The organism is Ensifer sp. 22521 (assembly GCF_052044795.1).
Classification (GTDB): Bacteria; Pseudomonadota; Alphaproteobacteria; order Rhizobiales; family Rhizobiaceae; genus Ensifer.
Window position 1 is genome coordinate 56,193 of record NZ_JBQENM010000018.1, and the last position, 56,143, is coordinate 112,335.

The window sequence follows — 56,143 nt, forward strand, 5'->3', positions numbered from 1 at the left end:
CTTCTCTGCCGGCACCGCCCTTGACGTGTGAAGCTGCCTATTTCGCGAACTTCTTGGCGCCGGCGACGCAGAGCACGATGGCGCCGGTTGCTGCCAGCATGCTCCAGCTTACGGGCTCTCCGAGGAGCGTCGCGGCAAGTGCCAGGCCGAAGAAGGGCTGGAGCAATTGCAATTGTCCGACGCCGGCGACGCCGCCGAGCGCGAGGCCGCGGTACCAGAAGACGAAGCCGACGAGCATGCTGAAGACCGAGACGTAGGCGAGGCCCGTCCAGGCGCCATGCGTGACCATCGAGAAGGAGGAAGGCAGCGTGAAGAGCGTGAGCGCGAGCATGATCGGCAGCGACAGGACCAGCGCCCAGCAGATGACCTGCCAGCCGCCAAGCTTGCGCGAGAGGCTGGCGCCTTCGGCATAGCCAAGGCCGCAGACGATGATGGCGCCAAGCATCAGGAGGTCGCCGATGGGCGACGCGGCGAAGCCCTGTACCAGCGCGAAGCCCACCACTGCGGCGCTGCCGAGGGAGGAGAAGAGCCAGAAGGCCGGGCGTGGCCGCTCGCCGGCGCGCAACACGCCGAAGATGGCCGTTGCCAGCGGCAGCAGGCCGACGAAGACGATCAGATGCGCCGAGGTAACGTGCTGTAGGGCGAGGGCGGTCAAAAGCGGGAAACCGAGTACGACGCCGAAGGCGACAATCGCCAGCGAAACGAGATCGGCCCGCGCCGGGCGCGGTTGACGGAAGATCAGAAGCAGCGCGAGCGCGAGCAGGCCGGCGATCGCCGCACGCGCCACCGTCAGAAACACCGGATCGAAATCCATGACTGCGACGCGTGTCGCAGGTAATGATCCGCTGAAGATCAGCACCCCGATAAAACCGCTCATCCAACCGTCTGCCGTCTTGTCCATCGCATTCTCCTTTTTCGTCTGTATCGGCCGCAGAGGGTGGTCTTGCCAGAGACAATGCGGTACAGTTTCGCCAAACTGTAATGGATGTTTGGGCAGTACGGATGACGATGCAGGAGCTTAGGATTGGCAGCGAAACGCTGCTTGAAGGCGTTATGGCGACGATCCGGCAGCGGATCACGGGGCGCGTTCTCACACCCGGCGCGAAGCTTCCGTCCATCCGCGCCTTCGCCAAGACCATGCGCGTTTCCAAATCGACCGTCGTCGAGGCCTATGAGCGGCTGGTGGCGGAAGGCGTTATTCGCTCGAAACCGGGCGCGGGTTTCTTTGTCTCGGCGCCGCTGGCGCCCTTTTCGCTGGCCGAGATTGGGCCGCGGCTCGACCGGGCCGTCGATCCGCTCTGGGTGTCGCGCCAGGCGCTGGAAACGGGCGACAACGTGCTGAAACCGGGCTGTGGCTGGTTGCCGCCGACCTGGATGCCGGAGACGGCAATTCGCCGCGCACTCAAGTCCGCAGCCAGGCTGGAGGCGAGCGGGCTGACGGACTACGGAACGCCGCTTGGCCATCGGCCGCTGCGCCAGCTTCTTGCGCGACGTCTCGGCGAACATGGGGTCGAGGCGTCACCCGATCAGATCATCTTGACGGAATCGGGAACGCAGGCGATCGACCTTCTCTGTCGCTTCCTGCTCGAACCCGGCGATACGGTCGTGGTCGACGATCCCTGCTATTTCAATTTCCATGCCTTGCTGCGCGCCCACCGGGCTGAGGTGGTGAGCGTGCCCTATACGCCCTCGGGGCCTGATCTCGAAAAATTCGCTGAGGTGCTGGCGGCGCATCGGCCGCGGCTCTACATCACCAATTCCGCTCTCCACAACCCGACAAGCGCCACACTCTCTCCTGTTGTCGCCCATCGGCTGCTCAAGCTTGCCGAGCAGGCGGGGCTGACGATCATCGAGGATGATATCTTCGCGGATTTCGAGCATACGCCGGCGCCACGGCTCGCCGCCTTTGACGGGCTCGATCGTGTCGTGCAGATTGGCAGCTTTTCCAAGACCCTCTCCGCCTCGATGCGCTGCGGCTTCATCGCCGCGCCGCGCGCCTGGATCGAAGGGCTCATCGACCTGAAGATCGCCACCACCTTCGGCGGGCCGAGCCTTGCGGCGGAGCTGGTATTTTCGCTGCTCAAGGATGGCAGCTATCGCAAGCACATGGAGGCGCTGCGCCAGCGTCTGGCCCGCGTCATGAGCGAGACAGCGGCGCGGCTCGGTGTCATCGGCATCAAACCATGGATCGAGCCGCAGGCCGGGATGTTCCTCTGGTGCTGCTTGCCCGATGGTGTCGATGCGGCCGACGTGGCACAGAAGGCGCTGCAGCAGGAGATCGTGCTGGCCCCCGGCAACGTCTTTTCCCATGCCGGCACGGCCAACGGCTTCATGCGCTTCAACGTCTCCCAATGCGAGGATGAGCGGCTTTTCAAAATTCTGCCCCTGATCATGCGCTAACGCGGTGTCGAGCGCGCAGGCTGAGCAGACCGGCGTGCTGAAAGCGATTGCTCGTTTTAGAGGCAATCGCCGGCGAATGCTGGGGAAGTGCCGTCGATCTCAGCCTTTCACGTTGCTTTGCCACGGAGTTGGGCAGGGTTTGCCTATTTTTTGCGCAATGCGCTTGTTCCTTGCGCTGTAGCGTCTGCTCGCCGGGGCTCCTGCCTGCCGCCAAACGCAAATTTCTCTGGATTCTCGGCGCTGAAATCGAGTTGGCACGATTAATGCTTCTTAACGGGCATCGGTCGTCGGGCAGCCGATCTGGATTGCCCAGCCGCTTCGGAACCCAGCCATTCCTGGCGTCATGTGAGAGAACGAAATGACAAAGTTTAAGCTCGAATACATCTGGCTCGACGGTTACAAGCCCACCCCGAACCTGCGCGGCAAGACCTTGATCAAGGAATTCGATGCTTTTCCGACGCTTGAGCAGCTGCCCTTCTGGGGCTTCGACGGTTCCTCGACGATGCAGGCCGAAGGCAGCAGCTCCGACTGCGTTCTGAAGCCGGTTGCCGTTTATCCGGATCCGGAGCGCAAGAACGGCGTTCTGGTTCTCTGCGAAGTCATGATGCCCGATGGCACGACGCCGCATCCGTCCAACACCCGCGCCCCGATCCTCGATGACGAAGGCGCCTGGTTCGGCTTCGAGCAGGAGTATTTCTTCTATCAGAACGGACGCCCGCTCGGCTTCCCGGAAGCCGGTTTCCCCGCGCCGCAAGGCCCCTATTACTGCGGCGTCGGTTTCAGCAATGTCGGCGATGTTGCTCGCAAGGTGGTCGAAGAGCACCTCGACATTTGCCTGGCTGCCGGCATCAACCATGAAGGCATCAACGCCGAAGTTGCCAAGGGCCAGTGGGAATTCCAGGTGTTCGGCAAGGGCTCGCGCAAGGCCGCCGACGAAATCTGGCTCGCCCGCTACCTGCTGCAGCGCCTGACCGAAAAATACGGCATCGACGTCGAATACCACTGCAAGCCGCTCGGCGACACCGACTGGAACGGCTCGGGCATGCACGCCAACTTCTCGACCGAATACATGCGCACAGTCGGCGGCAAGGACTATTTCGAAAACCTGATGGCCGCCTTTGCCGAAGCCCGCGCCGACCACATTGCCGTCTACGGCCCGGACAACCACATGCGCCTGACCGGCAAGCACGAAACCGCTTCGATCCACCAGTTCAGCTACGGCGTTGCTGACCGGGGTGCCTCGATCCGCGTTCCGCACAGCTTCGTCAACAACGGCTACCGCGGTTACCTCGAAGATCGCCGCCCGAACTCCAAGGGCGACCCCTACCAGATCGCTTCGCAGATCCTGAAGACGATCTCGACGGTGCCGACCGACGTCGCAAAGCGCGAAGCCGCCTGATTTTCCCTTGCCCGGCGCATACGAGGGCGCCGGGCAAACTCGACTATGTCGTGTCTGTCGCGACGAAAGACAAAAACGCCCTGCGGATTGCGGGGCGTTTTTGTTTTGGAGTGATACGTGTGTGGCTCTGAGCTTTAGGCCGCGCGCACGAAATGGTCGGGCTCCACCTCGCGGATCGTCTCCTGCCTCGCCGCCGATCTGCGGCGTGTTTCGTCGGCCTCGGAGGCGTTGACCTGCGCGTTCGGATCGTCGAAGCGGATGTCGGGGTCGGGAACGGCCGAGAGCAACAGCTTGGTATAGGGATGGGCCGGATTGTCGATGACCTTGCCGGTATTTCCCCATTCGACGATCTGGCCGGCATACATCACCGCGATATCCTCGGCGACGTAGCGGGCGGTCGCGATGTCGTGGGTGATGTAGAGCAGGCCGAGGTTCATCTCGCGCTTCATTTCGCTGAGCAGATTGAGCACGCCGAGGCGCACGGAAACGTCGAGCATCGAGGTCGGCTCGTCGGCGACGATGACCTCGGGCTTTGCCGCGAGTGCGCGGGCGATGTTGACGCGCTGGCGCTGGCCGCCCGAGAGCTCGTGCGGGTACTTCGGCGCGACGATATCGGGATCGAGCTTCACTTGCCGCAGGAGCGCCTTGATCTCCTCCGCGATTGCGGCGCCCTTGATGTCGGGGCGATGCAGCATCAGCGGCCGCTTCAGATGATAGGCGATCGTGTGGGCCGGGTTGAGCGAGGCGAACGGATCCTGGAAGATCATCTGCACCGATCGGCGATAGTCGGCGATCTCCTTGCTTCCCGCTGAAACGATGGGCTTGCCCTTGAAGAGCAGCCGCCCTTCGCTCGGTTCGTATTCGCGCATGGCGATGCGGGCACAGGTAGTCTTGCCGCTGCCGGATTCGCCGACGACCGCAAGCGCCCGTCCGGCATGGAGCGAGAAGGATATCGACCGTGCGGCGCGCACGGCCCCCGGTCCATTGCCGAAGGTCTTGCTGACCTTGTCCAAGGTCAGGATGGAGTCGAGCGCCAGAATGGGTGCGGATGTGCCGGTCATCTGAGAACGCCTCCGTGCAGCGAGGGGAAGGAGGCCCAGAGCTTCTTCGTGTAGTCGTGTTCGGGCGTCCGGTAGATGGTGTCGGCCGTGCCCTGCTCGACCAGCTTGCCGGCAAGCATGATGCCGATGCGGTCGCAGAACTGCACCATCAGCCCGAGGTCGTGGGTGATGAAGAGCACGGCGAAGCCGAGCTTGCGCCGGAGCTCGTTGATGCGCTGCAGGATTTCGCGCTGAACGACGACGTCAAGCGCCGTCGTCGGTTCGTCCATGACGATGAGGCGCGGATCGAGCGCCAGGCAGATGGCAATCACGATGCGCTGGCGCATGCCGCCGGAAAACTGGTGCGGATAGTCGCGCATCCGGTCTTGCGAAATATCGACGAGCCGCAGCATTTCAGCAGTGCGGTCACGCGCAGCGGCCCGGCTTATGCCCTTATGCGTCTTCAAGACGTCGTAGAACTGCTGCTCGATGCGCAACACCGGGTTCAAGGAATTCATCGCGCTCTGGAAGACCATCGCCACTTCGCGCCAGCGGAAGTCGGCAAGACCCTTCTGGTCGAGATCGAGCACGTTGCGACCATCGAGCAGGATGGCGCTTTGCTTGCGGATCAACGCTGGCGGCTTGTGCAGCCGGCTGATGGCGAAGGCGATGGTGCTCTTGCCACAGCCGGATTCGCCCGCAAGTCCGAAGACTTCGCCAGGGGCAACATCGAAGCTGACATCGTCGACGGCGCGGAAGTCGTCGGTTTCGCCGATATAGTCGATGGTGAGGTTCTTGACGGAAAGCAGAGGCGTGGCCACAGGCGGCCCTCCCCAGAGCGGATAAGGGCCTGCCAGCGGCCGAGCCGGTTGCCGGTTCGAAGCCGCGGATTGGCGATCTCGTCAACGGCGAAGTTGAGGAGCGACAGGCCGATGCCGAGAAAGGCGAGCGCGAAGCAGGGCGTCAGGATGTCCCACCAGGCGCCGACCGAAAGGGCAGAGGCCTTCTGCGCGGCATAGAGCATGGTGCCCCAGGAGACGACCTTGGGGTCGCCGAGACCGAGGAACTCGAGCGTTGCCTGGGTGATGATCGCGAAGATCACGCTGCCGATAAAGTTGATGCCGACGATCGAGATGAGGTTGGGGAAGATCTCGAAGGTCATGATCCGCCAGCGCGGCTCGCCCATCATCTCGGCGGATTTCACATAGTCCTTCTGCTTGACCGAGAGCGTTTCGGCGCGGGTGACGCGTGCGCCCCAGGCCCAGGAGGTGCCGCCGAGGATGAGGGCGATGACCCAGGGGCTCGCCTGGCCGATGAAGGCGGCGAGCACGAGCAGCAGCGGCAGGTTCGGGACGACGAGCACCATATTGGTCAAGAAGCTGATGACTTCGTCGACCTTGCCGCCGCGGTAGCCGGCGATGATGCCAAGCGCGGTGCCGACGGCGGTGATCAGGAGGCCGGCGCCGAAGCCGACGGCAAGCGAGGTGCGGGCGCCATAGATCAGGCGGGCAAAGACGTCCTGGCCGATGCGGGTGGTGCCGAGCCAATGTTCCAGCGACGGCGCCTGGTGCGGCCGGCCGACGCGGGCGCTCGGATCGTAGGAGGTCAGCAGCGGGGCGGCGATCGCCACGAGCAGAATGAAGGCGACGATCAGCGCGCCGACCATGGCCTTGCGGTTGCGGATGAGCGGGAAGGAGGAGGTCTTCATATCACGCCCTCTTCAGTCGTGGGTCGAGCAGCACGTAGCTGACATCGACGACAAAGTTGGCGACGAGCATCGTGGCGGTCATGATTAGAAGCTGTCCCTGGATGACGGGGTAATCGCGGGCGAGGATCGCCTGGTAAAGGATGTTGCCGAGACCCGGATAGTTGAACACCACCTCAGTCACCAGCGAACCGCCGAGCACCGTGCCGATGGCGATCGCAAGGCTCGAGACGGTCGGCAGCAGCGCGTTGCGGGCGGCGTACCAGAGCATCACTCGGGTGTCGGAAAGGCCCTTGGCGCGGGCCATGACGATGTAATCTTCACCGAGCAGGTTGATCATGTTGTTGCGCATGGTCACGGCAAAGCCGCCGGTCAGAACCGCACAGAGTGTCAGCATCGGCAGGATGCCGTGGTAGAGAACGCTGCCAAAATATTCGAGCGTGAAGGCCGGATCGAGCGCCGGGTCGGCGGCATAACCGGTCGGGAACCAACCGAGCGTGAAGCCGAAGGTGAAGACGACGATCAGCGAGGTGACGACGGCCGGCACCGAGGTCGCAAAGATTGCGCCGACGGAAACGATGACGTCGAACAGGCTGCCGCGGCGCCAGGCCGCAAGAACGCCGAGGAAGGTGCCGAGCGCGAAGCTTACGAGTGTCGCCGTGCCCATCAGCCCCACGGTCCAGACGAGCGCATTGCCGAGAACCGTCGTCACCGGCAGCGGGAAATACTTGATCGAGCGACCGAGATCGCCGCTGAAGATGCTGCCGATATAGGTGAGGTACTGCTGCCAGAGCGGGCCGTCGACGAAGCCGAAGGTCAGTTTCAGGGCCTGCAGGCTCTCGGGCGGCAACTCGGCGCCGGCGCTCGAAAACATGATCTGCACCGGATCGCCGGGCATCAGCCGCGGCAGAAAGAAGTTGATCGTCGCCGCCGCGACGAAGGCCGCCAGGTAGAAACAGAGGCGGCGAAGCAGAAAGGCCATCGGGAACTCCATCGACTGCGACCGCCGCGTGTTGGCGTCAGGCGGCAGGGCTGTCTTCTTGTCGGACCGTCCGTCTGGGCAACAGCCAGGACGATCGCGTGGCGGACGAAGACCGCCCGCCACTGTTGCCGGATCAAGACAAGGCGCCCTCCCGGAGCATCGTCTGTGAGACCGCCGCGTCTGTGATCGGGTTACTTCACCGGTTCAAGCGCCAGCAGGTGCAGCAAGCGTGCCGGGTTGGTGCGGCTGATCGACGGGTTGACGAAGGGGTTTTCCGCGTTCGCCCAGCCTTTGAAGCGCTTGGTGTTGTACTGGTACCAGTTCGGGTTGTTGAACACCGGCATGACAGGCAGGTTCTCGGCGACGATGCGCTGCGCCTTGTTCATCGCGTCCTTCTGCTTGGCGGGGTCAGCCGTGTGGGTGAACTCGGTCAGGAGCGCCTCGACGTCCGAATTGAACCAGCGCTGCGCGGTGAAGCGGGTTTTGCCCTTGTCCGAAGCGCTGAAGGCGCGCTTGTAAGGGTAGTAGGGCGAGGCGGACGCCGGCAGGCTGTTGATCGCTGCGTCGAAAGTGCCGTTGATGAGGTTGCCGGTCCAGACGGCTTCCTCCGGCGTTTCGATCTTGGCGTCGAGGCCGACGGCCTGCAGGCCTTCGACGGCGATCGTCACCGTGTCGATCCAGTCGGTCCACGAACTCGGGACGATGATCGAAAAGGCGATCTTGCTGCCGTCCGGATTGTCACGGAAGCCGTCGCCGTCCTTGTCGGCATAGCCGGCTTCGTCGAGCAGCGCCTTGGCGGCATCGGCATCGTACTTGCCGTACTTGCCGAAGTCGGCGGCAACAGACGGATCGGCCCAGCTCTTGTAGAGCTCGCCCATGCCGGCCGGGTCTTCGTTGAGCGTCGGGTAGCCGTAGCCTGCGACATCGACCATGGTGCCGCGGTCGAGCGCCATCGAGGCGGCGCGACGGAACTTCACGTCGTTGAAGGCCTTGCGGTTGTTCTCGTTCGCCGTCTCCTGGTTGAACAGGAAGGCGACCATGCTGCTTGGCGAGTACCAGAAGTGATAGTGCTCCGGATCCTTGGCGACATAGACGTTCTCGATATCCGGGATGAAGGAAACGCCCCAGTCGAGCGTGCCGGAGGCCGTCGCCGTCAGGATCTGGTTGTTGTCGGCGAGCTGCGGGAAGCGTACGCAGTCGATCTTCAGCGTAGCGGCATCCCAATAATGCGGGTTGCGGCACTGGTCGTAGGTCTGGCCGGTAAAGCGCGGGATCTCGGTCAGCGGGCCGCTGCCGACGGGTGTCTCGTTGGCGAAGGTCACCGGCTCGGCGATGTCCTTCCAGACGTGCTCCGGAACGATCGGCAGCTGCGCCAGCTGCTCGGCGGCAAGCGAGCTCGGATTGGCGAGCGTGAAGCGCACGGTCTCAGCATCCACGGCCTCGACGCCGGCGATGAAGGTCCAGATGCTGACGAAATCGAGCGCCGGGAACTTCTTCAAATAGTCATAGGTGAACTTGACGTCGGTCGCCGTCAGCGGCTTGCCGTCGGACCATTTCAGGTTCGGCCGGAGCTTGAACTCGATCGACTTCAGGTCATCGGCAAGCTTGAAGCTTTCTGCGAGCCGGAAGATCGGCTTGTTGCCGTCGAAGCGGTTGAAGACGACCAGCGGCTCGTAGATGAAGTCGAGGGTGCTCTGGCGCGCCGAGGTCTGGTTGAACGGGTTGAAGTTGCGTACCCAGGTGGTCGCCGGTTCGATGTTGGCGGTGAGCACGGTCTGTGCCGCGGCCGGGCCGGCGATGAGGGCAAGCGCGGTGGCCGCGCCGAGAAGCGATTTTTTCACGGTAGTTCCCCTTTTGATTTTCGGATTGGTCAGGCGACGAGGGCGCTGTTGAACATGTCCTCGACTTCCGCATGGGCCGCGCGCACGTCGACCTTCAGCGTGCCGAGACGGGCCTTGCCGGCGTCAATGCGCTTCTGGGCGGCGGCGGTCAGCGGACTTGCCGCCTTGGCTGCCGCTTCGCTCTCGGCGAGCGTGCCGTGGCTGTGAAGTGCGATGTCGAAACCGGCGTCGAGCACCTGGCGGACGCGCTCGGGCAAGGTGCCGCGGAGCGATTCCATGAAGATGCAGTCGGAAACGAGTACGCCGTCGTAGCCCATGTTGTTGCGGATGACGTCGTGCATGACTGGCGAAATGGATGCCGGCAGTTCCTTGTCGAAGGCGGAGTAAACGACGTGGGCGACCATGGCCCAGGGCGTGTCGCGGAGCGCTACGAAGGGCTTGAAGTCGGTGGCGGTCAGCGTTTCGCGCGAAGCGTCGACGATGGGCCGCTCCTTGTGCGAATCGAGCGTCGCCCGGCCGTGGCCCGGGATGTGCTTCATGACCGGCATGTTGCCGGTCTCAAGCAGGCCATCGACTACCTCACGGCCAAGGGCTGCAATGAAGTCCGGATCGGCGCCGAACGAACGGGCGCCGATGACCGAGCTCGTTGTTGCAAAGACGAGGTCGAGCACCGGCGAGCAGCCGCTCGTGAGACCAAGTTCACTCATCATCGTGCCCATGGCCTGGCTCGAAAGGCGAAGGGCCTTCTTGCCGAGGGCGAAATCGTGGCGCGCGAGCTCGGCGAATTCGCCGAACGAGCGGAAGAGCGGCCAGGGGCCGGCGTCGAGATGCTGGACGCGGCCGCCTTCCTGGTCGGTAAAGACGGGGGCATCTTCGCGGCCGACGGCTTCGCGAAAGCGTTCGATCAGCGCCTTTGTCTGCGCGGGTTCGCGCTGGTTGCGGCGGCCGACGAAAAGGCCGAGCGGATTGGTTTCGCGGAACAGGGCAAACTCGTCATCCGACAGCGTGGGATTGGGTATGCCAACAAAGAGGGCAAGCGGTGTCGAGGACATGGGGAGGCTCCGATATTTGAAATTACTTGGAAGGGCGGCGCAGCATGCCCTGGTAGATCCCTTTGTCGGGGGCGGGGATCGGCACGGCGCCGACAGTCTTTGCGTAGAAATCGACGGGTCCCGCGTCGCCGATGAAGGCATAGGCGTGGCCAAGGGTCTTCATGGTGTCGAGGCAACTGGAGAGCAGGGCGACGCCGATGCCCTTGCCGCGGCTTGCGCCGTGGACGCCCGTCGGGCCGAAAAAGCCCGGCGCCGTCGTGTCATAGCAGGCAAAGCCGACCAGATTGCCGTCGTCGACGGCAATGAGACACGCCACGGGGCGGCGCGTGAAGGCGACATCCACCTCGCTTGCCCAGTTCTCGCTGAAATTCTCTCGCACCCAATCGATGACCAGGCGCATTTCCGGCGGCAAGGCGGGCCGAATAGTCACCTTGTCGGTTTGGGTACTTCGCTTGAGTTCGCCGAGGATCGGCGAATACAAGCTCACCAGCATGTCAGGCATGTGCGCCTCCACATATTCCTTTATTACGGAATTGCTGCCTTTGTAATGCAACAGATGGAGCCAACCCGACCGGCTTGTCAATCGCCAATCGTCAGATTCGGGGTGCTATCCTCTTTTCGCGAGGCGAGATATCGGACCATGAGCCGCTCCGGAGAGCGCGGCACGGCCCGCGAATCCCCGGCCGGCCTCGGGGTGCATGGGTGCGGTAGCGGTGCCGGGAAAAGGGTGGCCAAAACAGCCGAGTAAAGCGGGTCGCTCTGGAAATTGCACCTTTGTACAACTTTGTTCTTGGGTTGTTCGAAATATATCTTGATTTACAAAAACACTAAGTATGAATATTCGTGCGCTCATGAAGTGCATGCTTAAGAAGAGCTCGCCAATTTCGATCGCGACCAAGTATTTCCTGAGAAGAAAAGTATTGTTTTCCTGCATGGACGGCGCGCAGGATCTTGTCCCGCTGCCTTTATGGCTATTCCGCCGGACGCGTCAGGATGAACAGTGCAGGAAGCGCCATCGACGCCGCGACGATCGCAGCCAGCGTCAGGCTCGGATTGCCGAAGAAAACGAAGAGTCCGAAGCTAGCGGCCATCAGGCTGACCGCACCGGTCTTGGCGCGCTTGGAGATGGCACCCTTTTCACGCCATAGCCGCAGCGAAGCCCCGAAGACGCGGTGATTGAGCAGCCATTGCTCCAATCGCGGCGAAGCGCGGGCGAAGAGGCCCGCCGCCAAAAGCAAAAACGGAGTCGTCGGCAGGACGGGGAGGAAGGCGCCAATGACACCCAGTCCGACCATCAGCCATGCAAGGCAAAGACAGAGGATGCGAAGGGCGGGATTCATGCGATGGCCCCGGTGAGCGTCATGCTTCGGATGTCTCGATGATCGGCGTCGTGGCCGTCTCGCTCGGCGGCCAGCGGCGAAGCGCCTCGGCCCCCAGCTCCGTCAGGGCATAGATGCCGCGGTCGATCCGCTCGAACCAGCCATAGACGTTGTGAAGCAGGATCTTGGCGGCATCCGGTGCGACCGGGCGAAGATCACGCGGGCGCTGATGGCCGCTCTGCAGGGCGGCCGCGCAGGCAAGCGCCTGCTGGCGATAGGCGGTCATGATCGGCGATCGCGTGGCACCGCCGGCGGTCGGGTCTCCCTTGCGGCGGCGGTGCTCGCTGATCAGTCGCGACCGCTTCCTGTTGTTCTTGCGAGGCATTACCGCGGAGGCCGCGAGAATGACGTCGACCATGCCGTTGTCGGCGACCGCCAGCATGCCGAAGCCAAGCCTGCGGCAGAGATCGCGGAACCGGCGATCGCTCTCCCGCCCCTTGCCTTTGGCCGAGACACGGGCGGCGATCCATACCTCGTCGCCGGCGGTGGCGCGGTCGACGGCCTGCAGGATCAGCTCGAGATTGAAGCTCAGCTTGAGCTCGCAGATGACGACAAGCGGCGGCTCGTCATCGCTGAGTGCCACCATGTCGCAGCCGCCGATCTCGCCCTTGACGCTGTAGCCGCGGGCTTCGAGAAAGGTCTTGATCGGCTGATAGAGGGTCGTCTCCAAACCCGGGATCCTGTTCTGGTCGAAATCGGGGAGGCTCAAGCAGTGACGCATCATTGCGGAAGGAGACTAGCAGATAACTCCGATCGCCGGACTTGTCATCACGTCGCAGCAGCAAGGCGAGCTGACCTCGTTGCTCCGAGGATCCAACCGATGCAGTAGCAACCTCGCTTCGTCCTAACCTTGTGTTGTGCTATTATTCTCGAATGGACGTCCTCTTCGGAGGCGTCGGGCATGCGAGGTTTTGACGACGGATGTTGCGAATCCTCACGCTGTTGCTTGTTTTGATCACGTCATTCGCGTTTCCAGCTTCGCCGCGAGCCGAAAACGATCGGGTCGCCTTGGTGCTGCATGTCAACGGTGCCATCGGCCCGGCCACGGCCGAATATGTCAGGCGCGGTTTGACGAAGGCGGAACAGCGCCGCCTTCCGCTGGTGGTCTTGCAAATGGATACGCCCGGAGGTCTCGACACGTCGATGCGCGAGATCATCCGCGCGATCCTCGCTTCCCCCGTGCCCGTTGCAAGCTACGTTGCGCCGAGCGGTGCGCGCGCGGCGAGCGCCGGCACCTATATCCTCTATGCCAGCCACATCGCGGCGATGGCGCCGGGAACGAACCTCGGCGCGGCGACGCCGATTGCGATCGGCGGTGACATGTTCGGCCAGGGGAAGGATGGCGATACCGGCAAGGACGGCGGCAAACAGCCGGCGGTTCGGAACGCTGCCGAGGCGAAGCTCGTCAATGATGCCGTGGCATATATCCGAGGACTGGCCGAACTGCGCGGGCGCAATGCCGACTGGGCCGAGAAGGCGGTGCGCGAGGCGGCAAGCCTCTCGGCCGAAGCGGCCGTCAGGGAGAAGGTCGTCGATTTCACCGCCACCACCATCGCCGATCTCTTGAAGCAGGCAAACGGGCGCACCGTGCATGCGGGGCAGCTGGAGATCGTGCTCGATACGGCCGGGCTGGCCACCGAAGACTTCGTGCCCGACTGGCGCACCCGGCTGCTTTCGGTCGTTACCGATCCCAATATCGCGGTGATCCTGATGATGATCGGCATTTACGGTTTGATCTTCGAGTTCCTGTCTCCGGGGTCGGTGGCGCCAGGCACGATCGGCGGCATCAGTCTGCTGCTCGGGCTCTATGCGCTTTCGGTGCTGCCCGTCAGCTACGCCGGCATCGGTCTGATCCTGCTTGGGATCGGCCTGATGGTTGCCGAGGCGCATTCGCCGTCTTTCGGCGTGCTCGGCGCCGGTGGCAGCGTTTCACTGGTTCTGGGCGCGGCAATCCTCTTTGACACGGATACGCCGGGCCTGCAGGTCTCCTGGTCCGTGCTAGCGGGGCTTGCCGTCGCAAGCTTCGGCTTCAGCCTGTTGGTCGCACGGCTGGCCTTCAGCTCACGGCGCCACGCGGTGGTGACCGGCGGCGAACAGATGATCGGCATTGCGGGCAAGGTCGAAAGTTGGACAGGGGCCGCCGGCTACGTCATCGCCCATGGCGAGCGCTGGCAAGCTGTCAGCACGGAAACGCTGTCGAGAGGTGAGGATGTAAAGGTTGTCGGGCGGAACGGACTGACGCTCGAAGTGGTGCGCGACGCTCAGAAGGCATAGCGCCGCGGATCCTGTGGGCGCAGGCGAAAGCGTCCGGAATGGAGGAATGGTCATGGACATGTTTGGGAGCCTCGCTCCTTTTGCCGCGTTGCTGGTGCTCATCATTCTCGTCATCGCCTATTCGATCCGGATCCTGCGCGAATACGAGCGCGGAGTGGTCTTCACGCTCGGGCGGTTCACCGGCGTCAAGGGACCGGGGCTGATCTTGCTCGTCCCCTACGTGCAGCAGATGGTGCGGGTCGATCTCAGGACCCGGGTGCTGGATGTGCCGAGCCAGGACGTGATCTCCCATGACAACGTCTCGGTCCGGGTCAGCGCCGTGATCTATTTCCGGGTTATCGATGCGGAAAAGTCGACGATCCAGGTCGAGGATTTCATGATGGCGACCAGCCAGCTGGCGCAGACGACCCTGCGTTCCGTGCTTGGCAAACACGATCTCGACGAGATGTTGGCCGAGCGGGACCGGCTGAACGAAGACATCCAGAAGATCCTCGACAGCCAGACGGATGCCTGGGGTATCAAAGTGGCGACCGTGGAAATCAAACATGTCGACATCAACGAGAGCATGATCCGCGCAATTGCTCGCCAGGCCGAAGCCGAACGCGAGAGGCGTGCCAAGGTGATCAATGCCGAGGGCGAGCAACAGGCTGCCGCCAAGCTGCTCGAGGCTGCCGAGATCCTGTCCAAGCAGCCTGAAGCGATGCAACTGCGCTATCTGAGCACGCTCAACGTCCTTGCGGGCGAGAAGAATTCGACTGTCATCTTCCCGTTCCCCTTGGAGCTCGGCCGCCTGTTCGGGCTAAAGGCCGACAAGCCGCCCGGTCAAACGTGAGCACCGCTAAGGCGCTCAGGCTGCCGCCGTTTCAAGATTGGCGACCTTCATGAGGTCGTCGACTGCGCCGGGCGCAGCCGCCAAGACCGGAGACCAATGCGTCAAAGCCTCGCCGCACGTCGGGAAGGGCAATGTCCAGCCGCCGGCTTCGTTCACCAGGCAGTAGCCACCGAGGCAGTCCCAGGCATGCATATAGGGCTCGTAGTAACCGACGAGGCGACCGGCGGCGACATAGGCGATCATCAGCGCACCGGAGCCGTTGCGCATGAAGTTGCCGCCATTCGAAAGCAGGCGCTCGACGATGGCACCCATCTCGCCGGGTTTCACCTGATCGTTGGCGCCAAGCCCGGTGACGGCGTTGCGGATCGTGCGCGTGCCGTCGAGGCGAAGCGGCTTGCCGTTCAGCGTCGCGCCCCGGCCCGTTGCCGCTGCATAGACTTCCTGATGGCAGGGCGCGTGGATCACGCCGATGACGGGCTTCTCCGCATGCACGACGGCGATCGAGACGCACCAGTTCGGCATGCCGTTGACGAAGGGCGTGGTACCGTCGATCGGATCGAGCACCCAGGTAAAGCCGGATGTGCCGTCGAGAAGACCATGCTCCTCGCCAAGCACGCCATCATCCGGAAACGCGGCGGCGATCTTTTCGCGGATCAGGGTCTCGACGTTGCGATCGGCGATCGAGACGACGTCGTGAGCGTCGCGCTTGGTTTCGATGACAAGCGTTTCCCGCTTCAGGAAATAGTCGTAGGCGAGCCGACCGGCCTCCTCGGCCATAGATTTGGCAAGCGCGAACCGGGCGTCGAGGCCGGCAATTTCAGCAGTCATGCAAGTGTCCTTCTCGTATCCAGTTGTAAAAAAGTCATGCGTCAATCAAAGCGAGGCCGCGGTTGCGGAAACCGATGGCGACCTCCGTTGTCGGAGATAACATGTCCTCAACGGCCTGATCGATAACAAACAGGAGGCCGGTTGCCGTTTCGACCTCGTATTCGACATGGCCGCCGAGATAGGCAGCGCTGCTGATCGTGCCGGAAAGTGCTGCGCCCTTGGCCGGCGTCAGGGTCACCGCATTGGGACGCACTGCAAGCTTCGACGGCCCTGGCCGAGCGGTCTTCGAGGGCAGACGATGTTCGAGGCCGCCGATGCGGATCGTCGCCTGGCCAGCTTCGGCTGCGGTGACCTCGCAAGGCAGCACATTGGCCTCGCCCATGAAGTCGGCGATGAAGGTCGAGGCGGGCGTCTCGTAGAGATCGCGCGGCGCTCCTTCCTGCGCAATCGCACCATCCTTCATGACGATGATGCGGTCGGAAACGGCAAGCGCCTCGTCCTGGTCGTGGGTGACGTAGACGGCGGTGAAGCCCAGACGTTGCTGCAACTCGCGGATTTCCGTGCGAACCTTGCGGCGCAGCCGCGCATCGAGGTTCGACAGCGGCTCGTCCAGCAGCAGCACCTGCGGTTCGAGCACGAGGGCGCGGGCGACGGCAACGCGCTGCTGCTGTCCGCCGGATAACTCGGCGGGAAGCCGCTGGCCGAGGCCGCCCAGGCCGACGAGTTGCAGGCCATCTTCGGCGCGCTCGCGCGCCTCCTTCTTCTTGATGCCGGAGGACTCGAGGCCATAGGCGACGTTGTCGAGCGCCGACATGTGCGGGAAGAGCGCATAGGACTGGAAGACCATCGAGACGTCGCGCTCATTGGCCGGCAGCATGGTCACGTCCTTGCCGCCGATCAGGATCTTGCCGGCGGAGGGATGCTCGAGCCCGGCAAGCATGCGCAGCGTCGTCGTCTTGCCGCAGCCGGAAGGCCCAAGCAGGGTCACGAGCGTACCGGGCTCGATGGTGAGCGACAGGTTGTGGATGGCGGTGAAGGCACCGAACTGCTTGCGCACGTTCTGAAAGACGACAGAGCCGGTGCGCGGCGTGCTCATATGAGTGCTCAAGCGGTTTTCTCCTGGGAAAGGGTGGCGGAGGACGAACGGGCGGGCGCGGCACTGAGGACGCGGTTTTCGCGCCTCAGTTTGCGTTCGCCGACAAGCAGTTGCAGGCCGGTGATGACGGTGATCATCACCAGGATGAGGGCCGAGGAATAGGCGATCGCAACACCGAACTCGCCGTTCTCGACAAGGCCGACGATATAGGCGGTCGCCATGTTGTATTCGGCGCTGACGAGGAAGACGACGGCGCTGATCGAGGTGATCGCCCTGACGAAGGAATAGACGAGCGCCGCGACGATCGCCGGCCGTAGGAGCGGCAGGATGACCCTGCGTAAGGTGCGGAAGCTCGTCGCCCGAAGCGTCAGCGACGCCTCGTCGAGGCTCTTGTCGAGCTGGCTCATCGCTGCGATGCCGCCGCGCACGCCGACGGGCATGTTGCGGAAGACGAAGCAGGCGACGAGGATCAACGCCGTGCCGGTCATTTCGAGCGGCGGCAGATTGAAGGCGATGATGTAGCTGATGCCGATGACGGTGCCGGGAATGGCAAAGCTCAGCATCAGCGCGAACTCGAAGACATCACGGCCGGCGAAGCGCTGGCGCACGATGAGATAGGCGGTCAGCAGCCCGACGAGGGCGGTCAGGGGTGCTGCAATCAGCGAGATTTCCATAGTCGTCCAGAAGGAATTCCAGGCAACGCCTGTCCAGGCGATCGCGCCGTCGGCAACCGAGATCGAGAAGGCCTTGGCGTAGTGATCGAGGGTCAGCGAGTTGTCGAGGCCCCAGGTCTTCACGAAACCGCCGAAGAGGATCATGCCGTAGACGACGACTGTGAAGATCATCCACGGGATGACGACGGCGTGGACGCCGATCGACAGCGAGCGTGGAAGCGCGCTGTGGGCGCCGGAATCGCCCTTGCCGGTAACGGTCGAATAGTTCTTGCCCGCAAGCCAGTAACGCTGGGCAAGGAAGGCCGAGAGCGTGAAGCAGAGCAGGATGATCGCGAGTACCGCTGCGCGGGACGGATCGTTCTGGGCGCCGACGACGGCGAAGAAGATCTCGGTCGAAAGCACGCCGTGGCTGCCGCCGAGCACCAGCGGGTTGCCGAAATCGGCCATGCTTTCGATGAAGCCGATGAGAAAGGCGTTGGCAAGGCCGGGCTTCATCAGCGGCAGGGAGACGTTCCAGAAGGTGCGCCAGCGATCGGCGCGGAGCGTCTGCGACGCCTCTTCCATCGACGGGCTGACGCCCTCGACGACGCCGATCAGCACGAGGAAGGAGATCGGCGTGAAGGAGAGAACCTGGGCGATCCAGATGCCGGTAAGGCCGTAGAGCCAGCGGCCGGGCTCGATGCCGAAGGCATCGGACAGAAACTCGGTGACGACGCCGGCGCGGCCGAAGAGCAGCGTCAGCGCCAGGCCGATGACGAAGGGCGGGGTAATGATCGGCAGCACCGTCAGGAGCCGCATGCCCTTCTTGAAGGGAAAGCGCGTGCGGGTGGCCACAAGCGCGAAGGCAAGGCCAAGGAGCGTCGAGCCTGATGCGGTCATCAGCGCCAGCCACAGGGTGCGCCAGGCGACGCCGCAGCGGCCTTCGCCGATGACGCAGCTCAAGCTCCAGATCGAGCCGTCCTGGATGTTGCGAATGAAACCGTCAGGCTTGAACGAGCCGTCGAAATCCTGGAGGGAAGCTGCGAACATGCTGCCGACCGGATAGAAGACGAAGACGATGACCAGGGAAACGAGCAGCGAAATCGCCGCAACGATGAAGGCGTCGCCCTTGAGCACGCCACGCTCGGCAAGCCCGAAGGCAAAAAGGAGAATGAAGGCAAGGGCAGACAATACGGCGCCGGCGCCCATCGAAGGCTGACCGTCGGAAAGCGGTCCGAACAGGCTTTCGCTGATGGTCCAGGTCCAGCCTGTGAAGCCGATCGCCAGTCCTTGAAGGGCGAGATAGAGGACACCCGTTGCGCCGGCGACAGCAAGCAGAAGCCCGCGGCGCGCGGGATCGCTGACAAAACGCGCTGCCGCGCAGATGCCGAGCAGCACCAGTGTCACGGCCAGCCATGACCGGCCATGGGCGAAGATCTGCATCAGGCCGGGGGCCACGGCCGGATCCCCGGGGAAATCGGCAAGCCAGCCGAGCCCGAAGAAGCCACCTTCGATGCGATACCATGGGACCAGCAGGAAGGCTGCCAGTCCGAGCCCGAGGGTGAGGTCGAGCCTGCGGTTGCGATGTTCCATGATGGTCCTCGCGTGAATTGAGATGAAAATGGAATGCCGTTAGGGCGCCCGATCAGAGACCGGAGCCGACGAACTAACGTCTATGCCGGGGTGCCGGCCGGATCGCTTTTCCGGCCGGCCGATCCTGCGATCAGTTGGCGCTGGCGCCCACTTCGCGATCCCAGCGCTCGAGCAGCGCCTTGCGCTTTTCGGCGTCGCCGAAGGTGGCGAAGTCGTAGTCAATCAACTTGATGTCCTCGAACTTCGGCGCTTCCTTCGGCACTTCGGCCGACTTGTTGGACGGCAACTGGAAGGACTTGGCGTCCTTCATGCGCGACTGCACTTCGGGCTTCAGCGCCCAGTCGTACCAGGCCTTGGCGCTCTCCAGGTTCTTGGCACCGCGGATGATGGACATGGAGCCGATCTCGTAGCCGGTGCCTTCGCAGGGCGCGACCGACTTGATCGGGAAGCCTTCGGCGGTCTGGGCCACCGCGTCGTGCATGAAGACGATGCCGAGGCCGGCTTCGCCACGCGCCGCCGCCTTCACCGGTGCGGAACCCGACTTGGTGTATTGTGCGATATTGCCGTTGAGCTGCTTCAGATATTCGAAGGCCTGGTCTTCGCCCATGATCTGCACCAGCGAGGCAAGCGCAGTATAGGCGGTGCCGGACGAGTTCGGGTTCGCCATCTGGATCTCGCCCTTCAACGATGCGTCGAGCAGGTCGGCCCAGCACTTGGGTTCCTTCAGGCCCTTCTTCGAAAAGATCTCGGTGTTATAACCCCAGCCGAGCGCGCCGGCATAGACGCCAACCGTGCGGTACCCCGAGCCTTCAGCCTGCTTCTTTGCCCAATCCTGAAGCTGATCGAGCATCGGTGATTTGTATTCGAGTGTCAGGCCGTCGGAGGCGGCCTGCAGATGCGGGTCGCCGGTGCCGGCCCACCAGATATCGGTCTTCGGGTTTCGGGCTTCCGCGCGGATCTTGGCATAGGTCTCGCCCGAGGACAGGCGAACCATGTTGACCTTGATGCCGGTCTCCTTCTGGAAGTCGCCGGTCATCTGCTCGCAGATCACCACGTCTGCTGAGCAGATGAGGTTGAGGCTGCCGGCAGCCTGAGCCTGTAGCGCGGCGAGCGCCGTGCCGGTAAAGAGCATGAGGGAAAGGGTCATTGTTTTCATTGGGGCATCCTCCTGTTGCCTTGGTTTATGTGGGCGCGAACGAGACACGGCGTGGCCATCGGCCTGCCCGCCGGGCAGCACGTTCACGGTTTCGGATGTTTGCTGGAGCGAGATGAGGATAAGTCTGTGCGGTTTTCCGCTCGCACCTCGCTCAAGTTTATTCGGCCCGGTCAGTTCGTCGCTGTGATCTCCGCATCGAACCTTTTGAGCAGGCGACTTCGTTCTTCCGGCGAGCCGAAGGTGGCGAAGTCGTAGTCCACCATTTTGATCATCGAGATATCGGGTGCCGCGAGCGGCAGGTTCGAGCGCGCATTGGACGGCACCTGGTTCTGTCCGGAGGCAGCCCCCGTGCCCTGGCCCTCCGGGCTCAGCGCGAAATCAACGAAGCTTTTCGCCGCCTCCAGATGACGGGCACCCTTGACGATGCTGACGGCGCCGATTTCGTAGCCGGTGCCCTCGCAGGGCGCGACGATGACGAGCGGCGAGCCAGCCTGCTTCTGCGTGACCGCGTCGTGCATGAAGGAAATGCCGATCAGCGTTTCCCCGCGGGCGGCCGCTTTGACGGGGGCGGAGCCGGCGGTCGTGTATTGGTCGATGTTGCGATTGAGCGCTGCCAGGAAACGGAAGGCTTCGTCTTCGCCGAAAAGCTGCACCAGGGTTGCGAGCGTGGTGAAGGCGGTGCCGGAGGAATTCGGGTTGCCGCTGCGGATGCGGCCGCGATAGGCGTTGTCCGCAAGATCCTTCCAGCAGGTCGGTGCCGGCAGCTTCAGCGCCTGCAGCAGATCGGCATTGTAGGCAAAACCAAGCGCCCCGGCATAGATGCCCGCCGATCGGCCGCCGGAAATGGCGAAGAAGTTCTGAGCCCACGGCAGCATGTCGCGTTCGTGCGCCGGCTTGTAGGGTTCGAGCAGGTTTTCGGATCCAGCCTGCAGATGGGTGTCGCCTGTGCCGCCCCACCAGACATCGACGGTCGGCGCGTCTTTCTCGGCCCGCAGCTGGTTGAGGATGTCGCCGGTGCTCTTGCGGGTCATCGAGATTTCGAGGCCGGACTTCGTCTCGAACGCCGTCTTCATCGTCGCACACCACGCTTCGTCGACACCGCACAGCACGGTGAGCGCCGGCGCCGTCATGCCTGTTGTGGCGGTGCACAGCCACAGGGCCACGCACCCGCCGATAGCGGTGATGCTTCTCACGATGTCCTCCCATTTGGAACGCTGCCGTCCCAATCTCCGCAGTCAGGATGTCGGTATTCCCCGCCTGCCGCAATCGGAGAATGGTTACCGTTCTTACAGCGTTGGGCGCTCTCCGCCGTTTCAAAGTTACAAAGATTACAAATATGACAGATCACATAATGCGAGCTGCTTTGAACATTGGGACGGCCCCGCCTATGATGGGGGCGGGAGGACGTGCATGCTGAGTGAGAGGATACGGATTCTGATCGTCGAGGACGATCCGGACATGTCGGAGCTTATTTCCGATCTGGTGGAGGCAGAAGGTTGGCTGCCCCTGACCGCGCCGTCGGCGGAAGCAGCAGCTAATGTCCTGGCGCGCGAGGCGGTGCATCTCGTGCTTGTCGACCACAATTTGCCGGGCACTTCGGGCCGCACCTTTGCGCAAAGGCTGCGGGCCCGCACCAATATCGGCATCGTCATGGTGACGGCGGCAGGCAGTGCTGCGGACCGGGTGCTGGGTTTGGAGACGGCGGCGGATGACTACGTCGTCAAGCCGTTCGAGCCGATCGAGTTGACGGCGCGCATCAAGGCCGTTCTTCGTCGCACTAATCCCTCGCTCAAGCCGGAGCGGGAAAGCGAACGCGAGACCGAGCCGGCATCGATGAAGCTCGGCGACTGGTCGATCGATCTCAGGAGCCGCCGGGCGATTTGCCTGACCGATCCGTCGAGGTCGCTGACGAGTGCCGAGTTCGCGCTTCTCGAAATCCTCGCAGAGACGCCGAACATGCCGGTCGGCCGCGCGCAGATCCTCGACCGCCTCGGCGCCGAAAGCGACCGCTACATTGACCGCAACGTCGATGTGCTCGTGCTCCGGCTCCGGCGCAAGATCGAGCGCAATCCCGACCTGCCGCGCCATATCAAGACGAGACGCGGCAAGGGCTACGTGCTCGATACCGACGACGGCGAGCCGAAGTCGTGATCGTTCGCCCTTTTCTCTCGTCGATTGCCTTCCGGCTCCCGTTCGCTATCGCCTTCATCTGCGTGCTCGTCTTCGGCCTTGCGACGGTCGCAGTTTTTGGTCTGCAACGGGCGCGCGACGAGATGGCGGCCTACGGGCTGCAGGCGTTCACCAGCCTTGCCAAGGCCTCGCTCGTGTCGCGCCAGGTTTCCGATCTTGTGTCGAGCGCGCCGTTTCTGATGAACGCCACTTCGCCCTACCGGGTTTCGAGCGAAAGCCGCTCGGTGGTCGCGCAGGTCGATGCGCTGTTGCGCGCCATGGCGCCGCAGAACGGCGATGCGGCCGTCAAAGGTTTTGCCAACGGGCATATCGTCGAGCTTCTGGAAACCATCCGCACGCAGACGATGACGCTTGCCGGCGACGCGGAATCGGCGCAGCAGCATAAGGCCGAAGCGGCAGCCGCACTTGGCGAGATCGCGACCGGCAGCGGCATGGCCGATGCCGATTTCCGCCACCGCCTCAATGGGATCGTGCAATCGGCATCCAACTCCGACAGCCTGTTCCAGCTCGGCGAATTGCGTCGCCGCTATATTGCCGAAACGGTGCCGCGCCTTGAGCATGCGGCACCCGATATCCGGGTTTCCGCTACCGAACTCGCGCCTTATGAACGGGTCTTCGAAGCGCAGACCCAGTATCTGCTGGAGATGTTCGCCATTCGCGCGGCCGTTGCGCGATTGCACACCGTGTCGCGCGACCTCTCGCATGCGACGGAAACACAGAGCGAGGCGGTCGCCCGCGGCCTCAATGACGACCTCGTGTCGACCTCCAATGCTCTGAGCCGCCTGCTTGTTATCGTCGCCGTCGCGGCACTGCTCGTGCTTGTCATGGCGGTCTTCTCCATTCGCTCGGTCATGCGCGTCTCGCGTGGGATCGTGTCGCTATCCAATGGGATGAACGCACTTGCGGAGGGGCGCCGGGACGTCGATGCGCCGACATACAAGGGGACGGAAACGGAGCTCGTCCAGCTGCTCGAAGCCTTCAGTGCCTTTCGCGAAAGTGTCGCGCGTGTTTCGCGGCTCAGACGTACGGCCGAGGCCGCCGCGCGCACCATCCGCTCAACCTTTCGCAACATGAACGAAGGCATCGCGCTCTTCGATCCCGGCGGCAAACCGATCACGATGAACCGCCGCGTCATGGAACTCGTCGGCTGGCCGGGCTCGGCAAGGAAGCTGCCGCTGCGCAACTTCGTGAGCCCGATGCCCGAGATCGACCCGGCTCTGCTGCCCGCCGATCGCGACGCGGGCACGCTCGGCGACCGACTTGTGCTGCGGCATCGCTCCGACGCGGGCCGCGTGACAGAGGTCTCGCTGTCGCGGCAGCCGGATCGCGGCATTGTGCTCTTGGCCCGGGACGTGACCGACATGGACCGGCAGGAGGCCGAAGCGGCAAAGGCGCAGCGGCTGGACGGAATCATGCGCATGACGCATCAGGTGAGCCACGAAGTCGGCAACATGATCGGCATCATCACCGGCAGCTTGGGGTTGCTGGAACGGGATACCGGTTTCAACGATCGGCAGAAGCGTCACATCGCCCGCATTCGCAAGGCGGCCGATCGCGGGCGTTCGCTTGCCAGCAGCATGTTGTCCATTGGCAGCCAGCACCCGATCCAGCCGGGCGCGCTGGAGGTCGGTGCGGTGTTGCGTGGCATGGCGGACGTGCTGGAAATCGCCGTCGGTGAAAGATGCCGTCTCGCCTTCGAAATTGCCGACGGCCTGCCCAATGTGCATCTCGATGCCGCCCTCTTCGAGCAGGCGATCCTCAATCTCTGCCTCAATGCCGCTGCCGCGATGCCTCAGGGCGGGACGATCCTGATCCGTGCTGCGGGAGTGGAGACCGATGTCGTTGTGTCGGTCACCGACGATGGGATCGGGATGTCTCCGGAGGCCGTGGACAAGGCGTTCGAGCCCTATTTCACCACGCGTGACGAGGAGGGCGGTGCCGGTCTCGGTCTCGCCGTTGTCTACGGCTTCGTCCGACAAAGCGGCGGCGACGCCCGTATACTGTCCCAGCCGGGGAGGGGAACGAGCGTCGAGTTGGTCTTTCCGAGCTGAAACGGATGTAGAGCGTCGGCTGCGGATCTACGGATTTCGCCGCCGCCCGAGCCGTTGGACGGCGGCATCGATGCGCTCGCCATTGTCGGCGAAGACCGCCCAGAGCCACGTCATCAGCCACAGCATCAACAGCCAGGCGAGCACGACGTCGGAGAGGAAGTGAGCACCAAACACGATCCGGTTGAGCGAGAAGGCGAGGATCAGCGGGATGAGCGCGATGATCGCCAGGCGTCGCCACTGAAGGGGCAGAAGCAGCGCGAGCGCTATGAGGGCAATCGCCGTTGCGGATTCGCCGGATGCGAAGGAGCAACTGCGCGAACAGGCGCTGGAGACTTGCCAGGCGGGCGTGAAGGGCAGGGTGCCACCGAAGTCCGTGATGTCGTAGGGGCGGGCGCGGCCGATCAGCCGCTTCAGGGCCTGGACGAGCAGCCCGGGGCCAATGGCGTAGAAGGTGAGAAAGAACAGTGCCTTGTGCGGGCGCAGCAATCGGCGGCCCAGTGCAATCGCCTGCATCATCAACAGGGCCAGGACGCAGGGCAGAATGAAGAAGGGCAGGACGCGATTGAAGTCGCGAAGTGCCTTGAGCGCAGGCTCTCGGGAAAGCGGGAAATCACCTGCCGCGGACGCCGCCCAGCGCGAAACGACGAGATCGATATCGGGAAAGGCCATGAAGACGAAAGCCGCGCAAATGGCCAGTGCGCCAGCAACGGCGATTGGCTGATCTTCAACGCGGGCACGGGCTTGCCCAGCCCATTGACGTGGGCTCGCGCGCAACCATCGGATGCTGTTTGAAGATATTACTGTGGAGGGAAAGAGGCTGGACATGCCGGTCGCTCGCAGATTGTCGGGGTGTGCGGGCCGGACATTTGCTTTGCTCTGTCAAGGCTAAGTGGAGGATCATGGAGAGCTTGACGCGCCGAGCAGGGCGGTAGCTTTGCACATCTTTTGATTGAAATTTGGCGGAGCCATCTATCAATGTCCCTGAAGCCCCGATGCCGATTGTCAAGAAACGGCGGAGATTTGTCGGGGGCTCTATCCGGAAAGCCAGCTAAAGGACGGCAGTGCCGTGCGGGCGAATTGCAACTCGAATCTATTCATCCCATAAGCTGCGGATCACAACATCGGGCCAGGGAGTTGCTTTATGGTCGACAAGGGTCTCATCCTTTTGGCGGAGGACGAGCCGGAAATCGCGCAGATACTTGATGCCTATCTGGTGCGCGATGGTTTCCGGACGGTACGTGCCGCCGATGGCGAGACGGCGCTGACGCATCATGCGGTGCTGTCGCCCGACCTGGTATTGCTCGACGTGCGGATGCCGAAGCTCGACGGCTTCGAAGTCCTCGCCCGCCTGCGACGTGAGGGCAATACACCGGTCATCATGGTCACGGCGCTGGCCGAGGATCTCGACCGGCTGACCGGCCTGAGGCTCGGCGCCGACGACTATGTGGTCAAGCCGTTCAACCCGCAGGAGGTGGTAGCACGCGTCAATGCGGTTCTCCGGCGCACCCGAAACGGCGCCGGCGCGACGGTGCTTCGCTTCGAGAACGTGGAAGTCGATCTCGATGCCCATGTCGCCTTCGTCGAGAAGAGCGGCCGCCGCCACTCGGTGCCGCTGACGCTCAGCGAATTCCGCATCCTCGCCCACATGATCCGCCGCCCGACGCATGCCTTCGACCGCGCCGATATCCTCGACGCCTGCCTGCCGGACAGCGATGCGCTGGCCCGAACGGTCGATACCCATATCGCCAATCTCAGGCGCAAGCTCGAGGATCTGGGCGCCAGCGGTCTTTTCAGTGCCGTTCGCGGTGTCGGCTATCGCTTCGTGGAGCCAAGATGAAGATCAGCCTCTCGCGCTTGCCGCTTGGCATTCTCACGGCCCTGGTGACGATCGTCCTGCTCATCATCAGCGTGTTCATCATCTATGCCGGCGTCGACTACATGGAGCCGCGGCTGGAGGCGCGGCTCTTGGAGCGGATGCCGCCGGAAGCGGCTCAGGCCTATACCGATTTCAATTCCGGCAAGCTGCCGAGCCAGGAATCGCTGCAGAAACTGCTTTCGACAATGCCCGAACTCGAGGAGTGGGCAAACTGGGAGGTGGACAAAATCATCCTCGGCTTCGGGGCGACCGCGGTGACCTTTTGCGGTCTCGTCGGCTACTGGCTGGCGCGCAAGATCAGCCGGCCGCTCGAGGTGCTCGCCCAGGCGACGCAGAATCTCAGGGCGGGCGATTTCGCCGTGCGCGTCGGATCGATCCGCAAGGGTGCCAAGGAGGTGGCAACGCTCGTGAAGACCTTCGACGAACTGGCGGCCGAGCTCGAAAACATGGAAAGCCGACTGCGTTTCAACACGATGGCGGTCGCCCACGAGTTGCGCACGCCGTTGACGATCCTTCAGGGCAACCTTCAGGGCATGGCCGACGGCGTCTTTCCTCTCGAACAGGAAAGGATCCAGCAACTCTTGCTCCAGGTGGAGGGGCTTTCCGCCCTGGTCGAGGACTTGCGCACCCTTTCGCTCGCCGCCGGCCAGAAGCTGGTCACGCAACGTCAATCGGTCGATCTCGCTGCCGAGGCCTCCCAGGTTCTCGGCGCGTCCTGCACCTTGCTTGGCTCGGCCTGCATGTCGGTCGAGACGGCGCTGGAACCGGTCCGGGTCTCGGGAGATTCGCAACGCCTGCGCCAGGCTCTGCTGGCGCTGATCGAGAACGCCACGCGTTACGCAGCCAGTGGCGGGGTATTGCGGTGCGAGACGGGCCGACGCGGCGCTGACGAGGCCTTCATCCGGTTGCTGGATCGCGGTCCAGGACTGCCGGACGATGTCTCGACCCATTCGATCGATCTTTTCTGGCGCGGCGATGCCTCGCGGTCGCGGGCAACGGGAGGCACCGGTCTCGGTCTCTCCGTGGTGCAGGCGATCGCCAAGGCGCATGGCGGGCGGCTGGAATTCGCGTCCCGCGCCGGCGGTGGCGCCGTGATCACGATCGTCCTGCCGCGCGCCATCCTGGCCTAGGGCCCGGCGCCGGCAGTGCCGCTTCCTGGCGCCGAGCGCGGAGGGCGTCAGCTCCTCCGGACGTCTCGCCCGGCCCGCAGGTACCGCGCTCAATTGCCGACCACATCTCCGCAAATCCTTGACAGTCCACGGGCAAACCGAGGCTGGCCGAATAATCCGGCCGGCAGAGTTTGCTCTCAAGGATTGCACCATGTCCCTGGAAATCAGGCAGGAATACAGCGTCGATCTGGGGTTGTCCTCTCAGGATAGCACAACGTTTGGCGGTGAGCCGCTATCGTCTTCCGGACGCTTGGTTTCAGGGCCGGTCGTCAGAGATCGGTCGCAAGCCAAGGTATCGATCCTGGGTCACGTCCTGAAGCTCGGCTTCCGGGTGAGCCTGAAACGCGCCGTCGTCTTTTCGATGCGATTTGTGCGCCATCCCTTGCTTACGGCGCGCTGGATCGCCTTTCTCGGCGAGTTCGGCGAACGCTATCGCCTGGGGCTGCCGCACGACGATCTCGTGCGCAAGTCGATCCCGACCTTCTTCCTGCACGGTGCATCCTCGCCAGAGCGGCTCGAATTGATGCTCAATCATTTCGACGTTGCAAGCGAAGTCCTCTCGCGCCGCTCGCTGATGGCGCTTTGGCGCGGTGGCACGCTGGAGATGGGAACGGTCTCCGGTCGCAGCGAAAACTATCGCATTCAGCTGCAATTGGCGGATCATTGCGGTGCCCGCCACGAAGGCGCCTTCGCAATCCGGCTTCGTCGTCAGAGTGACGAATACACGCTTTGCACGGTCGGTTTCGTCTTCGTCCGCTGTAACGACGATACATACAGCCTTGCGATGGGCGGCATGCAGGGGCCGAAGGGCGAAGACGCGAAACGAGCGCTGATAACGGCAACACGCGATCTTGGCGGTCTGCGCCCCAAGGATGCGGCACTGCTCGTCCTCCAGGGGCTGGTGGCGGAAGGCCAAACGGCCTCAATCCATGCGGTTTCGAACGAAAGGCATGTGATCAATCGCCGTCGCCGCAAGCGACGGAAGATGATGATGGCTGATCTCGATGCCTATTGGTGCGATCGTGGTGGGGTGCCGTCCGAGCCCTTCGGTTTCCGTCTTCCCGTTGCCGACGGCAAGGCTGCGCCCGAGGGCAACCGACGCGACCAGAGCAAGCGGGCGTTTCGCGACATCGGCGCCTGGTTCTATTGAACCGGGCGCATTTCGCCCGCGACCCTCGGCTTTCTTTGGCGGCCTATGCAACGTACGGTGGCGCATTTCGAATCATGTATGCTGCTGGAGATTGGCCTATGACGACCGTTGCCGCTGGGAAGAAGAAACCGCTTTTCACCGGAGGCTGCCTCTGCGGAGCAATCCGCTTCGAGGCCAAAGGGGCGCCCGGCAAGCCGCACACATGTTCGTGCAAGATGTGCCAGCGCCATTCGGGCGCGCTGCGGTGGCGTGGGTCGAGTTCGACAAGGATGTGATTGCGTGGACCGGTACGGGCGGTACCCCTTCGGTCTACCGCTCGTCCGACTATTCCAGCCGCGCCTTCTGCCCGGCCTGTGACAGCAGCATTGGGGCGATCGACGATGCACCGGTCGTTGCCTTACTACTCGGCATCTTCGACAAGACGAATTCCGCCGACTTGATCCCGGCCGGTCACAGCTACCGTTCCGCACGGCCCAAGTGGTGGCACGTGGAGGCCGTGAAGCCCCCGACTTGACGAGAAACGGCCAGGCTGCAAATCGTTGGCGAGCCGGGTAGGCTGCGCCAATTGTTCTAGAACAACCCCTTGGCGGCGGCGGCGATGGCGATGATCCCAAAGGAAATTAGGACCAGGCCGGAGAGGCGCGACACCCAGGCGACGAAGCTGTCCGGCAGCCGTGTTCGGGCAATCGCCACCCCGCCGCTCAAGAAGAACCACCAGCCGAGCGAGCCTAGGAAGACGCCCACGACGACGATGGCGGCGCTCAACGCATCGCCTGCTTCGGCAAGGCCGAGGCCGGCAAAGATCGCAGCGAAGGAGAGGATCGTCGCCGGGCTGGTCATCGTCAGGAAAAAGGTGGCGATGGTCGTGCGGACCAGATCGCGTCCGCCGACGTCGGCCGCGGCCGTCACCGGTTTCGGCCGCAATCCGCTCCAGCCGAGCCAGATCATGAACAGTCCGCCGGCGAGGCCGAGCGGTGTTGCGATCATGGAAAGCACCGCCGCAAAGGCGGCGAAACCGATCGCGGCAAGCGCTGCATAGGTGGCATCGGCGGCGGCTGTTCCTAGCCCACCGGCGACGCCCGCCCAGAAGCCGCGCTCCAGCGTACGGTTGATGCAGAGCGCTCCGATGGGGCCGAGTGGGGCCGCGACCGCGAGACCGACCAGGAGGCTTTTTCCAAACAACAATGTAGACATGGGCATAGGGCTCCGGCCGCGGCATGGCTCAATCCATCCAGATCAAGGATGGAACATGTGCGGCAGTTCAAAAATGTTTCACCAGTCTTTACGCGTCCGTTCAGGCGCGCGATGCAGTCGTTGCCAGGCTTTCCCGCACGGTTGACAGCGCGATCACCGTTTCGCTTCGCGCCAGGAACCGCTGGCGCTTCAGTTCGGCAAGGAACGGCTCAAGATCGCCGAGCGACGGCATCCGGACCTTGACGCAATAGGACCAGGCGCCAGTGACGTGATGGCATTCGGCCACGGCCGGATGATCGGCCATGAAGGCGCGGAACGCCGCCTCGTCCGCATCGGGCGCCAGGCCGACCCAGACGAAGGCAAGCACGTCGAGGCCAAGCGCGCGATGGTCGAGTTCCAGCGTGAAGTTTCGGATCACGCCATTGGCGACGAGCCGACGAATGCGCTCATTGACGGCGGAGGGCGAAAGCTCCACCGCAGCGCCGATGTCAGTCAGCGACCGCCTCGCATCTTCAGTGAGAATTTCGATGATTTTTCTGTCAATCGCATCCATTGCCAATTAATACGTGGAATTTAGTGGTCTGTACAGATGATTTTGTTGTTTAGAAGTGCTGTTGGCTGAGAAAGCACTGGTCAGGCGGCCTATTCGATGTCCTTTAGTGCATCGAGCGGGCCGGTCAGCGCCGTTCGCGGCTGCACCAGTTCGGGCTGGATGAGGTGGATCCGCGGCTGGGGCCGGGCCTCCTCGATGACGTCGAAGGCTTTGGTGATCATGCCCTCGACGTCCTGGCGGATCATGATGACGGGGAAGGGCAGGAAGGATGCGAAGGGATCGTAATCGTAGCAGCCCACGACGAGGTCGGCGAAGTTCTCGTGCGGATGTCCTGCCATGAAGCGCAGCAGGCCTTCGAAGTTGATCGACGAGTTGACGAAGAGGCCGCGCGGCAGTTTGCCGTGCTTTTCGTAGAAGGCCTCGAAGGCAAGCCTGGCATTGTTCGGCGCATAACCGGTCGGCTGGATGCATTCGTCCGGATCGGCGCCGAGCAGTTCGTTTTTGACGGCGCGGAACCCGCGAATACGCTCTCGGCTGGCATGGTCGTTGCGGCCGCCGAAGAGGTAGAGTTCATGCGGTTCCAGCGCGCTCGTTGCCTGGAAGTGACGGATGATCGCCTCCGTCAGCATCCGTCCGCCCTCGTAGTTGTCGCTGATGACCGAAGGAACCTTGGTGCCGGGCAGGTCGATGTTGATGTGCTTGAGGCCGGCCGCCTCGCAGACCTCGTGCACGCCATCGGGATCCGTGGCGCCACAGATGAAGAGTTCATCGATCGAATAGGAGATCAGCGTCTCCGCGGTCTTGCGCTCCTCCTTCGGATCGCGGCTGGCGCTGACGACGATCGGGCACTGTCCCTTGCTTCTGACATGCGCCTCGAAGGTTTGCGCCATCGACGAGAAATAACGGTTGTCGTGGATCGGTAAGAGCAGGCCGATCAGGCCCGAGCGCGAGCTGCGCAAACCACGCGCCTGGCGGTTGGCCGTATACTGATGCGTTTCAGCGAGGTTGCGGATCAGTTCCGCCGTGCTTTCCTTGATCCGGCGCTTCTGCCAGGAGCCGTTCAGGACTGCACTTACGGTTGAGGGTGAACTCCCCGACAACACCGACAGGTCGTAGATCGTCGCTTTCTTTTTGCTGCTGCTGGTCATCGTTTTCTCCCTTGATCGTTTTAGTGCCGATTTCCCCTTGACGAAAGATTAAGTCTGCACAATAGTTCTTGCACCATCGATTGTGCAAACAAGAAATATCGATTGTGCAATTTGTTGGTGCCGTCTGAGGAGGCGGCCGTCAGGGAGGCGAGGAAGCACTTCGCCAGTGATGGTTTGAAACTGGAGGCCGGCGCTTAGATGGCGACCGGGCGCGTTCCTTCTTGGGAACGAGTGGAGGAGAGACATGATCAGGAAAATTCTCGTCGCCGCCCTGGCGACATCGCTGGCGCTTGCCAGCTCTGCGGCTGCCTTTGCTCAAGATGCCGGCAAGGTCGGCGTCGTAGTCAAGATCGGTGGTATCCCATGGTTCAACGCCATGGAAGCGGGCATCAAGGAGCGCGGCCAGAAGCTCGGCATCGACGCCTTCATGGTCGGCCCGACCAGCGCCGATCCGGCGCTGCAGGTGCGCGCCATCGAAGACCTCATTGCACAAGGCGTGAAGGTGATCGGCGTGGTGCCGAACGATGCCAAGGTGCTCGAGCCGGTGCTCACTAAGGCCAAGGAAAAAGGCATCATCGTCATCACCCATGAATCGCCGAGCCAGAAGGGTGCCGACTGGGACTTCGAACTGGCATCCTCGACCGGCTTCGGTGAGGCGCATGGCAAGCTGCTTGCCGAGAAGATGGGCGGCAAGGGCGAATATGCCGTCTTCGTCGGCTCGCTGACCGTGCCGTTGCACAATGCCTGGGCCGATGCGGCGATCGCCTACATCAAGAAGAACTATCCGGAGATGACGCTGGTCGGCGACCGCTACGGCGTTGCTGAAGACGTCGATAAGAGCCGGTCGACCGCACTCGACCTGATCTCCGCCCATCCAAACCTGAAAGGCTTCCTCGCCTTCGGCAGCCAGGGTCCGATCGGCGCTGGCCGCGCCGTCGAAGAGCGCCGCAAGGTCGGCGAGATCTTCGTGCTCGGTCCCTTCTCACCCGGCCAGGGCCAGAAGCTGGTGAAGTCCGACGCGATTTCCGGCGGCTTCATGTGGAATCCGAAGCAGGCGGGCGAAGTTTTCGTCACCCTTGCCGACAAGCTAATGAAGGGCGAGGAGGTCAAGGACGGCGACGAGATCGAAGGTCTCGGCAAGGTCAAGCCCGACTTCGAGAACCGCAATATCATCGTCGACCAACTGGTGCCGATCAACAAGGAGACGGTCGCGGATCTCGCGGCCATGGGCCTCTGAGGTCCAAAGTTTGAGGGTTCTCCCGGCTGCTGGGCCGGCTCCGGCCGGCCTGGCAAGTCCCTTCAACGGTACAGGAGCGGGCTGAGGAAACGTGTTTGCGGTTTTCCGCCCGCATCCAGCTCCAACTTAACGTGGTTTACGGGCACAGACACATGCACCAGCTTGCGACCGCGGGAGGAGGCGAAAGGCCGCTTTTGTCCCTGCGCGACATCAACATGACTTTCGGTGGCGTCCGAGCGCTCAAGAATGTGAGCTTCGACGTGCGCCCGGGCGAAGTTCATTGCCTTGCCGGCGAAAACGGCTGCGGCAAGAGCACGCTGATCAAGATCATCACCGGCGTCTATCACCCCGCCGATGGCGCTTCGATCGAGTTCGATGGCGAAACCTACTCCCATATGTCGCCGGTGACGGCGCAGGACCGCGGCATCCAGGTGATCTGGCAGGATCTGGCGCTCTTCCCGGAGATGAGCGTTGCCGAGAATATCGCCTTCCAGACGGTGCTCGGTCGCTGGCCAAAGCTTGTCGACTACGGCCGCATGCGCCAGATCGCGAAGGATGCGCTCGCCCGCCTCGGCGTGACGCTCGACGTCGATCTGCCACTCAAGGAATACGCAATCGCCCAGCGCCAGATCGTGGCGATCGCCCGGGCTCTCGTCGGCGAAGCGAAGCTCGTCTTCATGGACGAGCCGACCGCATCGCTGACCCAATCGGAAACCGATCACCTGCTCGATATCGTTCGCGGTCTTTCCGCCTCCGGCGTCGCCGTCGTCTTCGTCAGCCATCGGCTTGCCGAAGTGCTGGAGATCTCAAGCCGGATTACGGTGCTGCGCGATGGCGCACTGGTCGGCGTCTACCCCGCCGCCAGCATGACCCAATCGCGCATCACCGAGCTGATGACCGGCAAGACCTTCGACCAGCAGGTGCGTGCGAAGTCGCGCGATGGGCAGCCGGCCGTGCTCGATGTGAAGGGACTGTCGCGCCCTGGCCAGTTCGAAGATATCTCGCTGACCGTGCGCCGTGGCGAGACACTCGGGATTACCGGGCTGCTTGGTTCCGGGCGCACGGAACTGGCGCTGACGCTCTTCGGTATGCTGAAGCCTGCATCGGGTTCGATTTCGATCGAGGGCAAGCCGATCCGCTTCTCCTCGAACCGCGACGCGATCGAGGCGGGCGTCGCCTATCTCTCGGAGGACCGGCTCTCGCTCGGTCTCATTCAGCCGCAGCCAATCGCCGACAATCTCGTCATCAGCTCGCTCGATAAGGTCCTCTCCGGCGGCCTGCTCTCGGAAGAGCGCAAGCGCAGCCTTGTCGGCCGCTGGATCGCCGATCTCGGCGTCAAGATCGGCCTCCAGCAGGATGCGATCTCGACCCTTTCGGGTGGCAACCAGCAGCGTGTGGCAATCGCCAAGTGGCTGGCAACCGATCCGAAGCTTTTGATCCTCGACGCTCCGACCGTCGGCGTCGACGTTGGCGCGCGCGCCGGCATCTTCGACATCGTCGCCCGATTGGCCGAGAGCGGGCTCGCGATCATCCTGATCTCCGACGAGGTGCCTGAGGTCTATTTCAACGCCGACCGCGTTCTGCACATGGCGCAGGGCCGCATCGTCGGCAGCTATGATCCGCGCACATCTTCGCTCGATGATATCGAAGGAGCTGTCTATGCCTAGCTTCGTCCGTACCCATGCGACCGAAGTGTCCTTACTGGGCGTCATCATCGCGATCTGCGCCGTTCTATCGGTCACGACGGCCAACTTCTTCTCGCTCGGCAACGCCTTCGACCTGCTCAACATCAGCTCGGTTAACATCATCTTCGCCGTCGGGCTGCTCGTGGTGCTGATTGCCGGCGGCATCGATATTTCCTTCGCCGTCGCAGCGTCCGTGGTGCAGTACGGTACGGCGATCGCGCTCGGCTGGATCGGTGGTGGCGGCTGGGTCTCGGGGCTGTTGATCGCCGGGTCGATGGGCGTCCTGCTTGGTGCCGTCAACGCCTTCCTGATCCACCGCTTCCGGGTGATCTCGATCGTGGCGACGATCTCCACCTTCAACATCTATTTCGGCCTGTTGATGTTCTTCACCAAGGGCGTGTCGATCTATGACCTGCCGGACTGGCTGACGGACCGCGTCGTCCTGTTCGAACGCGAGATGCCTGATGGAACCTGGATCGAGATCACCCTGCCGGTGCTGGTGATGGCGATCTGCGTCATTGCCACCTGGGTACTGATCACCCGCACCACCACCGGCCGCCAACTCTACGCCTTCGGCGACAATCCAGAAGGCGCCCGGCGCTTCGGCATCAACATCGGCGCCATGCAGTTCATCGCCTTCGGCTGGCTTGGCCTGATGGCTGGCATCGGCGGCCTCATCCAGGCTCACTACGCGCAGGAGGTGGTACCGAATGCACTCTATGGTCGCGAACTCGATGTGCTCGCGGCAGTCGTCCTTGGAGGCGCTCGCCTTGGCGGCGGCAAGGGCTCGGTACTCGGCTGCGTGCTCGGCGTGCTCCTGATCTCGATCACGCAGAACGGCCTCAACCTGATGGGCGTCTCGCCTTTCGCCTTCAAGATGATCATCGGCGCCATCATCCTGGTCGCGATCACGCTCTCCAACACCAGCATCGAACGGCTGTTGCCCTTCCTCACCCAGAAGGGGACCGGACGATGAGCGCGGTTGTCGATCGCATAAAGAACCTGCTTGGGCCGGAAATGGCGGGACCAGGACTGGCTTTCCTCGCCGTCATGCTGGTCTTCGGCATTGCCTCGCCGCAGTTCCTCAGTGCCGCCACCTTCGGCTCAGTCGCCTTCCAGCTTCCCGAACTCGGGCTTCTGACGCTCGCCATGCTGCTGCCGATCCTGACCGGCGGCCTCAATCTTGCGATCACGTTTACCGCCAACATCGCCGGGCTGACGCTCGCCTGGGTCCTGCAAGCGAATGGCGGGGTGGATGCGGGTCTCGGCGCCTTCCTGCTCGGTTCGGTTCTGGCGATCATCGTCGGGGCAGTGAGCGGCGTCGTCATGGGGTTGGTGATCGCCTTTACGCGCGCTCACCCGATCCTTGTTTCGCTGTCGATGATGATCTTCCTGCGCGGCCTCGGCGAGTTCCTGACGCGCGGCGGCGATGTCTCCGGCTTTCCAGCCTTCCTCGGCCCGCTTGGCCATGGCTCGTTCCTCGGGCTGCCGATCCCGCTCATCGCCTTCATCGTCTGCGTGCTCGCCTGGCACGTGCTGCTTTCCCGCACCAAGCTCGGATTCAACACCTACATGATCGGTTCCAACCTCGAGGCGACACGCTATTCCGGCATCAACACCCGCAAGGTGATCGTGCTCGTCTATGCGCTCTCGGGCGCCATGTGTGCGCTCGCCGGCATCATCATGCTGGCGCGCTTCAACTCCGTGCGTATCGGCCACGGCGAAAGCTACCTGCTGATCACCGTGCTTGCCTGCTTCCTCGGTGGCGTCAATCCGTTCGGCGGCTTTGGCCGGGTCATTCCCGTCTTCGTCGCGCTGGTTGTGCTCCAGCTTCTTTCCTCCGGCCTCAACCTCATCGGTGCCAACCAGCATCTGGCGACCGCCGTCTGGGGGCTGCTGCTTGCCGGCGTCATGGTGCTGCGCTTCGTGGCCACCAAGTTCAAGATTTCATTTGTCAGAAAGGAAACGTGACCATGCAGGGTTTTGGCGTCCATACGAGCATGTGGACCATGAATTGGGATCGTCCCGGTGCCGAGCGCGCCGTCGCCGCGGCGGTGAAATACGGCGTCGATTTCATCGAGATCCCGATGCTCAATCCGCCGGTGGTCGACACCGCCCACACCAAGGCGCTCTTGGTGAAAAACAAGCTGCGCGCCGTCTGCTCGCTTGGTCTGCCCGAGCACGCCTGGGCATCCGTCCGCCCCGATGCGGCGATCGAGCACCTGAAGGTGGCGATCGACAAGACGGCCGATCTTGGCGGCGAGGCGCTGTCAGGCGTCATCTATGGCGGCATCGGCGAGCGTACCGGCGTGCCGCCGACTGAGGCCGAATACGACAACATCGCTCGCGCACTGACGGCAGCCGCCAAGCATGCGAAGACGCGCGGCATCGAGCTGGGCGTCGAGGCGGTCAACCGGTACGAGAACCACCTGATCAACACCGGCTGGCAGGCAGTCGACATGATCAAGCGGGTCGGCGCCGATAACGTCTTCGTCCACCTCGACACCTATCACATGAACATCGAGGAGAAGGGCATCGGCACCGGCATTCTCGATGCGCGCGATTTTATCAAATACATCCATCTCTCCGAGAGCGATCGCGGAACGCCCGGCTACGGCAATTGCGCCTGGGACGAGATCTTCGCGACGCTTGCCGCCATCGGCTTCAAGGGCGGCCTCGCGATGGAGAGCTTCATCAACATGCCGCCGGAGGTGGCCTATGGCCTCGCCGTCTGGCGTCCTGTCGCAAAGGACGAGGAAGAGGTCATGGGCAACGGCCTGCCGTTCCTGCGCAACAAGGCCAAACAATACGGTTTGATCTAAAGCGCCACCGCGTGCGTTTGGGTTAGGACGGGAGGGTCGCCGCATGTCAGTCGCGGCAGACGAGGAAGCCGGTACGGTGGCCGTGCTCGATGTCGGCAAGACCAATGTGAAGCTGAACGCGGTCACGGTCGATGGCGTCGTCCTGGAAACGCTGAGTGTGGCCAACCCGGTGCTGCCCGGTCCGCCCTGGCGACATCACGATCTCGCAAGCCTCTCCGAATGGATCTTCTCCAACCTTGAAGCGCTTGCCAGCCGTCATCCGCTGCAAACCTTCGTCGCCGCCGGTCATGGCTCTGGCGGCGTCCTCGTCGGCGATGACCCCGATGCGACCGCTGCCGCCCTGCCGATGATCGATTACGAGCAGCGCTTGCCGGAGGCGATCCGGCAAGGCTACGCGCCGCTTGCCGGTTCCTTCTTCGACCGCGGCAGCGCGATGATGCACAGCGCCACCCATCAGGCGCGCCAGCTCTTTTGGATGCAGGAGCACGCGCCGGGTGCTGTCGGTGCTGCGTGCTGGTATCTGGGCCTGCCGCAGTATTGGGCGTGGCGCCTGTCAGGCGTTGCGGTATCCGAGGCGAGCTTCCTCGGCGCACAGTCGCATCTCTGGAACGTTGCCGAACGCCGCTTTGCGCCCATTGTTACCACTCGCAGCTGGCAGCGGTTGATGCCGGATTTCGCCGACGCCTGGCAGGTCCTCGGCCCTGTGCGTCCGGAGCTTGCCCGCCGCCACGGGCTGCGGGACGGACTGCGGGTGCTGGCGGGCGGCCACGACAGCAGTCTCAATCATTATCGTTATCACGCGGCCGGCTTGACCGATTTCATCGTCGTTTCGACCGGGACCTGGATCGTCGGCTTTTGCGGCCGCACGGCCCTCGACCGGCTCGACGAGCACCGCGGCATGACGCTGAACAGCGACGTCTTCGGCAAACCGCTCGGCGGCGTGCTCACCATGGGCGGGCGCGAGTTTTCGCACGTGGCGGGCAGCGCACCTCCAGCGGCCCCGGTGCCCGACGATGTCGTGCTCGGCCTGATTGCCAGACGTACCATGGCGCTGCCGTCCTTCGGCGACGACGACGGTCTCTTTCCGGGAAGCGCCGGCCGTGGCCGCATCAACGGGCCACCGCCGGAGACGCCGGTCGAGCGCAAGGCGCTGGCGCTGCTTTACTGTTCCCTGCTGACCACGGAATGCGTCGAGGCGTTGGGGCCGGGGCCGCTGGTCGTGCTCGACGGAAGCTTCCTGCGCGATCCCCTCTATGCCCGCCTCGTTGCGGCGCTCATGCCGAACCGGCGGGTGCGCTTCAATCTCGATGCCTACGGCGTGGCCTCCGGCGCCGCACTGCTTGCAAGCGAAGGCCAGCGCCAGCGTCCGGCTCCGCTCTCGCTCGCCGATCCGGGCGACGTTTCGCATCTTTCGCCAGCTGTCGCCGTCTATGCTTCGCAATGGCGGGCCCGGGCGCGCACCGGGCACAACGACAGTTTCACTCGCGACTTCGAAAGGACATATCGATGACCAAGACAGACACGCTGTCGTTCCGCCGCGAGATGGTGGACATCTGCCGGCGGATGAATTCGAGCGGCATCAACCAGGGCACTGCGGGCAACATTTCGCTGCGCACCGATACCGGTTTCCTGATCACGCCCTCGTCGCTGCCCTATGAGACGATGCAGCCCGAAGATCTTGTCGAGATGGATTTCGACGGCACCTATGTCGGCCTTCGTCCTTCGTCGGAATGGCGCTTCCACCGTGATATCCTGAGGGAACGCACGGATATCAACGTCGTGCTGCATTGCCATTCGGTCTATGCGACGACGCTTGCCTGCCATCACAAGACCATTCCCAGTTTCCACTACATGACCGGCATTGCCGGTGGCACGACGATCCGCTGTGCCGAATATGCGACCTTCGGCACCCAGGCGCTCTCCGACAATGCGCTGGTGGCGCTCAAGAACCGCGTTGCCTGCCTGCTTGGCCAGCACGGCCAGATCTCACTCGGCAAAACGCTCGAATCCGCCCTGTGGCTGGCCATCGAGATCGAGACTCTGTCGCGCATGTATGTCCAGGCGTTGACGCTCGGCGAGCCGCCGGTCCTTCCCGATGACGAGATGGAGCGGGTCATCGCCCAGATGCGTCGCATGAGCTACGGCCAGGCACCGGATGGCGAGGGCGTCAACGACGTCGCCCGCCCCCGTGCTGCAGTTTGAGACATCGTCTGAGACTTGCATGAGCCGCCTTGTTCACCCGGTGCCGCGGCGGTATCAGGGAGAGCGAGCGCGGCAGATGCAAGGAGCAAGGCCATGTCGAACGATCACGCGTCCGAGGCTGTTGTCCGCCTGGCATTTCCCGGTTCCATTGTGGTGATGGGCGTATCCGGTACCGGCAAGACCTCGGTCGGTGAGGCTATCGCAGCCGCCTGCGGTTACCGCTTCGTCGAGGGTGATGCGCTGCATCCGGAGGAAAACATCCGCAAGATGTCGGCGGGTATTCCGCTCACCGATGCGGACCGCTGGCCGTGGCTGAAGGAGATCGGCCGACAGCTCGCGTCGAGTGATGCGCCGGTAGTCGTCTCCTGCTCGGCGCTGAAGCGCAGTTATCGCGATCTGCTGCGCGAGAGCGCCGGCAGGTCCATTGCTTTTGTCTATCTCTACGGCGATCGCGATGTTCTTGTCGGGCGGATGCAGCGCCGAACGGGACATTTCATGCCCGCCTCTCTGCTCGACACGCAGCTCGCGACGCTAGAAGACCCTGTCGGCGAGCCTTTGACCGTAACCGTGGACATCGAGCCTCCGACGCAGGCCGTGATCAATGAGGTGCTCGCTCAGCTTGTGGGACTTGCGAATTGGGGGGGCACCTGAGCGTGGTACGATCCAAAACGGACGTGGCGCGCGAGCGCCCGGTGACCGCCTCACGCACAGGATGCAATCGGCAGGTGCCTCCGGATTTTCATATCGTGCTTGGCTTCGCCCCTCTTTGGAAGGAAATTAGCGGAACGCGATGCTATCGTCCGGCCATGTCGCGGCGTTGATATCATTGCATTCGCCGCGATCCGCGTAGAGGATGGAGCGTTATCGTCCGGCCGCTGTGGGAGGAGACCGCGCGGCAGGCACGATGGGAGGATAAACATGTTTCAGGGCGGATTGAGCTTCGCGCTTGGCGAGGACATCGACGCATTGCGCGAGAGCGTGCGGCGCTTCGCAATGAACCGCATCGCGCCATTGGCGGATGAGACTGATCGCAACAATGCATTTCCGATGCAGCTCTGGCGCGAGATGGGTGAACTCGGCCTGCTCGGCATCACCGCTAGCGAGGAGCATGGCGGTGCCGGCATGGGCTATCTAGCCCATTGTGTGGCGATGGAGGAGATCAGCCGCGCGTCGGCCTCGATCGGCCTCAGCTACGGCGCCCACTCCAATCTCTGCGTCAACCAGATCAACCGCAACGGCAATGACGAGCAGAAGGCGCGCTATCTACCGAAGCTGATTTCCGGCGAATATGTTGGCGCGCTCGCGATGTCCGAGCCCGGCGCCGGTTCGGACGTCGTCTCGATGACGCTCAGGGCCGACAAGCGGGGCGACCGCCACGTGCTTAACGGGAACAAGATGTGGATCACCAATGGCCCGGACGCCGACGTGCTCGTCGTCTACGCCAAGACCGATCCGACGGCCGGTCCGCGCGGCATCACCGCATTCCTGGTCGAAAAAGGCTATGCCGGATTTTCCACCGGACAGAAGCTCGACAAGCTCGGCATGCGCGGTTCCAACACCTGCGAACTGATCTTTAAAGACTGCGAGGTTCCGGAGGAAAACGTGCTCGGCACCATCGGCGGCGGCGTCCGCGTTTTGATGTCCGGGCTCGACTACGAACGGGTGGTGCTGTCTGCCGGCCCGCTCGGCATCATGGCCGCTTGCCTTGATGTCGTCGTCCCCTATCTGCATGAGCGCAAGCAGTTCGGCCAGGCGATCGGCGAATTCCAGCTGATGCAGGGCAAGCTCGCGGACATGTATGTGACGGCAAATGCGGCACGCGCCTATGTCTATGCGGTGGCAGCCGCCTGCGATCGTGGCGAGACGACGCGCAAGGATGCGGCGGGTTGCATCCTCTACGCGGCCGAGAAGGCGACGGCGCTCGCGCTCGAGGCGATCCAGGCGCTTGGCGGCAACGGTTATACCAACGACTACCCGGCGGGTCGTCTTCTGCGCGACGCCAAGCTCTACGAGATCGGTGCCGGCACCAGCGAAATCCGCCGCATGCTGATCGGCCGGGAACTGTTCACCGAGACGAGCTAGAGCGGGATGAGACGAAAGCGGCCGAACTCGATCGAATGAGGACCTCATGACCGTTCTGAAATCTCACATCTCACCGTCCTCCGAAACGTTCAGGGCCAATCAGGCGGCCATGGCCGAGGCGATCGTGACGGTCGAGGAGGCTGTGAAGCTTGCGGCCGGCGGCGGCGGCGAAACCGCGCGCGAGCGCCATGTCAGTCGCGGCAAGCTTCTGCCGCGCGACCGGGTGGCCAATCTCATCGATCCCGCAACGCCGTTTCTCGAAGTCGGCATGACGGCGGCGCACGGCATGTACAATGGCGATGCGCCGGCGGCCGGACTGATCACGGGCATCGGCCGGGTGTCGGGCCGCGAATGCATGATCGTCTGCAACGATCCGACGGTCAAAGGCGGTACCTACTATCCACTGACGGTGAAGAAGCACCTGCGCGCGCAGGAGATCGCCGCGGAAAATCGTCTGCCTTGCATCTATCTCGTCGATTCCGGCGGCGCCAATCTGCCGAACCAGGACGAGGTTTTCCCGGACAGGGATCACTTCGGCCGGATCTTCTACAACCAGGCCAACATGTCGGCTGCCGGCATTCCGCAGATCGCTGTGGTGATGGGATCGTGCACGGCCGGCGGCGCCTACGTGCCGGCGATGTCCGACGAAACGATCATCGTCGAGGGCCAGGGTACGATCTTTCTCGCCGGCCCGCCGCTCGTCAGGGCGGCGACCGGCGAGGTGGTCTCCGCGGAGGATCTCGGCGGCGCCGATGTGCATACCCGCCTTTCCGGCGTGGCCGATCACTTGGCGCGGGACGACGCCCACGCGCTGGCGCTGGCGCGTCGGGCTGTCGCCGCGCTCAACCGGCACAAGCCGCTGTCGGTCGAACTCGCGGCATCTGAACCGCCGCTCTACGATCCGCACGAAATTGCCGGCATCGTGCCTTCCGATCTGCGCACGCCTTACGATATCCGCGAGGTCATCGCACGCATCGTCGACGGCTCCCGTTTCGACGAGTTCAAGGCGCGCTACGGCACGACGCTCGTCTGCGGCTTCGCCCATGTCCATGGCATCCCGGTCGGCCTCATCGCCAACAACGGCGTGCTGTTCTCGGAATCCGCACTGAAGGGCGCGCATTTCGTCGAGCTCTGCGCCCAGCGCAAGATCCCGCTCGTGTTCCTGCAGAACATCACCGGCTTCATGGTCGGGCGGAAGTACGAGACGGAAGGCATCGCCAAGCACGGCGCCAAGCTGGTGACGGCGGTGGCGACGGCGCGGGTCCCGAAGGTGACCATGCTCGTCGGCGGCTCCTTCGGCGCGGGCAATTACGGCATGTGCGGCCGCGCCTTCTCGCCGCGCTTCCTCTGGACCTGGCCGAACAGCCGTATCTCTGTCATGGGCGGCGAACAGGCGGCCGGTGTGTTGACGACGGTGCGCAGCGAGGCGCTGAAGCGGGCGGGCACGCCCTGGAGCGAAGAGGAGGAGGCGCGTTTCCGCCAGCCGATCCTCGATCTCTTCGAGCGCCAGAGCCATCCGCTCTATGCCTCGGCAAGACTTTGGGACGACGGTGTCGTCGATCCGCGCAAGACGCGCGATGTGCTGGGCCTGTCGCTTTCGGCAGCGCTCAACGCGCCGATCGAAGACACGCGCTTCGGCCTCTTCAGGATGTAGGGATGAGCTGATGAAGCGCGAGAACATCAACGCCAAGAATGCACCTCAACCGCGCGGCGGCTATTCGCAGGCCGTGCGCCTTGAAGATTTCGAGCGCCTGCTCTTTGTCAGCGGCCAGGTGCCGCTGACGGTCGAAGACGCATTGCCGGAGGGTTTCGAGGCGCAGGCGCGCCAGGTCTGGGCGAACATCGACGCCCAGCTGACGGCGGCGGGAATGACGAAGTCCGATATTGTCAAGGTGACGGTCTATCTTGCCGACCGCCAGTACACCATGGCCAACCGCGCGGCGCGTCAGGAGTATCTGGGTCCGCTCGCACCCGCCATGACCGTGGCGATCGCCGGCATTTTCGACGCCGGCTGGCTGCTCGAAATCGATGTGATCGCTGCGCGATAGGGGCCGAGGATGCCGATGTTTTCCAAACTCCTGATTGCCAATCGCGGTGAGATCGCCTGTCGGGTGATGCGCACCGCCAAGCGTCTCGGCATTCGCACGGTCGCCGTCTATTCCGATGCCGATGTCGGCGCGCTGCACGTGGCACTTGCCGACGAAGCGATCCGCATCGGCCTGCCGCCGGCACTCGAAAGCTATCTGTCGGCCGAGCGCATCATCGCTGCCGCACGCGCGGTCGGTGCGGATGCGATCCATCCGGGCTACGGCTTTCTCTCGGAGAATGCCGATTTCGCCGACGCCGTCGAGGCGGCCGGTATCACCTTTGTCGGGCCATCCGCGCGGGCGATCCGCGCCATGGGTCTGAAGGATGCCGCCAAGGCGTTGATGGAGCAGTCCGGCGTGCCGGTCGTTCCCGGTTACCACGGCGAGCGGCAGGATGCCGACTTCCTCGCGGAGGAAGCAGCGAATGTCGGCTATCCGGTACTGATCAAGGCGCGTGCCGGCGGCGGCGGCAAGGGCATGCGTCGCGTCGACAGTGCCGCCGAGTTTCCAGCCGCACTCGAGGCCGCGCGGCGCGAGGCGGAAGCCGCCTTCGGCGATGGTTCGGTGCTGATCGAGAAATACCTGACGAAACCCCGGCATATCGAAGTCCAGGTCTTCGGCGACCGGCACGGCAACATTCTGCACCTCTTCGAGCGCGACTGTTCGCTGCAGCGCCGCCACCAGAAGGTGATCGAGGAAGCGCCGGCCCCCGGCATGACCGCGGAAGTGCGGCGCGCCATGGGCGATGCTGCGGTTCGGGCAGCGCAGGCGATCGGCTATGTCGGCGCCGGCACAGTCGAATTCATCGCTGACGTGACGGACGGACTCTGGCCGGACCAGTTCTATTTCATGGAGATGAATACCCGGTTGCAGGTGGAGCATCCGGTGACAGAGGCGATCACCGGTATCGATCTCGTCGAGTGGCAGTTGCGCGCCGCCGCCGGCGAAGCGCTGCCCAAACGCCAGAGCGAGATCGGCATCGACGGTTGGGCGTTCGAAGCTCGCATCTACGCGGAGGACCCGTCACGCGGCTTCCTGCCGGCGACCGGGCGGCTGACGACGCTGAGCTTTCCGGAAGATGGCGTGCGTGTCGATGCCGGTGTGCGGCAGGGCGACCGGATCACGCCATTCTATGATCCGCTGATCGCCAAGCTGATCGTTCATGGCCCGAACCGATCGGCAGCGTTGGTAAAGCTCGAAAGCGCATTGAAGGCTTGCCGCATCGGCGGCACGGTTACCAATCTCGATTTTCTTGCGCGTCTTGCCGCCGAGCCGGATTTTCGCGCCGGGCATCCCGATACCGGCCTCATCGACCGTTCCATCGATCAGCTCACGGCAACGAAGGCGCCAAGCGATGCGGCGCTGGCGCTGGCGGCGATCGTCTCCACCGGCGCCCTGCTGCCGGATGGATCTGCCGATCCGTGGTCGTCACTCGGCCATTGGCAGATCTGGGGCGACGCCAGCAGGAACGTCACGATCGAGCACACAGGCGGACGGGCGATTGTGACGCTCGCCGCCCGCGGCCGCGACCAGTTTGCGGTCCACACCGGAACGGCGGCTCTGCCTGTGGTGATCCTCGACCGGTTTACCGATGGCGCCCGCGCCGAGATCTCCGGAGCGCAGCATGAGTTCCGCTTCCTGCGCGAAGGCGAGCAGATCACCCTGTTCCTCAACGGTGACACTTACGTCCTGCGCCTGCCCGACGCGCTTGGCACCGGTCATTCCAGCGAGGTGGCCGACGACGAGGTGTCGGCGCCGATGCCCGGCATCGTCAAGCTCGTCCGGGTCCGCCCCGGTGATACGGTCGAAAAGGGGCAGGCGCTCGCCGTCATGGAAGCAATGAAGATGGAGCTTACGCTGTCGGCCTCGCGTGCCGGCGTGGTCGAGAGCGTACTGGTCAGTGAAGGCGAGCAGGTGAGCGCCGGCGCCGTGCTGGTGATGCTCCAGGCGGGGAGCGCGGAATGAGCGGAGCGGTGCCTGAGCACGTGACGATCGTCGAAATGGCGCCACGTGACGGGCTGCAGAATGAAAGCCGTCTCGTTGCGACTGCCGACAAGATCCGCCTCGTCGATCTGCTATCCGACTGTGGCTATGAGCGGATCGAGGTGACGAGCTTCGTCAGCCCGAAATGGGTGCCGCAGATGGCCGATGCCGCCGAGGTGATGGCCGGCATTATCAGACGACCCGGTACGCGCTATGCCGTGCTGACGCCCAATATGCGCGGGCTCGAGGCAGCACTTGACGCGGGTGCCGACGAGGTGGCGATCTTCGCCTCGGCTTCCGAAACCTTCTCGCAGAAGAATATCAATTGTTCGATCGCCGAAAGCATCGATCGGTTTCGCCCGATAGCCGACGCCTGCCGTGAGCGCGGGCTTTTGCTGCGGGGCTACGTCAGTTGCGTGGTCGAATGCCCCTATGAAGGTGCGATTGCGCCGGCCAGTGCCGCCGATGTTGCCGGCCTGCTCGATGAACTCGGCTGCTATGAGATCAGTCTCGGCGACACGATCGGTCGCGGCACACCGGAGGCGGTGGACGCGATGCTGGCTGCAGTGCTGGAGCGCATTCGGTCCAAGAGGCTTGCCGGACATTTCCACGATACGTCCGGCCGCGCGATTGACAATATCGCCGTGGCGCTCGACCGCGGTTTGCGGGTCTTCGATGCCTCGGCCGGCGGTCTCGGTGGCTGCCCCTATGCGCCTGGAGCGGCGGGCAATGTCGACACGCTCGCCGTCAACGCCTTCGTCACCGGCAAGGGGTTCTCGACGAGCCTCGACACGGCGAAGCTCGAACAGGCGGCCGCTTTCGCGCGCACCTTGAGGACAAGATCATGACCCTCGAAACGATCCGGATCGTGACCGACGCACGCGGCGTCGCGCGGCTGACTTTGGCGCAACCGCAGAAGCACAATGCGCTTTCGGCCAAGATGATCGGCGAACTGACCGAAGCCGCTCATTCGCTTTCGGACGATCGCTCGGTCCGGGCCGTCATACTGGAAGCCGAGGGCCGCAGCTTCTGCGCCGGCGGCGATCTCGGCTGGATGCGTGAGCAGTTCGATGCCGATCGGGCGATCCGCATCGCCGAAGCGACGCGTCTGGCGATGATGTTCAAGGCGCTGAACGAGATCGCCAAGCCGGTGATCGGTCGCCTGCACGGCAACGCCTTCGGCGGCGGCGTCGGCCTGATGAGCATCTGCGATGCGGCCGTCGCTTCGGCCGACGCCAAATTTGGTTTGACAGAGACGCGCCTCGGCCTAATCCCGGCCACCATCAGCCCCTATGTCGTCGCCCGCATCGGCGAGGGCAAGGCGCGGCCGTTGTTCATGTCCGCCCGCCTGTTCGGTGCCGATGAGGCGAAAGCCCTGGGGCTGGCCACGGTCGTTGCTGCGGCCGACGCACTGGACGGAGCGGTCGAAACGGAGATCGAACCTTATCTGGCAGTGGCGCCCGAGGCGACCGGGCGGGCCAAACGGTTGGCCCGTTCGCTTGGGCCACCGATCACCGGGGACACCATTGCCGCGACCATCGAGCAGCTTGCTGATTGCTGGGAGTCCGACGAGGCTCGCGAAGGCGTTGGCGCTTTCTTTGACAAGCGCGAGCCATCCTGGCGGCAATAGGGCTGTAGCGCGCCATGAACGTCTGAACTGGCCGCCATCAACGTCTGAACTCTTTGGGCAAAAAAAGACCGCCACGGATGACCCGAGGCGGTTCCAAAGAGCGGACTTGAGACATGATCTTCAAGAAAACCCGTCAACTCACAAACTTGTGATGCTACGGCAAAATGGGCGGTCGGCACAAGTCTAATGCTCCGTCAACTCCTTGAAATTCATTGGCACGCAGGGCCGTGGCGGTTGACTCAAGTCCTTCTTTCTTCGACGTCGTTCAATATCTTTGGCCACAGAGATGGCATCGCTCCAGAAATCCAAGACGTCACTCTCGCATGCGAGTTCTTCATTTTCTCGACGCTCTAAGCAGCGCAAATGAAGTCATGTATTAGGCGGAAATCGCGTTCGCGCATTCAGTCTTCGCGGTTGTTGAGACTTCCTTCCTGCGAAGGGCCGACATCGCGAGAGCGTCAGGTATCAATGAAAGACCTCATACCGAACCCCAGGGAACGGCCGGCATGACATTCGTCTGAATGGAAAACGCTGACTCGAGGCAATCCATGAGTATCCGCTTCCCGCCTTCCTATGCTGTACCTCACAGCCGAATTATAGATGTCGGCGCGCGGTCACTCCTTCCACCTCCACACCTTCGTTCCCTGGCAGATGCCACCCCCGTGACATCTTCCATGACGGTCAACTGCGCTAACCCCGCGCCTGAATATGCCGGGTGCAGCCGGGCGCGAACGGCAATCTTCCGCCTCGGCCGGATATTTGTCGCCGTCGAGGAAATCGCAGACCTCGATTATCGGAAACCAGAAGGTCGGGTAGGGAAGGCGGCACAGTCTCCACGGATCGATCGTTGCCACAGCGAATGGCAGGGACACCTGTTCGAAGACGACCAGTCCGCCGACATCTGAGGCATTTCCCCAATCTGAAACCAGCACCGCGGGTCGCGAAGATCAGCGTCGGCGGAGCTATGCCTGGAGATATGAAATGAACGAACGCGAACTCATGAAGTTCTTCGGTTTCGGGGATGACCACGTTCCCCTCGTCAAGGTGGCCAAAAGCCAGAAACGTCAGGAAATCCCGGTTAGCTTTCCTACCCGGAAGGCCCCCCAGAAGTCGATCAGGGCGCGCTCTACGCTTATGCGGGATGCTCTGATCCACTTCGAGACGAACCCCGACGTCGTCAGGATCAGCTCGTATCCAATCAAGCTCGAATATGAGGCTACCGACTGGCACGGCGTCGTCGCCTCCGTTAGCCACACTCCGATGCTCGGCATCTGGACCAAGCAGAAGCAGGCCAGCTTCTTCGATATCATCCCATTGGCCATCCAGGACGAACGGAAATGGATCGCTCACCAGACCAGCACGCTGAAGGGCGTGTGACCGAGGAGCGCTGTTGCATGGTCCGCCCGGCTGCGGAAAGACGACGTATGCCCAAGCCCTCGCTGACTCCTGCGAGGTTGAACTGGTGGTCGCCTCCGCCGCCCGTTGGCAGGCGGCCGGTCATCTGGGCGACTACTTGAAGGCAATGCGCGCCGCCTTCGCGCAAGCGATGAAGCAGTCGCCTTGCATCTTGTTCGTCGACGAGTTCGACAGCTTTGGCGACCGGGAGGGGGACGACGACCATGCAAGGGACTATCGGCGTCAAGTGATCAACGGCCTGCTTGAATGCCTTGACCCTGCGGAGGGCCGTGAAGGCGTCGTCGTCGTGGGTGCCACCAACAATCCCTCTGTCATCGACCGCGCCCTGCTTCGGCCGGGAAGACTCGAGACGCTGATCGAAATCCCATTGCCTGATGCGGCCGCCCGTGTCGCGATCCTGCGGCACCATCTGCGCGAACAGGTGTTCGACGGCGATCTCGCCCGTTTCGTCCCGGCGACCAGGGGATGGTCAGGAGCTGACATCGAGAAACTTGCTCGCGATGCCAGGCGGCTTTCGAGGCGGCGGAAGATTGCCTTGTCGGAAGACCTCCTCCTCGAGGTGATGCCCAAGCGCTACGTCCTGAGCGCAAGTGAACTGCGGAACACGGCAATCCACGAAGCTGGCCATGCCATCGTCGCGGTCCTCCTCGCAAGCGACGTGCTCAAGCATGTTCACATCGATCGGGATGCGGCGATCGGGGTTGGCGCTCAGTCGGTTGGCATGACCGTTTTTGAACCCGAGGTCGGTCGGGTGAAGACGGCAAGCTACTACGACGACAGGATCGCGATGCTCTTGGGCGGCATCGCGGCCGAAACGGTGGTCTATGGCTGCCACGCAGACGGGGCAGGCGGAGCGCCGTCGTCGGACCTGGTGCTGGCAAGCGATATCGCCACGAAGCTGGAGCGTCACTTCGGGTTCGGTGAGGTGCTGTCTGTCGAACTTGGCAAGGGGGACCGTCCCCTCGAATGCCTTCGGGATCGCGACCCGAAACTGCGCGGTCTCGTCGATGTCAGGCTGAAGACCCAGTTAGACCGCGGGGTGTCGCTTCTTTCGGAGCGTCGTCAGGAACTCGACCATCTTGCCGAGACGCTGGTCGACAAGGGTCACGTTAACGGCGACGAAGTTCGGGCGCTCCTGGGCGCGAAGGGCATGAGTACCCAATCCGCATCCGTCAGGACGTGACGGCTAGCGGTCAGGCTCCGCTCCTCGCTCGACAGAGGGGCGGAGCCGCTTATCCAGCTACGGGCCATTAGCCCAATGTGCCTGCGAACCGTTCGGGCCACCTTTCACGTTGGAAGACCTCGCCGATGAAATCAATAAACACTCTGGTTTTGGTGGGCAGCAAGGTCCGGCTCGCATAGTAAATCGAAATCGGACCAGCGTCCGCGTACCATGCAGGTGTTAACCGGACGAGTTCACCGTTCTCCAGGTAGGGCAATGCGTCCGGTTTCGCGATCATGGCGACGCCAAGCCCCAGAACCGCAGCCGATCGCATTGCGGCCGGGTCGTTGACGACGATCCTTTCCTTCAGCGCCGCCGACTGCTCTTCACCTGCGACGTTTCGCATCTGCCATTGTCGAATTCGACCTGTCCGCAATGAACGCATGACGATCCCATCAAGCTCAGTCAGGCCGGATGGGTCGTGAGGCGGAACCCGGTCCTGCATGTATGACGGCGAGGCAACCGCGATGATGTGGGCCGAGGCAAGGGTTTTTGCGATGATGCCCGGTGTCAGCTCGAATCCGCCACCGATCGCCGCGTCGTATCCCTCGGCGATCAGGTCAACCTGCCGATTCTCGAACATCCATTCCGGCCTGATCAGCGGGTATCGGCTCATGAACTCGGGCAGTTTGGGGAGAATGTACTCAATTCCAAATGTGGGACTCATGCTGAGTCTCAGCACGCCTGCCGGTTCGGTCTGTTCATTGGAAGCCTCGGCAATCGCACCTTGAAGGCTCTCCAGGTGATCACGGACCGAATGGAGGAAGCGCTCGCCCGCCTCCGTAAGTGCCAAACTCCGTGTGCTGCGCTGGAAGAGCCGAAGCTTCAGATTGGATTCCAGAGCGGCGACGTTCCTGCTGACCGCCGCTGGCGTCAATCCTAGCCTGCGGGCTGCGGAAGAGAAGCTGCCAAGCTCCGCGCTGCGAACGAAGGACTCCAGATTTGCCAATGTTTCCATGAGGCGTCTTTCAATGATTGCTTGAAATTAATAACAGTCAATTGTCTCTAATCATAGGGGAATAAGAGGGCGATATTCACTCCATCGAAACCAAGCAATGGAGTGATCGCAATGACCAACATCTCTCAGAAACTGTCCGGCAAGACCGCTCTCGTCACGGGCGGCTCCCGTTCTATCGGCGCAGCCATCGCAAAGCGCCTCGCGGCAGATGGAGCCGCAGTCGCCATTACCTACAGCGCCTCGCCGGAAAAGGCAGCCGCAGTCGTGAAGGAAATCGAAAACGCAGGCGGTCGTGCCATCGCCATCCATGCCGACTCCGGGAATCCTGAATCCGTACGGGCCGCAGTGGCCAAGACGGAGGAGACCTTCGGCTCCCTCGACATCCTCGTCAACAATGCCGGCATCGCACTTGGTGGTCCGATCGAAGACATCAAGTTCGAAGACTACGAGCGCATGATCGCGGTCAACGTGACTGGTGTGTTCGTCGGCACGCAGGAAGCTGCACGTCGTATGAACTCGGGCGGCCGGATCATCCATATCGGTTCGTCGATGGTACGCTATGCAGCCTTTCCGACAGCCTCTCTCTACACGCTGACGAAGGGAGCTGTCGCCGGCTTCAACCGCAGCCTCGTGCGAGACCTCGGTCCCAAAGGCATCACCGTGAACACCGTGCACCCCGGCCCGACCGACACCGACATGAATCCGGATGGAGGTCCCGTCTCGAAGATCGTCGGCCCCGGCATGGCGATCGGCCGCTACGGAAAGGACTACGAGGTCGCCAGTGTCGTGGCTTATCTCGCCAGCCCGGAGGCCGCCTTCGTAACCGGCGCTGACATCGTCGCCGACGGCGGCTTCACCGCCTGATCAGCAATCAACCTGGAGACCACCAATGTCTATCGGTATCATTGGAGCCGGGGAGATCGGCTCCGCGTTCGCCCGCGCGCTTGCTCGAAACGGTATCGCCGCAACGATCGCAAACAGCCGCGGTCCAGACACGCTTCGGGACTTTGCACGCGAACTGAAACCACACATCACGGCAGGCACCATCGAGGAAGCGGCCAAGGCCGATCTCGTGCTGGTCGCCGTGCCGTGGTCGAAGTTGCCAAAGGCATTGGCGGGTCTTTCTGATTGGGCCGGGCGCATCGTCATCGACGCCAACAACCCGATCGAGCGTCCGCTCTTCCAGCCAGCGGAACTCAATGGGCGACTGTCGACCGAAGTCTTCGCCGACCTGGTGCCAGGCGCTCGTGTCGTAAAGGCGTTCAACCATCTTCCTCCGCATCTGCTCTCTGGCGATCCGCGTGCTGAGGGTGGGAGCCGCGTCCTCTTTTACTCGGGAGATGACGCGAGGTCGAAGGCCGAAGTTGGCGCACTGATCGCCAAGCTGGGCTTCGCGGGGATCGATCTCGGTCCGATCTCGGTCGGTGGAAAGCTCGTGCAGTTCCCAGGCGGTCCGCTCCCTGCACTCAACCTCGTGAAATTTGGATGACGAACCTCGGCCGGAAGCTCATGCCTCCGGCCGAGGTTCTCACTGATAAGGACCTTCAAATGGATATGCCCGTTTCACCGAGCTATGCGCAGACTCGCGCGCATGCGCCACTTGCGTCCTGGCCTGCCGTTGCCACCGTCGGGATTGGCGCATTCGCTCTCGTCACCACGGAATTCCTCCCCGTGGGGCTGCTTCCGCAGATTGCAGCAGAGATTGGAATCAGCGAGGGGCAGGCTGGCCTGATGGTCACGACGCCGGGCGTCCTCGCCGCCATCGCCGCCCCTCTCACCATAGGCCTTGCGGGTCGGTTCGACCGCAAGCACGTTCTGGTCTTTCTTTTGGGTCTGCTCGTGCTGTCAAATGCAATTGTTGCAATGGCGACCAGTTTCCAGGCGCTGATGTTTGGCCGAGTTCTGTTGGGGATCGGGGTCGGTGGCTTCTGGACGATCGGGGGATCACTTGGTCCGCGCCTTCGACCCGGAGCGGAGGGCGGACGTGCGACGTCTCTGATCTATTCCGGTGTGTCGCTGGGAACGGTCGCCGGGGTGCCGGCGGGCGCACTCGTCGGGAATCTGCTCGGATGGCGTCTTTCATTCGGGCTGGCGTCTGGAGTCGCCATTTTCGTCGTTGCTGCGCTCCTGTTGCTCTTGCCCTCGATCAAGCCACAGCAGTCATCCGGCCTTGCTCAAATCCCTGCGGTTCTTCGAAACAGAAAGACGCAAGTGGGCCTGCTTGCCGCTGTCCTGATATTCATCGGGCAATTCGCCGGCTACACCTACATCACACCCTTTCTCAATCAGGTCTCGCATATCGACGCGGCCGTGCTCAGCGCGCTGCTTCTCGGATACGGTATTGCAGGCTTCATCGGAAATCTATTCGGCGGCTGGGCGGTAGGTAGGAACTTGCGACTCTCTCTGTCGGGGACTGCTGCGTTGATCAGTTTGTCCACGTTTGGCCTCACGATAACTGGAGATAGCGCGCTGGCCGCTACGATCTGGACGCTCACCTGGGGCTTCGGCTTCGGGATGCTTCCGATCGCCATGCAGACCTTTATGTTTACCTCCGCCCCTGACAAGCTTGAAAGCGTGGCCGCGCTGTTTGTTTCGACTGCGCAGCTTGCCATTGGAGCGGGCGCGCTGGTTGGAGGTCTGGCTGTCGATCATTTTGGAGTCGCAAGCGCGCTGGTGATAGGAGGCGTGGCCGCCTTGCTGACCGCCCTTCTAGTCGGCGCGCCTACCGGAAAACGATAGAGCGCCGCGCCTCCCCACGATCCGTCGAGACGCGACGGCCAACAGTCAGGACTCTGCCCTCGCAGGTGAGCAGAGTCCTCATCCTCAGGACCCTCGCTCTCCTGAGACGTTTGCAATCAAGTGCAGGCGGAGCTTCACCTGATCGACGCCCTGCTTAATCTTTATCCGACGGCCGAGCGGTTTGAACCCTATCTCGTCCAAGGCACGGCCCAGCGAGGGTTCCCTTACCGCCTTTCGTTGGGGCTTGCGGTATGATGGCGGAGCCATCGCGATCTCCTCTTACTTGGTCGAACGCACCTTGAGCTCCGGGCAGCCATCCGGTAAGCGCTGACAGGTCGCATCCGAACAAAAACAATCGGGCTAGCCACTCGACACCCCAGAACCCTCTTGACGGGAGAATGTGCGTTCTCTAAATGTTCTCGCCATGATCAAGGCTGTCCTGTTTCCGATACGAGTTCTTTGACGTTCAACCGCGCAAGCGGAGGCGGCAGTTATCGTATCGAGGTCAGGAATGGCATTAAGAGATCAAAACCAGCAGACGTGTCGTGAAATCGCAGGAGTCGTCCGGCTTTCGGGGTCGGATCACGTTCAGACGACGCTTCGACCTCAGAAAGGTACCGAAGCGTGAGACTCTGGATCATTTCCGATTTGCATCTGGAGTTCGGCCAACCCTTCGTTCAGCGGCCGCCTCCTGACGCCGATGTCCTGGTCTGCGCCGGCGATCTTTTGACCCGCGGCATCGTCCCGAGCATCGAATGGTTGGCAGCCAACATCACTTCCTCGATGCCTGTCGTGTTGACGGCAGGGAACCATGAATACTATGGAGCCTCCGTGCAGGAGAGCATCCGCGAAGCGCGGTTGCTCCGTAATCGCCATCCTCGCATCCACTTTCTCGAAAACGAGGCCGTGGATATCGGAGACGTCAGGTTTGTTGGGGCAACCCTGTGGACCGACTTCCGCCTCAACGGGGGCGATCCTGAACTCGCGATGGCGGCCGCCCAGAGTGGGATGAACGACTTCCGTCGTCCAGATCAATTCCACCGGAGTTCCAATCTGCCTGCTACGCCTCCGATCTGGAGGACCTGATCGTCGAAGGGCAGCCTGCATTGTGGGTGCATGGTCACGTCCATAATAAAGTCGATTACCGAGTCAGTGAGAGCAGGGTGATCGCCAACCCGCGCGGATATCCTGGAGAGGGGACTGCCTTCGACCCGCGGCTTGTCGTCGAGGTCTAGGCCACCTTGATCATGCTCCCGGCTCTTCAAGTGACCGTCGCCATGTACGTCTGGACTCGGGGGACCAGTCCGTTGCTTTCTCCCGGCATTATGGAGCAAGTGCCACAAAGTTGAAGCGACATCGGACGAGTGTTCCATCTTAGTGAGGTATTCGATCAAGCTGCGGAGGAGGAACGTCTTTTACCCTCTCACCCATCCAATCTTGAGGAAGGCTATCGACGAGGAGGTCGGTCGCTTCGTAGGCGGTTTCTTGGGTGCCGCTGGCAACGATGCAGGCCTGATCTTCCTCACTTGGACGCCCCCGTCGAAAAAAGTCGTAAATAAGGACCCAGCTTTTGTCGCGGTACAGCAAGAGGTGACGGATCGTTTCGCCCTGCTTGCCACTTCCGCTGTTGTTCACGATAGCTTTCTTTTCACCCATTACACTTACAATGTAGTTCCAGACGACATCTGATCGACCACAAACCAATCTCAGCTTAGCGGTTAGCACAGAAGAGCCAGCCCGCGGCTCTGCATTGAGAAAAAAATTGGTGTTCACAAGTGTGATTACTATACAAAGCGCAATGCGCTTGCCGGAAGCTAAGCGCATACCTTCAAGCATTTGTTGACGGGTTAGCATATTTTTCTCGAACGCCCGTAACGGCCTACCGAAAGGCATCTTAATCTATTTTATAATATCTAATTCTACTAATATAAAATCAGCGTTTGCGGCACTTGCTCCATTGCCGCTTTCTCCTTGCACAGTTGAGCGCCTCGTTTGATGAACCTATATGCAGGCGACCCGTCTCAAGCATATGGCGCAATCGACGAACCCAGGCGCTCTGGCGGGAAGCAAGTAATGGGACTAGATTTGGAACAGGGAGAGAGACCCATGCCAAGTCCCTATGAAGCCGTCAGCACCTATTTTTGTGCCAAGGACGGGAACCGTCCGTTCCTGATGCGCCGCGTCTTTGCTGACGATGTCCAGCTAGAAATGGTCGTGAAGACCGAGGCCATTTCCTTTCCAAGTTCGGCCAATGGACTGGCCGCGATCGAAGAAATCCTCAGTCGTCGCTTCGCGAATGACTGCGAGAATGTCTATAGCTTCTGCCTGGCGCGGCCAACGGAGGCCAATCGACGGCACTTTCCCTGCCATTGGCTGGTCGGCATGTCGGCCAAGAACAACGGTGCGATCCGGGTGGGGAGCGGCCGCTATGACTGGTATTTCTCGTCCGACGCGCGGTGCCTGGTCGAAAAGCTGATCATCACCAGCGATGAGATGGAAATCCTTCCGGCAAAAGAGCT

Annotated in this window: 52 protein-coding genes and 1 pseudogene (1 of these 53 running past the window's edge); 32 read left to right on the forward strand and 21 right to left on the reverse strand. The window is 62.7% G+C overall.

Annotation, left to right across the window (positions count from 1 at the left end; genetic code table 11):
* Positions 1-37 precede the first annotated feature (37 nt).
* Positions 38-901 (reverse strand): DMT family transporter, encoded by an 864-nt coding sequence (locus ACTJKE_RS24605; protein ID WP_058327310.1) that lies wholly within the window; start codon positions 899-901, stop codon positions 38-40.
* Between the two features lie 80 nt (positions 902-981).
* On the opposite strand from ACTJKE_RS24605, the gene ACTJKE_RS24610 reads away from it, so the two are divergent.
* Together ACTJKE_RS24610 and ACTJKE_RS24615 are read left to right on the forward strand one after the other, a co-directional pair.
* Entirely contained in the window at positions 982-2,400 is a 1,419-nt protein-coding gene (locus tag ACTJKE_RS24610) for an aminotransferase-like domain-containing protein (protein ID WP_058327309.1), read from the forward strand.
* Positions 2,401-2,758: 358 nt separating this feature from the next.
* Positions 2,759-3,799: a glutamine synthetase beta-grasp domain-containing protein gene (locus ACTJKE_RS24615; protein WP_057255488.1), complete on the forward strand. Its 1,041-nt coding sequence runs from the start codon at positions 2,759-2,761 to the stop codon at positions 3,797-3,799.
* A gap of 134 nt (positions 3,800-3,933) precedes the next feature.
* Here the strand turns inward: ACTJKE_RS24615 and ACTJKE_RS24620 are convergent, their stop codons facing one another.
* The 9 genes and pseudogenes from ACTJKE_RS24620 to ACTJKE_RS24660 all read right to left on the reverse strand — a co-directional run bounded on the left by ACTJKE_RS24620 (position 3,934) and on the right by ACTJKE_RS24660 (position 12,468).
* Positions 3,934-4,860: an ABC transporter ATP-binding protein gene (locus ACTJKE_RS24620; protein ID WP_058327308.1), complete on the reverse strand. Its 927-nt coding sequence runs from the start codon at positions 4,858-4,860 to the stop codon at positions 3,934-3,936.
* The gene (locus tag ACTJKE_RS24625; protein WP_440692695.1) at positions 4,857-5,660 is read right to left on the reverse strand and encodes an ABC transporter ATP-binding protein; all 804 of its coding nucleotides are present in this window, start codon (positions 5,658-5,660) and stop codon (positions 4,857-4,859) included. Before ACTJKE_RS24625 ends, ACTJKE_RS24620 begins: the two co-directional genes overlap by 4 nt.
* Positions 5,660-6,547, reverse strand: a pseudogene (locus ACTJKE_RS24630) (ABC transporter permease); the annotation flags it as partial. The pseudogene ACTJKE_RS24630 and the gene ACTJKE_RS24625, both read right to left, overlap by 1 nt.
* A 1-nt stretch (position 6,548) precedes the next feature.
* Positions 6,549-7,526, reverse strand: coding sequence for an ABC transporter permease (locus ACTJKE_RS24635; RefSeq protein WP_440692697.1), 978 nt, complete (start codon positions 7,524-7,526; stop codon positions 6,549-6,551).
* 191 nt (positions 7,527-7,717) lie between these two features.
* Complete coding sequence (locus tag ACTJKE_RS24640; protein WP_058327305.1) at positions 7,718-9,367, reverse strand: ABC transporter substrate-binding protein; 1,650 nt, start codon at positions 9,365-9,367, stop codon at positions 7,718-7,720.
* A 29-nt stretch (positions 9,368-9,396) separates the two neighbouring features.
* Entirely contained in the window at positions 9,397-10,419 is a 1,023-nt protein-coding gene (locus ACTJKE_RS24645; RefSeq protein ID WP_058327304.1) for a glycoside hydrolase family 3 N-terminal domain-containing protein, read from the reverse strand.
* Positions 10,420-10,441: 22 nt separating this feature from the next.
* Positions 10,442-10,921: a GNAT family N-acetyltransferase gene (locus ACTJKE_RS24650; RefSeq protein ID WP_058327303.1), complete on the reverse strand. Its 480-nt coding sequence runs from the start codon at positions 10,919-10,921 to the stop codon at positions 10,442-10,444.
* A 469-nt stretch (positions 10,922-11,390) separates the two neighbouring features.
* A complete protein-coding gene (locus ACTJKE_RS24655; RefSeq protein WP_058327302.1) occupies positions 11,391-11,759 on the reverse strand; it encodes a YbaN family protein in 369 nt (122 codons plus the stop codon).
* 19 nt (positions 11,760-11,778) lie between these two features.
* Entirely contained in the window at positions 11,779-12,468 is a 690-nt protein-coding gene (locus ACTJKE_RS24660; RefSeq protein WP_058327352.1) for a DUF2161 domain-containing phosphodiesterase, read from the reverse strand.
* A gap of 251 nt (positions 12,469-12,719) precedes the next feature.
* Here ACTJKE_RS24660 and ACTJKE_RS24665 point away from each other — a divergent pair, with 251 nt between their 5' ends.
* Both ACTJKE_RS24665 and ACTJKE_RS24670 read left to right on the forward strand, forming a co-directional pair.
* Positions 12,720-14,072, forward strand: coding sequence for an NfeD family protein (locus tag ACTJKE_RS24665; protein ID WP_058327301.1), 1,353 nt, complete (start codon positions 12,720-12,722; stop codon positions 14,070-14,072).
* 52 nt (positions 14,073-14,124) lie between these two features.
* Positions 14,125-14,904 carry a slipin family protein gene (locus ACTJKE_RS24670; protein WP_058327300.1) on the forward strand — a complete coding sequence of 260 codons (780 nt, stop codon included), beginning with the start codon at positions 14,125-14,127 and terminating at the stop codon, positions 14,902-14,904.
* A gap of 15 nt (positions 14,905-14,919) precedes the next feature.
* Here the strand turns inward: ACTJKE_RS24670 and ACTJKE_RS24675 are convergent, their stop codons facing one another.
* The 5 genes from ACTJKE_RS24675 to ACTJKE_RS24695 form a co-directional block, all read right to left on the reverse strand.
* A complete protein-coding gene (locus ACTJKE_RS24675; protein ID WP_058327299.1) occupies positions 14,920-15,732 on the reverse strand; it encodes an inositol monophosphatase family protein in 813 nt (270 codons plus the stop codon).
* A gap of 34 nt (positions 15,733-15,766) precedes the next feature.
* Complete coding sequence (locus ACTJKE_RS24680) at positions 15,767-16,828, reverse strand: ABC transporter ATP-binding protein (RefSeq protein WP_058327298.1); 1,062 nt, start codon at positions 16,826-16,828, stop codon at positions 15,767-15,769.
* Positions 16,829-16,836: 8 nt separating this feature from the next.
* Entirely contained in the window at positions 16,837-19,074 is a 2,238-nt protein-coding gene (locus ACTJKE_RS24685; protein WP_058327297.1) for an ABC transporter permease, read from the reverse strand.
* Between the two features lie 130 nt (positions 19,075-19,204).
* Positions 19,205-20,230, reverse strand: a complete 1,026-nt coding sequence (locus ACTJKE_RS24690) for an ABC transporter substrate-binding protein (RefSeq protein WP_058327296.1) — start codon at positions 20,228-20,230, stop codon at positions 19,205-19,207.
* A gap of 170 nt (positions 20,231-20,400) precedes the next feature.
* Positions 20,401-21,393: an ABC transporter substrate-binding protein gene (locus tag ACTJKE_RS24695; RefSeq protein WP_058327295.1), complete on the reverse strand. Its 993-nt coding sequence runs from the start codon at positions 21,391-21,393 to the stop codon at positions 20,401-20,403.
* Positions 21,394-21,640: 247 nt separating this feature from the next.
* On the opposite strand from ACTJKE_RS24695, the gene ACTJKE_RS24700 reads away from it, so the two are divergent.
* Positions 21,641-22,381, forward strand: a complete 741-nt coding sequence (locus ACTJKE_RS24700; protein ID WP_058327294.1) for a response regulator — start codon at positions 21,641-21,643, stop codon at positions 22,379-22,381.
* Positions 22,378-24,471 carry a two-component system sensor histidine kinase NtrB gene (locus ACTJKE_RS24705; RefSeq protein WP_058327293.1) on the forward strand — a complete coding sequence of 698 codons (2,094 nt, stop codon included), beginning with the start codon at positions 22,378-22,380 and terminating at the stop codon, positions 24,469-24,471. The genes ACTJKE_RS24700 and ACTJKE_RS24705 overlap by 4 nt, the downstream gene beginning before the upstream one ends.
* A gap of 27 nt (positions 24,472-24,498) precedes the next feature.
* Here ACTJKE_RS24705 and ACTJKE_RS24710 read toward each other — a convergent pair whose 3' ends face one another.
* A complete protein-coding gene (locus tag ACTJKE_RS24710) occupies positions 24,499-25,140 on the reverse strand; it encodes a phosphatase PAP2 family protein (RefSeq protein WP_058327292.1) in 642 nt (213 codons plus the stop codon).
* A 472-nt stretch (positions 25,141-25,612) separates the two neighbouring features.
* Between ACTJKE_RS24710 and ACTJKE_RS24715 the strand changes: the two genes are divergently transcribed.
* The 5 genes from ACTJKE_RS24715 to ACTJKE_RS24735 all read left to right on the forward strand — a co-directional run bounded on the left by ACTJKE_RS24715 (position 25,613) and on the right by ACTJKE_RS24735 (position 29,180).
* On the forward strand, positions 25,613-26,308 hold the full coding sequence (locus ACTJKE_RS24715; protein ID WP_058327291.1) for a response regulator: 696 nt from the start codon (positions 25,613-25,615) through the stop codon (positions 26,306-26,308).
* Positions 26,305-27,477 carry an ATP-binding protein gene (locus ACTJKE_RS24720; RefSeq protein ID WP_058327290.1) on the forward strand — a complete coding sequence of 391 codons (1,173 nt, stop codon included), beginning with the start codon at positions 26,305-26,307 and terminating at the stop codon, positions 27,475-27,477. Before ACTJKE_RS24715 ends, ACTJKE_RS24720 begins: the two co-directional genes overlap by 4 nt.
* Positions 27,478-27,667: 190 nt before the next feature.
* Complete coding sequence (locus ACTJKE_RS24725) at positions 27,668-28,666, forward strand: DUF535 family protein (RefSeq protein ID WP_082663510.1); 999 nt, start codon at positions 27,668-27,670, stop codon at positions 28,664-28,666.
* Between the two features lie 98 nt (positions 28,667-28,764).
* Positions 28,765-28,941 carry a GFA family protein gene (locus ACTJKE_RS24730; RefSeq protein ID WP_440638307.1) on the forward strand — a complete coding sequence of 59 codons (177 nt, stop codon included), beginning with the start codon at positions 28,765-28,767 and terminating at the stop codon, positions 28,939-28,941.
* On the forward strand, positions 28,875-29,180 hold the full coding sequence (locus ACTJKE_RS24735) for a GFA family protein (RefSeq protein WP_440692731.1): 306 nt from the start codon (positions 28,875-28,877) through the stop codon (positions 29,178-29,180). The genes ACTJKE_RS24730 and ACTJKE_RS24735 overlap by 67 nt, the downstream gene beginning before the upstream one ends.
* A 56-nt stretch (positions 29,181-29,236) precedes the next feature.
* On the opposite strand, the gene ACTJKE_RS24740 is transcribed toward ACTJKE_RS24735, so the two are convergent.
* The 3 genes from ACTJKE_RS24740 to ACTJKE_RS24750 all read right to left on the reverse strand — a co-directional run bounded on the left by ACTJKE_RS24740 (position 29,237) and on the right by ACTJKE_RS24750 (position 31,561).
* Positions 29,237-29,860, reverse strand: coding sequence for a LysE family translocator (locus ACTJKE_RS24740; RefSeq protein ID WP_058327289.1), 624 nt, complete (start codon positions 29,858-29,860; stop codon positions 29,237-29,239).
* A gap of 100 nt (positions 29,861-29,960) precedes the next feature.
* Complete coding sequence (locus tag ACTJKE_RS24745; protein ID WP_058327288.1) at positions 29,961-30,413, reverse strand: Lrp/AsnC family transcriptional regulator; 453 nt, start codon at positions 30,411-30,413, stop codon at positions 29,961-29,963.
* 89 nt (positions 30,414-30,502) lie between these two features.
* On the reverse strand, positions 30,503-31,561 hold the full coding sequence (locus ACTJKE_RS24750) for a LacI family DNA-binding transcriptional regulator (protein WP_058327287.1): 1,059 nt from the start codon (positions 31,559-31,561) through the stop codon (positions 30,503-30,505).
* A gap of 244 nt (positions 31,562-31,805) precedes the next feature.
* Between ACTJKE_RS24750 and ACTJKE_RS24755 the strand changes: the two genes are divergently transcribed.
* From ACTJKE_RS24755 to ACTJKE_RS24830, 16 genes are all read left to right on the forward strand, one after another.
* Positions 31,806-32,798, forward strand: a complete 993-nt coding sequence (locus ACTJKE_RS24755) for an autoinducer 2 ABC transporter substrate-binding protein (RefSeq protein WP_113514809.1) — start codon at positions 31,806-31,808, stop codon at positions 32,796-32,798.
* A gap of 152 nt (positions 32,799-32,950) precedes the next feature.
* The gene (locus ACTJKE_RS24760) at positions 32,951-34,465 is read left to right on the forward strand and encodes a sugar ABC transporter ATP-binding protein (RefSeq protein WP_058327286.1); all 1,515 of its coding nucleotides are present in this window, start codon (positions 32,951-32,953) and stop codon (positions 34,463-34,465) included.
* Complete coding sequence (locus ACTJKE_RS24765; protein ID WP_058327285.1) at positions 34,458-35,459, forward strand: ABC transporter permease; 1,002 nt, start codon at positions 34,458-34,460, stop codon at positions 35,457-35,459. The genes ACTJKE_RS24760 and ACTJKE_RS24765 overlap by 8 nt, the downstream gene beginning before the upstream one ends.
* On the forward strand, positions 35,456-36,454 hold the full coding sequence (locus ACTJKE_RS24770; protein ID WP_113514813.1) for an ABC transporter permease: 999 nt from the start codon (positions 35,456-35,458) through the stop codon (positions 36,452-36,454). Before ACTJKE_RS24765 ends, ACTJKE_RS24770 begins: the two co-directional genes overlap by 4 nt.
* A 2-nt stretch (positions 36,455-36,456) precedes the next feature.
* On the forward strand, positions 36,457-37,305 hold the full coding sequence (locus ACTJKE_RS24775; RefSeq protein ID WP_058327283.1) for a sugar phosphate isomerase/epimerase family protein: 849 nt from the start codon (positions 36,457-36,459) through the stop codon (positions 37,303-37,305).
* A gap of 43 nt (positions 37,306-37,348) precedes the next feature.
* Positions 37,349-38,815: an FGGY family carbohydrate kinase gene (locus tag ACTJKE_RS24780; protein ID WP_440692699.1), complete on the forward strand. Its 1,467-nt coding sequence runs from the start codon at positions 37,349-37,351 to the stop codon at positions 38,813-38,815.
* Positions 38,812-39,507, forward strand: coding sequence for a class II aldolase/adducin family protein (locus ACTJKE_RS24785; protein WP_058327281.1), 696 nt, complete (start codon positions 38,812-38,814; stop codon positions 39,505-39,507). The genes ACTJKE_RS24780 and ACTJKE_RS24785 overlap by 4 nt, the downstream gene beginning before the upstream one ends.
* A gap of 93 nt (positions 39,508-39,600) precedes the next feature.
* Positions 39,601-40,158: a gluconokinase gene (locus ACTJKE_RS24790; protein ID WP_058327280.1), complete on the forward strand. Its 558-nt coding sequence runs from the start codon at positions 39,601-39,603 to the stop codon at positions 40,156-40,158.
* A gap of 267 nt (positions 40,159-40,425) precedes the next feature.
* Positions 40,426-41,589, forward strand: a complete 1,164-nt coding sequence (locus tag ACTJKE_RS24795) for an isovaleryl-CoA dehydrogenase (protein ID WP_058327279.1) — start codon at positions 40,426-40,428, stop codon at positions 41,587-41,589.
* Between the two features lie 46 nt (positions 41,590-41,635).
* Entirely contained in the window at positions 41,636-43,243 is a 1,608-nt protein-coding gene (locus ACTJKE_RS24800; RefSeq protein ID WP_058327278.1) for a carboxyl transferase domain-containing protein, read from the forward strand.
* A gap of 10 nt (positions 43,244-43,253) precedes the next feature.
* A complete protein-coding gene (locus tag ACTJKE_RS24805; protein ID WP_058327277.1) occupies positions 43,254-43,637 on the forward strand; it encodes a RidA family protein in 384 nt (127 codons plus the stop codon).
* 15 nt (positions 43,638-43,652) lie between these two features.
* On the forward strand, positions 43,653-45,641 hold the full coding sequence (locus ACTJKE_RS24810; protein WP_440661264.1) for an acetyl/propionyl/methylcrotonyl-CoA carboxylase subunit alpha: 1,989 nt from the start codon (positions 43,653-43,655) through the stop codon (positions 45,639-45,641).
* Positions 45,638-46,507, forward strand: coding sequence for a hydroxymethylglutaryl-CoA lyase (locus ACTJKE_RS24815; RefSeq protein WP_440661265.1), 870 nt, complete (start codon positions 45,638-45,640; stop codon positions 46,505-46,507). The genes ACTJKE_RS24810 and ACTJKE_RS24815 overlap by 4 nt, the downstream gene beginning before the upstream one ends.
* Positions 46,504-47,289, forward strand: coding sequence for a crotonase/enoyl-CoA hydratase family protein (locus tag ACTJKE_RS24820; RefSeq protein ID WP_058327274.1), 786 nt, complete (start codon positions 46,504-46,506; stop codon positions 47,287-47,289). Before ACTJKE_RS24815 ends, ACTJKE_RS24820 begins: the two co-directional genes overlap by 4 nt.
* Before the next feature lie 981 nt (positions 47,290-48,270).
* Complete coding sequence (locus tag ACTJKE_RS24825; protein WP_440638315.1) at positions 48,271-48,666, forward strand: hypothetical protein; 396 nt, start codon at positions 48,271-48,273, stop codon at positions 48,664-48,666.
* Positions 48,667-48,679: 13 nt separating this feature from the next.
* On the forward strand, positions 48,680-49,888 hold the full coding sequence (locus ACTJKE_RS24830) for an AAA family ATPase (RefSeq protein WP_245296100.1): 1,209 nt from the start codon (positions 48,680-48,682) through the stop codon (positions 49,886-49,888).
* 67 nt (positions 49,889-49,955) lie between these two features.
* On the opposite strand, the gene ACTJKE_RS24835 is transcribed toward ACTJKE_RS24830, so the two are convergent.
* Positions 49,956-50,885, reverse strand: a complete 930-nt coding sequence (locus ACTJKE_RS24835; RefSeq protein ID WP_440692701.1) for a LysR family transcriptional regulator — start codon at positions 50,883-50,885, stop codon at positions 49,956-49,958.
* 111 nt (positions 50,886-50,996) lie between these two features.
* On the opposite strand from ACTJKE_RS24835, the gene ACTJKE_RS24840 reads away from it, so the two are divergent.
* The 4 genes from ACTJKE_RS24840 to ACTJKE_RS24855 all read left to right on the forward strand — a co-directional run bounded on the left by ACTJKE_RS24840 (position 50,997) and on the right by ACTJKE_RS24855 (position 54,710).
* Complete coding sequence (locus ACTJKE_RS24840; protein ID WP_058327271.1) at positions 50,997-51,749, forward strand: 3-oxoacyl-ACP reductase family protein; 753 nt, start codon at positions 50,997-50,999, stop codon at positions 51,747-51,749.
* Between the two features lie 25 nt (positions 51,750-51,774).
* A complete protein-coding gene (locus ACTJKE_RS24845; RefSeq protein ID WP_440692703.1) occupies positions 51,775-52,374 on the forward strand; it encodes an NADPH-dependent F420 reductase in 600 nt (199 codons plus the stop codon).
* A complete protein-coding gene (locus ACTJKE_RS24850; protein ID WP_245296099.1) occupies positions 52,371-53,624 on the forward strand; it encodes an MFS transporter in 1,254 nt (417 codons plus the stop codon). Before ACTJKE_RS24845 ends, ACTJKE_RS24850 begins: the two co-directional genes overlap by 4 nt.
* A 624-nt stretch (positions 53,625-54,248) precedes the next feature.
* The gene (locus ACTJKE_RS24855) at positions 54,249-54,710 is read left to right on the forward strand and encodes a metallophosphoesterase (protein WP_245296098.1); all 462 of its coding nucleotides are present in this window, start codon (positions 54,249-54,251) and stop codon (positions 54,708-54,710) included.
* A gap of 288 nt (positions 54,711-54,998) precedes the next feature.
* Here the strand turns inward: ACTJKE_RS24855 and ACTJKE_RS24860 are convergent, their stop codons facing one another.
* The gene (locus ACTJKE_RS24860) at positions 54,999-55,478 is read right to left on the reverse strand and encodes a hypothetical protein (protein WP_440692705.1); all 480 of its coding nucleotides are present in this window, start codon (positions 55,476-55,478) and stop codon (positions 54,999-55,001) included.
* A gap of 318 nt (positions 55,479-55,796) precedes the next feature.
* Here ACTJKE_RS24860 and ACTJKE_RS24865 point away from each other — a divergent pair, with 318 nt between their 5' ends.
* On the forward strand, positions 55,797-56,143 hold the 5' portion of the coding sequence (locus tag ACTJKE_RS24865) for a hypothetical protein (protein WP_440692707.1). It continues 145 nt past the right edge of the window; the window shows 347 of its 492 coding nt (coding positions 1-347); its start codon is at positions 55,797-55,799; its stop codon lies beyond the right edge, outside the window.

What these genes read in the sequence shown, in the direction of transcription:
- ACTJKE_RS24605 (WP_058327310.1), bottom strand. Translation starts at nt 901, where the DNA reads ATGGACAAGACGGCAGACGGTTGGATGAGCGGTTTTATCGGGGTGCTG.
- ACTJKE_RS24610 (WP_058327309.1), top strand. Translation starts at nt 982, where the DNA reads ATGGATGTTTGGGCAGTACGGATGACGATGCAGGAGCTTAGGATTGGC.
- ACTJKE_RS24615 (WP_057255488.1), top strand. Translation starts at nt 2,759, where the DNA reads ATGACAAAGTTTAAGCTCGAATACATCTGGCTCGACGGTTACAAGCCC.
- ACTJKE_RS24620 (WP_058327308.1), bottom strand. Translation starts at nt 4,860, where the DNA reads ATGACCGGCACATCCGCACCCATTCTGGCGCTCGACTCCATCCTGACC.
- ACTJKE_RS24635 (WP_440692697.1), bottom strand. Translation starts at nt 7,526, where the DNA reads ATGGCCTTTCTGCTTCGCCGCCTCTGTTTCTACCTGGCGGCCTTCGTC.
- ACTJKE_RS24645 (WP_058327304.1), bottom strand. Translation starts at nt 10,419, where the DNA reads ATGTCCTCGACACCGCTTGCCCTCTTTGTTGGCATACCCAATCCCACG.
- ACTJKE_RS24650 (WP_058327303.1), bottom strand. Translation starts at nt 10,921, where the DNA reads ATGCCTGACATGCTGGTGAGCTTGTATTCGCCGATCCTCGGCGAACTC.
- ACTJKE_RS24655 (WP_058327302.1), bottom strand. Translation starts at nt 11,759, where the DNA reads ATGAATCCCGCCCTTCGCATCCTCTGTCTTTGCCTTGCATGGCTGATG.
- ACTJKE_RS24665 (WP_058327301.1), top strand. Translation starts at nt 12,720, where the DNA reads ATGTTGCGAATCCTCACGCTGTTGCTTGTTTTGATCACGTCATTCGCG.
- ACTJKE_RS24670 (WP_058327300.1), top strand. Translation starts at nt 14,125, where the DNA reads ATGGACATGTTTGGGAGCCTCGCTCCTTTTGCCGCGTTGCTGGTGCTC.
- ACTJKE_RS24675 (WP_058327299.1), bottom strand. Translation starts at nt 15,732, where the DNA reads ATGACTGCTGAAATTGCCGGCCTCGACGCCCGGTTCGCGCTTGCCAAA.
- ACTJKE_RS24680 (WP_058327298.1), bottom strand. Translation starts at nt 16,828, where the DNA reads ATGAGCACGCCGCGCACCGGCTCTGTCGTCTTTCAGAACGTGCGCAAG.
- ACTJKE_RS24685 (WP_058327297.1), bottom strand. Translation starts at nt 19,074, where the DNA reads ATGGAACATCGCAACCGCAGGCTCGACCTCACCCTCGGGCTCGGACTG.
- ACTJKE_RS24690 (WP_058327296.1), bottom strand. Translation starts at nt 20,230, where the DNA reads ATGAAAACAATGACCCTTTCCCTCATGCTCTTTACCGGCACGGCGCTC.
- ACTJKE_RS24700 (WP_058327294.1), top strand. Translation starts at nt 21,641, where the DNA reads ATGCTGAGTGAGAGGATACGGATTCTGATCGTCGAGGACGATCCGGAC.
- ACTJKE_RS24710 (WP_058327292.1), bottom strand. Translation starts at nt 25,140, where the DNA reads ATGGCCTTTCCCGATATCGATCTCGTCGTTTCGCGCTGGGCGGCGTCC.
- ACTJKE_RS24715 (WP_058327291.1), top strand. Translation starts at nt 25,613, where the DNA reads ATGGTCGACAAGGGTCTCATCCTTTTGGCGGAGGACGAGCCGGAAATC.
- ACTJKE_RS24720 (WP_058327290.1), top strand. Translation starts at nt 26,305, where the DNA reads ATGAAGATCAGCCTCTCGCGCTTGCCGCTTGGCATTCTCACGGCCCTG.
- ACTJKE_RS24725 (WP_082663510.1), top strand. Translation starts at nt 27,668, where the DNA reads ATGTCCCTGGAAATCAGGCAGGAATACAGCGTCGATCTGGGGTTGTCC.
- ACTJKE_RS24730 (WP_440638307.1), top strand. Translation starts at nt 28,765, where the DNA reads ATGACGACCGTTGCCGCTGGGAAGAAGAAACCGCTTTTCACCGGAGGC.
- ACTJKE_RS24740 (WP_058327289.1), bottom strand. Translation starts at nt 29,860, where the DNA reads ATGTCTACATTGTTGTTTGGAAAAAGCCTCCTGGTCGGTCTCGCGGTC.
- ACTJKE_RS24745 (WP_058327288.1), bottom strand. Translation starts at nt 30,413, where the DNA reads ATGGATGCGATTGACAGAAAAATCATCGAAATTCTCACTGAAGATGCG.
- ACTJKE_RS24750 (WP_058327287.1), bottom strand. Translation starts at nt 31,561, where the DNA reads ATGACCAGCAGCAGCAAAAAGAAAGCGACGATCTACGACCTGTCGGTG.
- ACTJKE_RS24755 (WP_113514809.1), top strand. Translation starts at nt 31,806, where the DNA reads ATGATCAGGAAAATTCTCGTCGCCGCCCTGGCGACATCGCTGGCGCTT.
- ACTJKE_RS24760 (WP_058327286.1), top strand. Translation starts at nt 32,951, where the DNA reads ATGCACCAGCTTGCGACCGCGGGAGGAGGCGAAAGGCCGCTTTTGTCC.
- ACTJKE_RS24765 (WP_058327285.1), top strand. Translation starts at nt 34,458, where the DNA reads ATGCCTAGCTTCGTCCGTACCCATGCGACCGAAGTGTCCTTACTGGGC.
- ACTJKE_RS24770 (WP_113514813.1), top strand. Translation starts at nt 35,456, where the DNA reads ATGAGCGCGGTTGTCGATCGCATAAAGAACCTGCTTGGGCCGGAAATG.
- ACTJKE_RS24775 (WP_058327283.1), top strand. Translation starts at nt 36,457, where the DNA reads ATGCAGGGTTTTGGCGTCCATACGAGCATGTGGACCATGAATTGGGAT.
- ACTJKE_RS24780 (WP_440692699.1), top strand. Translation starts at nt 37,349, where the DNA reads ATGTCAGTCGCGGCAGACGAGGAAGCCGGTACGGTGGCCGTGCTCGAT.
- ACTJKE_RS24785 (WP_058327281.1), top strand. Translation starts at nt 38,812, where the DNA reads ATGACCAAGACAGACACGCTGTCGTTCCGCCGCGAGATGGTGGACATC.
- ACTJKE_RS24790 (WP_058327280.1), top strand. Translation starts at nt 39,601, where the DNA reads ATGTCGAACGATCACGCGTCCGAGGCTGTTGTCCGCCTGGCATTTCCC.
- ACTJKE_RS24795 (WP_058327279.1), top strand. Translation starts at nt 40,426, where the DNA reads ATGTTTCAGGGCGGATTGAGCTTCGCGCTTGGCGAGGACATCGACGCA.
- ACTJKE_RS24800 (WP_058327278.1), top strand. Translation starts at nt 41,636, where the DNA reads ATGACCGTTCTGAAATCTCACATCTCACCGTCCTCCGAAACGTTCAGG.
- ACTJKE_RS24805 (WP_058327277.1), top strand. Translation starts at nt 43,254, where the DNA reads ATGAAGCGCGAGAACATCAACGCCAAGAATGCACCTCAACCGCGCGGC.
- ACTJKE_RS24810 (WP_440661264.1), top strand. Translation starts at nt 43,653, where the DNA reads ATGTTTTCCAAACTCCTGATTGCCAATCGCGGTGAGATCGCCTGTCGG.
- ACTJKE_RS24815 (WP_440661265.1), top strand. Translation starts at nt 45,638, where the DNA reads ATGAGCGGAGCGGTGCCTGAGCACGTGACGATCGTCGAAATGGCGCCA.
- ACTJKE_RS24820 (WP_058327274.1), top strand. Translation starts at nt 46,504, where the DNA reads ATGACCCTCGAAACGATCCGGATCGTGACCGACGCACGCGGCGTCGCG.
- ACTJKE_RS24825 (WP_440638315.1), top strand. Translation starts at nt 48,271, where the DNA reads ATGAACGAACGCGAACTCATGAAGTTCTTCGGTTTCGGGGATGACCAC.
- ACTJKE_RS24835 (WP_440692701.1), bottom strand. Translation starts at nt 50,885, where the DNA reads ATGGAAACATTGGCAAATCTGGAGTCCTTCGTTCGCAGCGCGGAGCTT.
- ACTJKE_RS24840 (WP_058327271.1), top strand. Translation starts at nt 50,997, where the DNA reads ATGACCAACATCTCTCAGAAACTGTCCGGCAAGACCGCTCTCGTCACG.
- ACTJKE_RS24845 (WP_440692703.1), top strand. Translation starts at nt 51,775, where the DNA reads ATGTCTATCGGTATCATTGGAGCCGGGGAGATCGGCTCCGCGTTCGCC.
- ACTJKE_RS24850 (WP_245296099.1), top strand. Translation starts at nt 52,371, where the DNA reads ATGACGAACCTCGGCCGGAAGCTCATGCCTCCGGCCGAGGTTCTCACT.
- ACTJKE_RS24860 (WP_440692705.1), bottom strand. Translation starts at nt 55,478, where the DNA reads ATGCTAACCCGTCAACAAATGCTTGAAGGTATGCGCTTAGCTTCCGGC.